Annotated in this window: 32 protein-coding genes and 1 tRNA gene (1 of these 33 running past the window's edge); 17 read left to right on the plus strand and 16 right to left on the minus strand. The window is 37.1% G+C overall.

The window, feature by feature from the left end:
• From NAT51_RS15820 to NAT51_RS15870, 11 genes are all read left to right on the plus strand, one after another.
• Positions 1–4,809: non-ribosomal peptide synthetase (locus NAT51_RS15820; RefSeq protein WP_250600378.1), on the plus strand; the 4,809-nt coding region annotated here is incomplete at its 5' end.
• Between the two features lie 11 nt (positions 4,810–4,820).
• Complete coding sequence (locus NAT51_RS15825; protein ID WP_250600380.1) at positions 4,821–10,442, plus strand: non-ribosomal peptide synthetase; 5,622 nt, start codon at positions 4,821–4,823, stop codon at positions 10,440–10,442.
• A gap of 37 nt (positions 10,443–10,479) precedes the next feature.
• Positions 10,480–12,864: a TonB-dependent receptor gene (locus tag NAT51_RS15830; protein WP_250600382.1), complete on the plus strand. Its 2,385-nt coding sequence runs from the start codon at positions 10,480–10,482 to the stop codon at positions 12,862–12,864.
• A gap of 10 nt (positions 12,865–12,874) precedes the next feature.
• Positions 12,875–26,155, plus strand: a complete 13,281-nt coding sequence (locus NAT51_RS15835; RefSeq protein WP_250600384.1) for a non-ribosomal peptide synthetase — start codon at positions 12,875–12,877, stop codon at positions 26,153–26,155.
• Positions 26,156–26,199: 44 nt separating this feature from the next.
• Entirely contained in the window at positions 26,200–28,005 is a 1,806-nt protein-coding gene (locus tag NAT51_RS15840) for an outer membrane beta-barrel family protein (protein ID WP_250600386.1), read from the plus strand.
• Positions 28,006–28,064: 59 nt separating this feature from the next.
• Entirely contained in the window at positions 28,065–28,484 is a 420-nt protein-coding gene (locus tag NAT51_RS15845; protein ID WP_250600388.1) for a nuclear transport factor 2 family protein, read from the plus strand.
• Between the two features lie 116 nt (positions 28,485–28,600).
• Positions 28,601–29,317, plus strand: a complete 717-nt coding sequence (locus tag NAT51_RS15850) for a thioesterase II family protein (protein ID WP_250600390.1) — start codon at positions 28,601–28,603, stop codon at positions 29,315–29,317.
• A gap of 7 nt (positions 29,318–29,324) precedes the next feature.
• Positions 29,325–30,974, plus strand: a complete 1,650-nt coding sequence (locus tag NAT51_RS15855) for a cyclic peptide export ABC transporter (RefSeq protein WP_250600392.1) — start codon at positions 29,325–29,327, stop codon at positions 30,972–30,974.
• Positions 30,975–30,982: 8 nt separating this feature from the next.
• Entirely contained in the window at positions 30,983–35,485 is a 4,503-nt protein-coding gene (locus tag NAT51_RS15860) for an amino acid adenylation domain-containing protein (RefSeq protein WP_250600393.1), read from the plus strand.
• Positions 35,486–35,500: 15 nt separating this feature from the next.
• Positions 35,501–36,151: a 4'-phosphopantetheinyl transferase family protein gene (locus NAT51_RS15865; protein ID WP_250600395.1), complete on the plus strand. Its 651-nt coding sequence runs from the start codon at positions 35,501–35,503 to the stop codon at positions 36,149–36,151.
• The gene (locus NAT51_RS15870) at positions 36,151–38,103 is read left to right on the plus strand and encodes an alpha/beta fold hydrolase (RefSeq protein ID WP_250600397.1); all 1,953 of its coding nucleotides are present in this window, start codon (positions 36,151–36,153) and stop codon (positions 38,101–38,103) included. Before NAT51_RS15865 ends, NAT51_RS15870 begins: the two co-directional genes overlap by 1 nt.
• 255 nt (positions 38,104–38,358) lie before the next feature.
• Here NAT51_RS15870 and NAT51_RS15875 read toward each other — a convergent pair.
• The 3 genes from NAT51_RS15875 to NAT51_RS15885 all read right to left on the minus strand — a co-directional run bounded on the left by NAT51_RS15875 (position 38,359) and on the right by NAT51_RS15885 (position 39,752).
• Positions 38,359–38,439, minus strand: a tRNA-Tyr gene (locus tag NAT51_RS15875).
• A 171-nt stretch (positions 38,440–38,610) separates the two neighbouring features.
• Positions 38,611–39,033 (minus strand): peroxiredoxin family protein, encoded by a 423-nt coding sequence (locus NAT51_RS15880; RefSeq protein ID WP_317245605.1) that lies wholly within the window; start codon positions 39,031–39,033, stop codon positions 38,611–38,613.
• Positions 39,024–39,752, minus strand: a complete 729-nt coding sequence (locus NAT51_RS15885; RefSeq protein ID WP_250600399.1) for a DUF4369 domain-containing protein — start codon at positions 39,750–39,752, stop codon at positions 39,024–39,026. The genes NAT51_RS15880 and NAT51_RS15885 overlap by 10 nt, the downstream gene beginning before the upstream one ends.
• An 82-nt stretch (positions 39,753–39,834) precedes the next feature.
• Between NAT51_RS15885 and NAT51_RS15890 the strand changes: the two genes are divergently transcribed.
• Complete coding sequence (locus NAT51_RS15890) at positions 39,835–40,383, plus strand: hypothetical protein (protein ID WP_250600401.1); 549 nt, start codon at positions 39,835–39,837, stop codon at positions 40,381–40,383.
• Positions 40,380–40,526: a hypothetical protein gene (locus NAT51_RS15895; RefSeq protein WP_250600403.1), complete on the plus strand. Its 147-nt coding sequence runs from the start codon at positions 40,380–40,382 to the stop codon at positions 40,524–40,526. Before NAT51_RS15890 ends, NAT51_RS15895 begins: the two co-directional genes overlap by 4 nt.
• A gap of 2 nt (positions 40,527–40,528) precedes the next feature.
• Here NAT51_RS15895 and NAT51_RS15900 read toward each other — a convergent pair whose 3' ends face one another.
• The 4 genes from NAT51_RS15900 to NAT51_RS15915 all read right to left on the minus strand — a co-directional run bounded on the left by NAT51_RS15900 (position 40,529) and on the right by NAT51_RS15915 (position 43,694).
• Positions 40,529–40,732: a hypothetical protein gene (locus NAT51_RS15900; RefSeq protein ID WP_250600405.1), complete on the minus strand. Its 204-nt coding sequence runs from the start codon at positions 40,730–40,732 to the stop codon at positions 40,529–40,531.
• Between the two features lies 1 nt (position 40,733).
• Complete coding sequence (locus tag NAT51_RS15905; RefSeq protein WP_250600407.1) at positions 40,734–42,146, minus strand: MBL fold metallo-hydrolase; 1,413 nt, start codon at positions 42,144–42,146, stop codon at positions 40,734–40,736.
• Between the two features lie 66 nt (positions 42,147–42,212).
• On the minus strand, positions 42,213–42,998 hold the full coding sequence (locus NAT51_RS15910) for a sulfite exporter TauE/SafE family protein (protein WP_250600473.1): 786 nt from the start codon (positions 42,996–42,998) through the stop codon (positions 42,213–42,215).
• Between the two features lie 60 nt (positions 42,999–43,058).
• Complete coding sequence (locus NAT51_RS15915) at positions 43,059–43,694, minus strand: Crp/Fnr family transcriptional regulator (RefSeq protein WP_250600409.1); 636 nt, start codon at positions 43,692–43,694, stop codon at positions 43,059–43,061.
• A gap of 109 nt (positions 43,695–43,803) precedes the next feature.
• On the opposite strand from NAT51_RS15915, the gene NAT51_RS15920 reads away from it, so the two are divergent.
• From NAT51_RS15920 to NAT51_RS15930, 3 genes are all read left to right on the plus strand, one after another.
• Positions 43,804–45,405, plus strand: coding sequence for a class I SAM-dependent methyltransferase (locus tag NAT51_RS15920; protein ID WP_250600411.1), 1,602 nt, complete (start codon positions 43,804–43,806; stop codon positions 45,403–45,405).
• Between the two features lie 265 nt (positions 45,406–45,670).
• On the plus strand, positions 45,671–45,883 hold the full coding sequence (locus tag NAT51_RS15925; protein ID WP_250600413.1) for a hypothetical protein: 213 nt from the start codon (positions 45,671–45,673) through the stop codon (positions 45,881–45,883).
• Positions 45,873–46,250, plus strand: a complete 378-nt coding sequence (locus tag NAT51_RS15930; protein WP_250600415.1) for a YchJ family protein — start codon at positions 45,873–45,875, stop codon at positions 46,248–46,250. Before NAT51_RS15925 ends, NAT51_RS15930 begins: the two co-directional genes overlap by 11 nt.
• 823 nt (positions 46,251–47,073) lie before the next feature.
• On the opposite strand, the gene NAT51_RS15935 is transcribed toward NAT51_RS15930, so the two are convergent.
• From NAT51_RS15935 to NAT51_RS15970, 8 genes are all read right to left on the minus strand, one after another.
• Positions 47,074–47,631, minus strand: a complete 558-nt coding sequence (locus NAT51_RS15935; RefSeq protein WP_394799706.1) for a 2'-5' RNA ligase family protein — start codon at positions 47,629–47,631, stop codon at positions 47,074–47,076.
• Between the two features lie 17 nt (positions 47,632–47,648).
• The gene (locus NAT51_RS15940) at positions 47,649–48,362 is read right to left on the minus strand and encodes a DsbA family oxidoreductase (protein ID WP_250600418.1); all 714 of its coding nucleotides are present in this window, start codon (positions 48,360–48,362) and stop codon (positions 47,649–47,651) included.
• A gap of 631 nt (positions 48,363–48,993) precedes the next feature.
• A complete protein-coding gene (locus tag NAT51_RS15945; RefSeq protein WP_250600420.1) occupies positions 48,994–49,707 on the minus strand; it encodes a HesA/MoeB/ThiF family protein in 714 nt (237 codons plus the stop codon).
• Complete coding sequence (locus NAT51_RS15950) at positions 49,704–52,298, minus strand: DUF4132 domain-containing protein (RefSeq protein WP_250600422.1); 2,595 nt, start codon at positions 52,296–52,298, stop codon at positions 49,704–49,706. Before NAT51_RS15950 ends, NAT51_RS15945 begins: the two co-directional genes overlap by 4 nt.
• 11 nt (positions 52,299–52,309) lie before the next feature.
• The gene (locus NAT51_RS15955) at positions 52,310–52,699 is read right to left on the minus strand and encodes a hypothetical protein (protein WP_250600424.1); all 390 of its coding nucleotides are present in this window, start codon (positions 52,697–52,699) and stop codon (positions 52,310–52,312) included.
• Positions 52,700–53,183: 484 nt separating this feature from the next.
• Positions 53,184–53,747, minus strand: a complete 564-nt coding sequence (locus NAT51_RS15960) for a hypothetical protein (protein ID WP_250600426.1) — start codon at positions 53,745–53,747, stop codon at positions 53,184–53,186.
• Between the two features lie 32 nt (positions 53,748–53,779).
• Positions 53,780–54,070, minus strand: a complete 291-nt coding sequence (locus NAT51_RS15965; RefSeq protein WP_250600428.1) for a YciI family protein — start codon at positions 54,068–54,070, stop codon at positions 53,780–53,782.
• Positions 54,071–54,073: 3 nt separating this feature from the next.
• Entirely contained in the window at positions 54,074–55,003 is a 930-nt protein-coding gene (locus NAT51_RS15970; protein ID WP_250600430.1) for a hypothetical protein, read from the minus strand.
• 501 nt (positions 55,004–55,504) lie between these two features.
• Between NAT51_RS15970 and NAT51_RS15975 the strand changes: the two genes are divergently transcribed.
• Positions 55,505–57,400 (plus strand): T9SS type A sorting domain-containing protein, encoded by a 1,896-nt coding sequence (locus NAT51_RS15975; RefSeq protein WP_250600432.1) that lies wholly within the window; start codon positions 55,505–55,507, stop codon positions 57,398–57,400.
• Positions 57,401–57,490: 90 nt separating this feature from the next.
• Here NAT51_RS15975 and NAT51_RS15980 read toward each other — a convergent pair whose 3' ends face one another.
• Positions 57,491–57,671, minus strand: partial view of a DUF4494 domain-containing protein gene (locus tag NAT51_RS15980; protein ID WP_250600434.1) — the 3' end only. It continues 374 nt past the right edge of the window; only the last 181 of its 555 coding nucleotides appear in the window; its start codon lies off the right edge, out of view — the gene reads right to left on this strand; it ends in the stop codon at positions 57,491–57,493.

Here is a 57,671-nt window from a genome sequence, read left to right on the forward strand (position 1 = left end):
GCCGAATACCTTCTGACAGTTTACGGTAAAGATGACAAAACACCGATTGCCGTATTGTTGAGCCGATCAGCCGATATGGTGGCACTCTTACTGGGAATTTTAAAAACCGGAAGATCTTATATTCCGTTGGATCCTCATTTCCCAACAGACCGTTTGGAATACATCATTGAAAACAGTCAAAGTAAGACCTTGATTTTTGAGAAAGACTATAGCTTGAATTGCAGTGATGCGGTAGGAATGGTTTCCCTTGAAAGTATTTTGGAAGGAATCCAGGAATACAATGGAACTGTTGCAGAAGTTGTTTCTCCAAAAGATACTGCTTATATCATTTACACTTCGGGTTCAACCGGAAATCCAAAAGGAGTGGAAATCGGCCACCAGTCATTGGTGAATTTCTTAACGAGTATTCAAAGCCAACCGGGATTCACTGAAAATGATACGATGTTTTCGGTAACAACGTATTCTTTCGATATTTCAATATTGGAATTCTTTACACCGCTTATCTCGGGTTCAACTTTATATGTTGCAAGTCAGGAAGTATTGTCAGATCCGCTTTTGGTTATTGAAAAATTGGAAGAAATACAGCCAACAATTATTCAGGCTACGCCAAGTTTCTACCAAATGTTATTCAATGCAGACTGGAAAGGCAGCAATTCATTAAAAGTATTGTGCGGTGGCGATTTATTAAGCGAAGCTTTAGCCGAAAAACTGGTGAACCATACACAGGAAGTCTGGAATATGTACGGACCAACGGAAACCACAATTTGGTCGAGTATGAAGAAAATCGAACAGCCGAAAGATGCTTCGAATATCGGAAAGCCACTCCACAACACCCAGTTTTACATTCTGGATGAACAATTAAACCCAAAACCAATTGGTTTCACGGGAGCGATTTACATTGCGGGTGACGGATTAGCTAAAGGTTACTATAAAAACGAAACTTTAACCCAGGAACGATTTATTAAAAATCCATTCAGTGATAACAGTCTATTATACGAAACAGGCGACGTTGGTAAATGGAATACCAATGGAGAAATCGAATTTTTAGGGCGGAATGATAATCAGGTTAAAATCCGTGGTTACCGAATTGAATTGGGTGATATTGAGAACGCTATTCTGCAGTATTCTGAAGATTTGAAACAAGCGGTTGTTGGAGTAAAAGAAACAAATTCGGTTAAAGTACTGGTTGCTTATCTGGTATCCGGTTCAGAAGTTGATAAAACTGAATTGAGAGCTTTTCTTCAAAAGAAATTACCGGAATACATGATTCCCGGATTCTACCTTGTAATGGATGCGTTTCCATTAACACCAAATGGTAAAATCAACAGGAAAGCATTGCCAAATATATCAGCAAATGATATTGTAAAAAAAGAGTATGTGGCACCACGAAATCAGGTTGAACAGGATTTGGTTGAAATCTGGCAGGAATTGTTGGGTGTTGAGAAAGTAGGTATTGCAGACAATTTCTTCGAACTCGGAGGCCATAGTTTGGTAATGGCCCAAGTCATAAACAGAATTCAAAAGCAATTGGGTCAAACCGTATCGTTTACTTCTTTCTTTGAAAACTCAACTGTTGAAGGTTTAAGTGCACAATTGAAGCAAGTTGAATATGTAGCCATTCCAAAAGCTTCCGAAGCAGCATCTTACCCATTGACAGCTTCACAAAGCCGATTATGGATATTAAGTCAGTTGCCTGGCGGTTCATTAGCATACAACATGCCGGCAGCCGTTACATTAAAAGGTGCTATCAATGCAGATAAATTCAAGCAATCATTCCAATTATTGATTGAAAGACATGAGATATTAAGAACTTATTTTAAAACAAGTAAAGAAGGAGAAATCCGTCAATATATAGTGCCGGTTGCGGATACGGATTTTAGTATCACTGAGAAAGATTTCAGTGCTTCTGATAATATTGATAAAACCATTTCTGATTATTTGCTGGAAACAAACAGTATTCCTTTTAACTTGGAAAAAGCACCATTAGTGAGAGCATCTCTAATCAAATCAGAAGAGGATGAGTATGTATTTTTCTTATCAATACATCATATCATCGGTGACGGTTGGTCGATTCAGTTGCTAATATCTGAGATTGTAAAAATTTACAATGCATTGATGCAAAATGCAACGATAGACTTACCGCAATTAAATATTCAGTATAAAGATTATGCAGTATGGCTGAATGATGCATTGCAACAGGAAAAACAGCAAGTTTCGGAGCAATATTGGTTAAAACAGTTTGAAGGTGAATTACCGGTTCTGGAATTGCCAAGTTTCAAAACACGTCCGGTGGTTCAAACGTATAACGGAGATTACATAAACCGTCAGTTTTCTAAATCATTTTTACAGAAACTGAAAGCATTTTCGAAAGAAAAAGATGTTACATTATTCATGACTTTGATGGCGGGTATTAATGCATTATTGTACCGTTATACCGGACAGGATGATATTATAATCGGTACTCCGATAGCCGGAAGGGAACACCCGGATCTGGAAAACCAAATGGGATTATTCCTGAACACACTTGCCATCCGTACATCATTTAAGGAAAAAAGCAGTTTCCTTGATTTGTTAGGAGTTCAAAAGGAGACGTTATTAAATGCTTATGACCATCAAAGTTATCCTTTTGATGAGTTGGTTGAAAAACTAAAATTAAGAAGAGATACCAGCCGTTCGGCTTTATTTGATGTTTTGATTGTATTACAAAATCAAGGTCAATTAAGTAGTCTTAATAAGGATGGACTTGCTGATCTCGAAGTCAGCGATTATAATTTCGCCAGAAAAACTTCACAGTTTGACATAAGTTTTACGTTTGTCGAAGCGGAAGGGCTCGGACTTACAATTGAATACAACACAGATATTTATAACGAATATCTGATTGACAGAATGTTTGTGCATTTTGAAAGTCTTTTAACCGAATTTTTAGAACAGCCACAAGCACTTCTGACATCTGTTGATTTTGTTTCCGAATCTGAAAGACAACAGTCACTAATTGATTTTAATAACACAGAAGTTGCTTATCCGAAAGACAAAACGGTTGTTGGTTTATTTACTGAACAAGCTGAAAAAACGCCTAATAATCAAGCATTAAAAGACGAATCGAAATCGTATTCCTATGCTGAACTTGACCATTTGTCAAATCAAATAGCCGAATACCTTCTGACAGTTTACGGTAAAGATGACAAAACACCGATTGCCGTATTGTTGAGCCGATCAGCCGATATGGTGGCACTCTTACTGGGAATTTTAAAAACCGGAAGATCTTATATTCCGTTGGATCCTCATTTCCCAACAGACCGTTTGGAATACATCATTGAAAACAGTCAAAGTAAGACCTTGATTTTTGAGAAAGACTATAGCTTGAATTGCAGTGATGCGGTAGGAATGGTTTCCCTTGAAAGTATTTTGGAAGGAATCCAGGAATACAATGGAACTGTTGCAGAAGTTGTTTCTCCAAAAGATACTGCTTATATCATTTACACTTCGGGTTCAACCGGAAATCCAAAAGGAGTGGAAATCGGCCACCAGTCATTGGTGAATTTCTTAACGAGTATTCAAAGCCAACCGGGATTCACTGAAAATGATACGATGTTTTCGGTAACAACGTATTCTTTCGATATTTCAATATTGGAATTCTTTACACCGCTTATCTCGGGTTCAACTTTATATGTTGCAAGTCAGGAAGTATTGTCAGATCCGCTTTTGGTTATTGAAAAATTGGAAGAAATACAGCCAACAATTATTCAGGCTACGCCAAGTTTCTACCAAATGTTATTCAATGCAGACTGGAAAGGCAGCAATTCATTAAAAGTATTGTGCGGTGGCGATTTATTAAGCGAAGCTTTAGCCGAAAAACTGGTGAACCATACACAGGAAGTCTGGAATATGTACGGACCAACGGAAACCACAATTTGGTCGAGTATGAAGAAAATCGAACAGCCGAAAGATGCTTCGAATATCGGAAAGCCACTTCACAATACCCAGTTTTACATTCTGGATGAACAATTAAACCCAAAACCAATTGGTTTCACGGGAGCGATTTACATTGCGGGTGACGGATTAGCCAAAGGGTATTATAAAAATGAAACTCTGACACAAGAGCGATTCATCAAAAATCCATTTAATGACAACAGTTTATTATACGAAACAGGCGACGTTGGTAAATGGAATACCAATGGAGAAATCGAATTTTTAGGCCGAAATGACTTTCAGGTTAAAGTACGCGGATACCGAATTGAATTGGGTGACATTGAAAGTGCCATCTTACAGTATTCGGATGCATTGAAACAAGTGGTGGTAGACGCAAAAGAGGTTAATTCAGAGAAGGTACTGGTTGCTTATCTGGTATCCGGTTCAGAAGTTGATAAATCTGAATTGAGAACATACCTACAAAAGAAACTACCGGAGTATATGATTCCTGGTTTCTATGTGATATTGAATGAATTGCCACTGACTTCTAACGGTAAAGTCAACAGAAAAGCTTTGCCTAATATCGTTGAAAATGATTTGATCAGAAGGGAATATGAAGCACCAAGTAATGATGTAGAGCAAAAACTGGCTAAAATCTGGCAGGATATCTTAAGTATTGACAAAGTAGGTATTACTGATAATTTCTTTGAACTAGGAGGAACTTCCCTTCAAATTATCAAATTACACCATAGGATAGATTTAGTGTGGCCTCGGATTATGACTGTTCCGGATTTATTTGAATTCAACTGCATTAAAGACATCGCAAATTACATCTATAGAAATTCTGAACAGGAAATTTTAGAAGTAGAACAAGAAGAAATGAAATTTTTTGAAATATAAAAAAAAGTAATATGGATATCGCAATAATTGGGTTAAGCTTAAGATGCGCCAATATAAAAACGTTACAACAATACATAGATCTTTTGAGAAATTGTGGTGTTAGTACCATTCAGCCTACAGAAGACAGAATTATACATTCAAGAATTTTGAAAAAGGATTCTTATCACCCTTATGGGTTTTTGGACAGGGTTGATTTATTTGATCATGAGTTTTTCGGTATATCAAAAGCTGAGGCAAATACCATTGATCCCGGTCACAGAATGATTTTGGAAGGTGTATGTGAAGCTGTGGAAAACAGTGGGTATAATCTAGATGAAAAAACTTTTCAATCAACCGGATTGTTCACTTCGTTTCCTTCAAGTGTTTATAATGTATTGTACCAGTCTGAAAATAAAGGCATGGATTTTATTGGCGGAATACCTTCGATTGGCGGTGGTAGGATTGCTAATATTTTAAACATACGAGGACCGGTCATGAACATTGATACTGCATGTTCATCTTCTTTGGTTGCCGTGCATGAAGCAGTTCAGTATTTAAAGAGCGGGCAGATCGAAAAAGCGATTGTAGCCGGTTCACATTTGAAATTCATGTTCAATGAGGCCAATACTCTTGAAAATGATCCAATTATGTCCAGCGATGGAATCTGTAGAGCGTTTGATGATTTAGCTGCCGGAACAACCGGAGGCGAAGGAGTGGCAGCTGTGGTTCTAAAGCCATTGGAATTAGCCTTAAGAGATAACGACAATGTATTAGCTGTAATTAAAGGTTCTGCCATTAATAATGACGGAAACAGATCGAGTAGTGTAACGGCTCCGAGCCCTGTGGCCCAGAAAGAGGTAATCCTGAGTGCTAATAAAAATGCTAATGTTCCTCTGGTATCAGTTGGTTATATCGAAACACACGGAACCGGAACTAAGTTGGGCGATCCCATTGAGTACAAAGGAATAAAAGATGCGTTTTCATCACAAACAGAACCTTACGCTGTCCGTATTGGAACTTTAAAACCAAATATCGGTCACTTGGATAACATGGCAGGTTTGTTTGGTATGATAAAAGCAGCGGCAGTACTTAAGGAAAAGGAATTTTTCCCTTTGGCAAATTTCTCCAATACCAACAAATTTATTGAGGAGGAAGAAAATATTGTTCTTCAGAAAGAAGGAAATAAATGGGCAAGTGATAAAATCAGGAGAGCTGGTGTGAGTTCGTTTGGTTTGAGCGGAACGAATGCACATGTTGTTCTGGAAGAATATGTGTCAAATACCAAGGAATATGCTAAACCGGATACTAACAACAATTGGTTTAAAATAGCTGCCAAAAGTAAAAATGCTTTAAAACAATATATTGAAAATATCTCCAATTTTATTTCTGAAACTACTGAAATTGGGAACTTGGCATATACCATGAATACCGGTAGAACTGATTATAAGTTCCGATTAGCAGTTTCCGGAGACAACATCGAAGAAATAAAGGAATCACTTTTAAATCAAAAGGAGAAATGTGAAAGTCTGAATACGGCAAAATATACTAAAGTTGCTTTATTGTATCTTTCCGATGACATACAGCCTATTGATAACTACTTAAGCTGTGATGCATTTAATGCCATTTACCAAGGCCAAAAGAAAGAAATTGACAGTAATGATATAAACTCTTCTGTTTCACAAACACTGGCATTTCAGACTTCTTTATTCAAATATCTTTCGGCGAAAGGATTTATCATCAACCAACTTATTTGCAACGGAAGTATCTCTAAGGTTTCCAAAGCAATTATTGATGGAAATAATTCTGTTCCAAATGATTTAGGTTTTGATGCTAAGTCAGAATTGGATTTTGAAAAATTAAGATTATTGGCTAAAAACTGTAATGAAAACAGCACTTTATTAGTGATTGTGGGAACTGATGGTTATTTAATGCCTAATATCTTTGAAACATTAAGAAGTGAGCAAATTCCGGGTGTTGATTTGTTAAAAACCATGACTGACAAAAACTGGAATGCATTATGGGCCGACTTCTATAACAACGGACTGACATTCGACTGGAATAAGTTTTACCAAAATCAGTCTTTTAGAAAAATAGATGCGCCTACATATCCTTTTGAGAAGATTTCCTGCTGGAATGAAATCAATAATCCTTTACTTTTTCAGCCAACTGACAATAAAGTATCAATTCAGGAGGTAAAGTTTTTATCCGAAAACCTGGACGAGGAAGAAGTTGTTATGGATATCCTGAAAGAAGTTCTGAAAAATTATGATATAAAACTTACGGATGACTTCTTTGAATTGGGCGGAAATTCAATTGTTGGGATCCAATTCATCAACCGCATAAATGAAATATTCGGCATAGCGATAATTTTTGATGACTTATTCAACTGTTACGAAATCAATGAGATTATTGCTCTTGTAAAAGATGAAGTCAGTAAGAAAGAAAGTAAAATAACTGATAGCAAAGAAGAAATTCAACCGGCAATTGAAATGTTCGAGGCATCAAACTCACAAAAGAGAATGTGGGTGGAATCTCAATTTGACGGTTCTTATTATAATATTGATTTAACATATGTTGTAAAAGGAACAATTGATATTACTATTTTCAAGGAAACGTTGGTGGAATTGATTAAGAAACACGCTTCTTTACGATCATTTTTCTTCCTGGATGAAAACGGTGTGATCCAACAAAAAGTCAAAGAAATCAATGCAATTAGCATTAATGACTATTTTACTCTTGAATCTGAAACAGATGCATCATCAGTTGAACTAAAAAAGGAAGAGGCAAAAAAAACCAGATTTGACCTAGAAAATGGACCGTTGTTCAAGTCAACTTTAATCCAGTCTGAGCAGGAAGATGACAAACTCCTTTTTGTTTTTCACCACATTATTTTCGACGGTTGGTCAGTTGGGATTTTTGTAAAAGATTTTGTTACAATTTACCAACAAATTTTAAGTAAAAACTATAATCCTGAACCCAATAAAACTGATTATTTGGATTATCTGGTTTGGCTTAAGGATAGTTTAAGTCCCGAAAAAATTGAACCTTATAAATCGTATTGGCAAAATAAATTGAAAAATGTCAATTCAAACTTACAATTAGGGAACCCAAGTCCGCAAACAGATAAAGGTGCAAGGGTTAAACATATTATTGATGAACAGCTACGAAACAAATTGAATGATTTCGCCGGTAAAAACCGTACAACACTGTTTGTTGTATTAATGGCTTCAGTCCGTACATTTTTATACCGTTTGGCACAGGAAAATTTTGTTATCGGGACACCAATTTCCGGAAGGGTTAAAAAAGATTTTGAATCGGCTATTGGTTTGTTTATTAATACTTTACCAATCTATTCTGAAGTTGATAATGATCAAAGTTTTATCGATTGTTTGAGCAATGAAAGAGCAAGTGTAACGAAAGCTTTGGAGTATCAGACTTATCCGTATGATATGATATTGAACGACCTGAAAGTTGTTAATAAGCAATCGTTTTTTGATGTACTTGTGGTATTGCAAAACCAGGATAACAGATCTGGACTTCTTAGCAAAGGTGACTTACCATTTGAAATTTTGATGGATACCAATCAGGCAGCGCAATTTTCAAGGTTTAATATGACATTTACTTTCTATGAAGCTCCAAATGCTATTGAATTGGAACTGGAATACAAAGTTGATGTGTTCGGCTCAGAATTTATCCAGACAGTAATTGAATCTTATTTCCATTCTTTGGAGCAGTTTTTAGAACTTCCTGAGAAAAAGATTTCTGAACATTCAATGTTAAATGATGATCAGTATAATAAAATTGTATATGAATTTAATGACACCAAGGTTGATTATCCAAAGGATAAGACGATAGTTGATTTTTTTGAGGCTCAGGTTAAGAAAACTCCAAATAAAATAGCATTAATATTTGAAGAGCAAACCATGACTTATAAAGAATTAGATCAAAGGTCTAATCAATTGGCTCATTATTTACAAAGTCGAGGAGTTACCACAGAAAGTAATGTTCCATTATTAATGGATAGAAGTATCGATATGGTTTTAGGTATTATGGCCATATTTAAAGCGGGAGGGGTTTATGTTCCGGTGAGTCCAAGTTTTCCATTAGAGAGAATAAATTTTATATTAAATGATCTGGATGCAGAAGTTGTATTAGTTCAAGAGCAGTATAGTAGTATTTTATCTATCGAGACTTCAAAAATAATTGTTATAGGAGATCAAATTGTAGATAAAGAATCTATGGAAGGCTTAGTAAATCAAGTTAGCCCTTCTGATTTGGCCTATATAATTTATACCTCTGGAACAACGGGTGTTCCTAAAGGAGTTATGATTGAACATTTAGGCATGTTAAATCATTTGTTGTGTATGGTTGAGGAGTTTGATCTGAATCAGACTAGTCGTTTAGCTCAGACTGCACCTAGTACTTTTGATATATCTATTTGGCAATTATTGAATAATTTGATAGTAGGTGGTAGTATTGTGATTTATAGTGATGATGTTATAAAAGACGTTTCCTTGTTTTTAAAATCAGTGTCAAAAGACCAGATCAATATTTTACAATTAGTTCCATCGTATTTAGAGTCTTTATTTTCATTTGATGATGGTACTTATTTAGAAAAAGTAGATACATTATCAGTTACAGGAGAAGCAGTAACAAAAGATGTTTTGCAACAATGGTTTAGTCATTACCCCGGTAAGAGAGTATCAAATGCTTATGGTCCATCAGAAGCATCTGATGATGTTAGTTTTTATCATATGACCAGTTTACCGGAAAGTAGTAGTATTTCGATAGGTAAACCTATCAGAAATATCCAGTTATATATTTTAGGAGATGCAGATCAGTTGATGCCAGTAGGGGTAATAGGTGAGTTATGTGTTTCAGGAATTGGAGTAGGACGGGGATATTGGAAAGATGAAAAAAAGACCAAAAAGAGTTTTGTAAAAGACCCATTTAATAAAGAAGAGGATGCGCGGATGTATCGTACAGGAGATCTGGCGCGCTGGTTAGAAGATGGTAATATAGAGTATGTAGGCAGAAAGGATGACCAGGTAAAGATACGGGGTTATCGCATTGAGCTTGGGGAGATTGAGAATGCTTTAACTCAAATAGAGTCAGTCAAACAAGCGGTAGTATTCACCAATGCAGATATAAATGGAAATAAACGGCTAGTAGGTTATGTCGTGGTAGAAGGAGAGTTTGATAAACAATACATCCAAGACCAGTTAAAGACTAAGTTACCTGACTATATGGTACCTCAGTTGTGGGTTACTTTAGACAAAATTCCATTGACCAGAAATGGCAAAGTCGATAAGAAAGCATTACCAGATCCAGATTTATCAGATTTATCCACAAAGAAGTATGTCGCCCCAAGAAATGAAATAGAAGAAAAGTTAGTAGCAATTTGGCAAGAAGTTCTTGGACTTGATAAAATAGGCGTTGCCGATGATTTCTTCGAATTAGGCGGACACAGCTTAAATGCAACCAGATTAATCAGTATTGTTCACAAACAATTCGACGTGAAATTATCAATAGTTGATTTGTTTGACAATACAATCCTCGAGAATTTATCCTTATTAATCGAAAACACAATAGCCTTCAGTACATATGAAAAAGCTGATGTTTTAATAGAAGAAAGTGAAAATTTCACGCTGTAGCTTTTTTATGAAAATATTAATATTTAAAAAATTAAAAATGAATCGTTTATTATTTGTTTTACTTATTTTAAGTGGTGCGCTAAACGCCCAAGTCAAAATTTCCGGAAAAGTTGTCACCCTTGATAATAAACCTTTAGAAGTCGTAGAAGTAAAGCTTCTGTCTGATCAGTATGTTCCTTTAAAAAACCAGTTAACAGATGAAAACGGAGAATTTACCATCGAATACCTGGCTGGTACATTCAAATTGGAAATCAGCAAATTTGAAGACGTATTGTATTCAAAAGATTTAGTACTGAATGGAGATATTAATTTGGGTACTATACAGGTGAATAGTAAAAATGTACTGGAAACGGTCACCATTGTCAAAAAGAATGAGGTAATAGAACGGAAAATTGACCGGACTGTTTTTAGTGTTGAAAAAACCATAGGAGCTGCCGGTGGTGATGCATTGGATGCCTTGAAAATTACTCCCGGGGTACTGGTGCAAAATAACAACATAGAAATGTTGGGTAAAAGCACAGTTAGGGTTTTGATAGATGACAAAATGCTTGAGTTAGGACAAGATGATTTAAGTAGTTTATTAAAGTCCATTCCTGCCGATAATATCAAAAGTATTGAAGTAATAACAACGCCTCCGGCTAAATATGATGCTATCGGTAATAGTGGATTAATTAATATTAAACTGAAAAAGGCAAAAAAAGATTCAAAAAGTCTTTCATTGGGAACGAGTTATTTACTTAGATCATATGATGATGAAGGAGCTATTACCAGTAACTTTTTGTATAACGAAAATAAGTTGAGTATCAATTCTTCATTAAATTACAGAGATGGTGCCGAGACATTTATATACAAGGATCGAATCAATTATCCAACAGAAGAATGGAATTCGGATCAGTTGTTTAAAAGAGGTTATAAAAGAACGAATGCCGTTCTGAGTGCAGAATACGCGGCGACTCCAAGATGGACTTTCGGGTTTCAGTATCTTGGTAATTTCAGTAAAGTAGTTGTTGACAGACCCGGAAACACGTTGGTAACCGATGAAGTTACGGGAGAACTGAAAAAGAATATTGTATCAGATACGTATGTTTTTCAAAAACCGGCACTTAATTCCATAAATATGTTTAATGAAATTAAGCTGGATACTCTTGGGAGAAAAATGACTCTGAACCTGGATTATTTTAAGTCTTCAAATAATGACAAAAGACCTTATGAAGGTACTTCAGAAGTTTATAATCCTGACGACACCCAATACTTTAAAGGGATTAATATCAACAACCAGAAAACAAAACACTTTTCAACTAAAGTTGATTTTGAATTGCCTAATAAATCGTTCAATTGGAGTTTTGGAGGTAAGTTCTCATTCTTAAAAACCCAAAATGATATTTCTGCTTTCAACAGTGGATTGGTCGATCAACCGGTGACAGATATGCCACTAACAACTAATGAATTTAATTATGACGAAAACATACAGGCATTGTATGTGTCAGGGAATAAGAAGTTTGGAAACAATGTGGAAGTCCAAATGGGACTTAGGATGGAAGCTACCCAGACAAAATCATTTAATGCAAGTTTGGATGAATCAGTAAGTAATGATTACACAAAACTTTTTCCTTCTCTTAATATCTCTTATTCACCTAGGGAAAATTCAACTTTCAGATTTGGATACAATAAAAGAATCGGAAGACCGAATTTTACGAATCTTAACCCGAATATCACTTATGTAAACCCGTTTTTGAGTTTACAGGGTAACCCTTTTCTGCGACCTTTCTTCATTGATAATTTCGAAGTAAGTTATACCTACAAAAAATTAGAGAGTAAACTTTATTACAGTATAGAGAACAACATGTACAGCCAGATTGGTATCCCTGATTCCGATAATTTTACTGTTAACCTGACATATAGAAATATGTTCAATGTGAAAAGATACGGGCTTTCTGAACTTTATACATTCAATACGTTTAAATGGTGGACAAGTAACAACACTTATATTTTAAACTATCTGACTTCTGAAGCTGTTGGAATTCCTGCAGATGGTGTTGACGGTTTTTATACTTCGATGACAAGTAATAACGAATTTACTTTAAATAAGGATAAAACCTTATTGTACAATCTTAACCTTGTTTTCTCTCCTATAGCAACTTATGGTGTAAACAGAATGGAATCATCCGGTTCGGTTTCATTTACGTTCCAATATTTATTACTGAATAAAGACTTGAAAATTTCATTGAGAGCTAACGATATTTTTAGAACCGATAAAATGAGATTCGGTTCAACCGTAAATGGCGTGTACCGATACGGAAACTATTACTCCGATTCAAGATATGTCCAATTGACTTTAAACTACAGATTCGGAAGTAGTAAAGTAAATGTGAAGAACAGGGAAACGGGGAATGCTGATGAAAGAAGCAGAACAGGAAATTAATTAAGTAAGCATGCAAACATTACTAAAAAAACTAAACTCATTACATATAAAGCTGAACTTACTGGGGGAGAAGCTTGACATAAATGCTCCTAAAGGTGTTATGACCCAGGAGTTACTTGAAGAAATTAAATTAAAGAAAGATGAAATAATTGATTTCTTAAAGCGCTCACAGGGAATTAATTCAGTTTATAAAAATATCCCGAATGTCAGCCAACAGGAATCTTATATAATTTCTTCTGCACAAAAAAGATTGTGGCTTTTGTCTCAACAAGAGAGTCATAATGCGGCTTATAATATTTCAAGTGTATTCGAATTTAAAGGTGGTTTGGATATAGCGATTCTGGAAAATGTTTTTCAGAAATTATTCCAAAGACATGAATCGTTGAGAACAGTATTTGTTGAAACAGCTGATGCTGAAATCAGACAAATAGTTCTCGATTATGGAGATCTTAATTTTAAGATTCAAGTTGTAGATGCCACTAAAGGAATTTCTGATGAAGATCTGAAAGATGTTATTGATAATGAAACAAAACATCCATTTGATTTAGCTAAGGATTGTTTGATGCGTGTTAAGTTGATTCAAAAAGCCGAAGATACTTTCATATTCATTTTGACGATTCATCATATTGTGAGTGACGGCTGGTCAATGGAGGTGATGATCAATGAGCTGTTTATTCTGTACAACGCTTTTCTGAACAACATTGATAATCCGTTACCACCATTACCAATACAGTATAAAGATTATGCATCCTGGCAGCAGGATCAAATTAAGGAGGATAATTCCCAACTGCACAAAGCGTATTGGCTTAAACAATTTCAGGGCGATATTACCCGATTGGATTTGCCAAAAAAACAGGTTCTGTCAAATGAAGATTTTCTGGATAAAAACTCCATTAACAGAAATTTTGATGCTACTCTTTTAGAGAAGTTTACTGCACTGTGTAAGTCACAGGATTCTACCTTGTTTATGGGATTGGTAAGTGTTTTAAATGTTTTGTTTTACAAATACACCAACCAGAAGGATATCATCATTGGTAGCCCAATTGCGGGTAGGGAACATTCTGATTTATTGAACCAAATTGGATTTTATGTCAACACGCTGGCATTGCGTACCCAATTTGAAGAAAAGAATAGTTTTACTGATTTACTTTCTAACGTCAGAAATGTGACTTTAGGCGCATATGAACACCAAATTTATCCTTTTGATGAACTGATTGAAAACCTGAATATTAGGAGAGAACCTAACAAAACTCCTTTATTTGATGTATTGTTTACGTTACAGAACATAGACAACTTTGAAAAGAATTCACAACAGGTTGCCGGTATTAATATTCTGGATTTCAACAATCAGGAAAAGGTACTTACGAAGTTTGATATGGAACTGACTTTTACCGAGTCTGTTAATGGATTGAATTTTATTCTGACTTTCAATAATGCTGTTTATTCATACGATTTTGCCGAGAAATTAGTTGGTCATTTCGGAACTATAATGGAGAGTGTTTTGACTGAATCACATCTTCCAATTTTGAATACCCGTTACTTATCCCAAAATGAAATAAAGCAGGTTATAGTTGATTTTAACAACACCGAAGCTGATTTTCCTAAAGACAAAACCATTGTTGATTTGTTTGAGGCGCAGGTAGAAAAAACGCCAAATAACATTGCTGTTGCTTTTGAAAAAACGGAATTGACTTATTCGGAACTTAATGCTAAAACCAATCAGTTAGGCGTATACTTAAGAGAGAAATATAACATCGTACCGGATGATTTTGTCGGAATCAGATTGGAACGAAGCGAAAAAATGATTATCGCTCTTTTGGGAATTTTAAAATCGGGAGCAGCTTATGTGCCAATTGATTCCAGCTATCCACAGGAAAGAATCGATTTCATCGAAAAAGACAGTAATTGTAAAATTGTAATCGATCAGGCATTTCTTGAAGAATTCAATAGTATTCAGAAAAATTACGCTATTTCAAATCCAGTAAAAATTAGTCAGCCGAATCATTTGGCTTATGTGATTTATACTTCCGGAACAACAGGAAATCCAAAAGGTGTAATGGTGGAACATGTAAATGTTGCCAACTTGATCAATTCACAAACGAAGCAGTTTAAAGTTACCGAAGATGAAAATATATTGCAGTTTTCCAATACTTCTTTCGATGCGTCTGTTGAGCAAATATTTCTGGCGCTTTTTAACGGTGCTTCTTTACATATTCCGAATAAAAATACCATTATTGATGCCGAAAAATTAACGGCTTTTATTGAAGAAAACAAAATTACGCATTGTCACGCTGTCCCGTCTGTATTGGAAAAGATTGAACCGGGAAAATCTCCGTTCTTGAAACGTATGATTGCCGGAGGTGACATCTGTTCGCCCGAATTGGCTAATAAATGGAGCAAATATTGTGATTTCTATAATGAATACGGTCCAACTGAAACTACAGTTACTTCGATAGAGTTTTTGTATAATGAAAACAAGCCGTTTTCGATTGGGCGTCCAATTGATAATACTCAGGTTTATCTGTTGGATAATCATTTGCAACCGGTATCTGTGGGTGTAGTCGGAAAAATGTATGTTGCAGGTGCGGGTGTAACGCGTGGTTATTTGAACCGACCAGAATTGACTACAGAAAAGTTCGTTAATAATCCGTTTGTTTCCGGTACCAAAATGTATGATACAGGCGATTTAGGCCGTTGGTTACCAGATGGGAATATTGAATTTTTGGGAAGAAATGACCATCAGGTGAAAATCCGCGGTTTCAGAATTGAATTGGGCGAAATTGAAGCAAGTCTTTTACAATTTTCCGAAGCAATCAAACAAGTGGTTGTTGAAGCAAAAGTTGTAAATGGTGAAAAAGTATTGGTTGCTTATTACATTGTAGCTTCCGAAATCGATAAATCAGAAATCAGAAGTTATCTTCAAAGTAAATTACCGGAATACATGGTACCGGCTTTCTATGTGGCTCTGGAAAAAATGCCTGTAACTCCTAATGGTAAGGTTGACCGAAAAGTGTTACCGGGTATTTCAGGTGAAGATATCATCCGAAAGGAATATGTGGCGCCAAGAAATGAAGACGAACAAAAAATCGTTGCAATATGGCAGGAAGTTTTGGGAATTGATAAAGTCGGAATTACGGATAATTTCTTCGAATTGGGCGGACACAGTCTTATTGTTGGGCAAATCATAAACCGATTAAATAAACAACTTGGCAAGAAAGTTACTTTCAAAGATTTCTTTGCCAATGCGACAATCGAATCTTTAAGTAAAGTCTTAAATCAGGGAGAATATGTAGCAATACCTAAGGCTCCTGTGATGGATAATTATCCTTTGACAGGTTCTCAGCACAGGTTGTGGGTTTTGAGTCAGTTCGAAAGTGGTTCATTAGCTTACAATATGCCTTCAGCCATAAAATTAATGGGTAGCCTTGATAAGGCGAAATTCAATGAAACGCTTAATTTACTGATTCAAAGGCATGAAATCCTCAGAACGTCTTTTAAAAATGACAATGATGGTCAGGTAAGACAATACATAACACCAATTGACCAAATTAATTTCAATGTAGCTGAAATAGATTTCACCGGTCACAACAATCAAAATCTTGCCATTTCAGACTATTTGGAAGTCCAAAACAATATAGCTTTTAATTTGGAACAAGCTCCGTTAATAAGAGCTTCACTGATTAAATTAAAAGAAGATGAATACGTTTTCTTCCTTTCAATGCACCACATCATCGGTGATGGATGGTCAATGGAATTAATCGTTTCCGAAGTTGTAAAAATTTACAATGCGATTATTGAAAACCAACCTGTTGATTTGCCGGAATTGAATATTCAGTATAAAGATTATTCGGTTTGGATTAATGAAAAAGGACAACAGGAAGAATTGCAAAAATCAAAAGAGTATTGGGTGAACCAATTTGCCGGGGAATTACCAACAATTGAGCTTCCTAGTTTTAAGAAAAGACCTTTAGTACAAACGTTCAACGGAGACTATAAGTTACATCGGTTTTCAACCGGTTTTTCAGAAAAACTAAAGGCTTTCTCAAAAGAACACGATGCTACTCTTTTTATGGTATTAATGGCCGGAATAAAGACGTTGTTACATCGTTACAGTAATCAGGATGATATCATCATCGGTACACCGATTGCAGGAAGGGAACATCCGGATTTAGAGAACCAAATCGGACTTTATCTCAATACGCTGGCTATTAGAACTCAATTTGAAGAAGGTGAAGGCTTTTTGGAAATTTTAAAGAAAGAAAAAGAAACACTTTTAAATGGTTACCAACATCAAAATTATCCGTTTGATGAATTGGTTGGCAACCTGAATCTGAAAAGAGATCTTAGCCGTTCAACGTTATTTGATGTTGTGGTTGTACTTCAAAACCAGGCCCAACTGAACAATTTGTCAGATAATACAAATTTGAAAGGTTTGCAGGCAGAATTGTTTGATTTCGATAGCAATACCTCAAAATTTGACCTGACTTTCACTTTCTTCGAAACACAACAATTAGAACTGAACATTACATACAACACGGATATTTATGATTCGTTGTTTATTGATTCAATATTCAGTCACATTGAGAATGTATTTGATCAAGTAATCAGTAATCCTAAACAATCTGTAGATGCTTTAGATTATTTATCAACTGAAGAAAAGACAAAATTAGTAGTTGATTTTAATGATACAGCTATTGATTATCCGAGTGATAAAACCGTAGTTGAATTGTTGGAAGAGCAGGTTGAAAATGCACCAAACAGTATTGCTGTTGCTTTTGAAGAAGTTGAACTGACTTATGAAGAATTTAATAAGCGTGCCAATCAACTAGGACATTATTTAAGAGAAAAATATAACATCGTTCCGGATGATTTAATCGGTATTAAACTGGATCGTTCAGACCGAATGATTGTTGCGATCTTCGGTATCTTAAAATCGGGTGCGGCTTATGTGCCCATTGATCTTTCATATCCTCAGGAAAGAATTGATTACATTGAAAAAGACAGTAATTGCAAACTGGTAATTGATGAGGCTGTTCTTGAAGAATTTGATCAGGTAAAAGAAACATATTCATCTGCAAATCCAGAAAAAATCAATCAACCACAGGATATAGGATACATCATGTATACTTCCGGAACAACCGGTAACCCGAAAGGAGTTATGGTGGAACAGGGAAATATTATCCGATTGGTTAAACCCGGTTTTTCACTTCCTTTAAATACTGAAAGTATATTGCTAAGCACGGGATCTATTTCTTTCGATGCTACAACAATTGAATACTTCGGAACCTTGTTGAACGGAGCTAAATTGATACTTGTAAAACAGGATGTTCAGTTGAATTTAGACCGATTGGCAGAAGTTATCCAAGCGAATAATGTCAACAGTATTTTCATGACGGCTTCATGGTTTAATCAGGTAGTTGAAAACAAAATTTCTTTGTTTGCCACGATAAAACGAATGATGGTTGGAGGGGATGTAGTTTCACCAATCCATGTTCAGAAATTATTTGACCATTATCCGTCGGTAAAAATCGTAAACGGATACGGTCCAACAGAAAATACTACACTTTCAACAAGTTACGAAATTGAGTTGAAAGAATATAATTCGATTCCAATTGGTAAACCCGTTTCAAATTCACAGGTTTATATTTTGGACAAGACATTGCAAACGACTTCTATCGGGGTAATCGGAAAACTATATGTTTCCGGAGCAGGTGTTGCAAGAGGTTATTTGAACAAACCCGAATTGACGGCAGAAAAATTCATCAATAACCCATTTATACCGGGCACAAAAATGTACGATACCGGAGATTTGGGCCGATGGTTGCCGGACGGTACCATTGAATTTTTCGGAAGAAAAGACAATCAGGTAAAAATCCGCGGATTCCGAATTGAATTGGGTGAAATCGAGACAGTTGTTTTGCAATTTTCAGACGCTATCAAAGAAACTGTTGTTGAAGCAAAAGAAGTAAACGGAGAGAAAGTCTTAGTGGCTTATTATGCCGCTGATTCTGAATTAGAAAAGACTGAAATCAGGAATTATCTTCAGGGTAAATTACCTGAATATATGATGCCAACATTCTTCGTGGCTATGGAAAGCTTGCCTCTGACTTCTAATGGTAAAATTGACCGGAAAGCATTACCAAGTATTTCGGGTGAAGATATTATCAGAAGAGAATATGTAGCGCCGAGAAATGACGATGAACAAAAAATGACCATAATTTGGCAGGAAGTTTTAGGCATTGAAGAAGTTGGTGTTACGGACAATTTCTTTGAATTGGGAGGACACAGCCTTGTTGTTGCACAAGTGATCAATAGACTAAACAAAGAACTGAATAAAACCGTATCATTCAAAGATTTCTTCTCTAATCCAACAATAGCTTCGTTAGTTGAAGTTTTGAGTCAGGAGGTATACATTGCGATACCACAAGTTTCAGCTATGGATAATTATCCATTGTCAGGTTCCCAATACAGATTTTGGATTTTGAGCCAGCTGGAAAACGGTTCATTGGCTTACAACATGCCTTCGGCGATAAAGTTAAAAGGTACTTTGGATAAAGCTAAGTTCAGTGAAACTTTTAAGTTATTGATCGAAAGACATGAAATCCTGAGAACCAGTTTTAAAAATGACGAAGAAGGCCAAATACGCCAATTTATTGCATCAATTGATGACATCAACTTCGAAGTTTCCGAAATGGATTTCACAAACCACAGCAATCAAAAGGTTGCGGTTGTGCAATATTTGGAAGAGCAAAACAATCAGGCTTTTAATTTGGAACAAGCGCCATTGTTGCGAGCATCTTTAGTCAAATTGAATGAAGACGAATATGTTTTCTTCCTTTCAATGCATCATATCATCGGCGATGGCTGGTCTATGGAATTGATTGTTTCCGAAGTGGTAAAAATTTACAATGCCATTATTCAAAACCAGCCTGTTGATTTACCGAAATTGAATATTCAGTATAAAGATTATTCGGTTTGGATGAATGATAAAATGCAACAGAAAGAATACCAAAATGCAAAAGGATATTGGTTAAATCAATTTGCCGGGGAATTGCCTACAATTGAACTTCCGGCTTTCAAGAAAAGACCTTTGGTGCAAACGTTTAACGGAAGCTATAAGTTGCATCAGTTTTCGGGAGAATTTCTTGGAAAAGTTAAGACTTTTTCAAAAGAACATGACCTAACGTTGTTTATGACTTTGATGACGGGTGTAAAAACGTTATTGCACAAATACACGAATCAGAATGACATCATTGTTGGTACACCAATTGCAGGAAGGGAACATCCGGACTTGGAAAACCAAATCGGACTTTATCTTAATACACTGGCTATTAGAACCAAATTCGAGCAAGGTGAAGATTTCTTGAAAATACTAAACAAAGAAAAAGAAACGCTTTTAAATGCATATCAGCATCAGGATTATCCTTTTGATGAATTGGTGGCTAACCTGAATCTGAAGAGAGATCTTAGCCGCTCAGCCTTGTTTGATGTGATGGTCGTACTTCAAAACCAAACCCAGTTAAACAATGTGTCAAACCATACGGATTTAGTTGGTTTACAGGCAGAATTGTTTGATTTTGAAAATAATACATCAAAATTAGATCTTAACTTCACATTTGTTGAAGCCGATCAATTATACCTTACGGTTACCTATAACACAGATATTTATGATGCATTATTTATAGATTCGGTTGTAAATCATCTTGAAAATGTATTTACAGAAATTATCAGGGATCCTAAGCAATCACTGGATAGGTTAGATTATCTGTCAAGTGAAGAGAAAACAAAATTAGTAGTTGGTTTTAATAGTACTGAAGCTGATTATCCGAAAGGCAAAACCATTCTGGATTTGTTTGAAGAGCAAGTAGAAAAAACGCCGGATAATGTTGCTGTTGTTTTTGAGGAAACAAAACTGACTTATGCTGAATTGAATGCTAAAACCAATCAGTTAGGTCGTTATTTGAGAGCTAAATATGCTATTGTTCCAGATGCTTTAGTCGGAATTAAACTGGACAGAAGTGAAAAGATGATCGTTGCTCTTTTAGGAATCTTAAAATCAGGTGCTGCATATGTTCCTATCGATCCAAGTTATCCGCAGGAAAGAATCAATTACATTGAAAAAGACAGTGATTGTAAACTGGTAATTGATGAGGTATTGCTGAATGAATTTAAAAGCATTCAAGGTGAATATCCTGCTTCAAATCCTGAGAGAATATGTCAACCGAATCATTTGGCTTATGTGATTTATACTTCGGGAACTACCGGAAATCCAAAAGGTGTTATGGTGGAGCATACCAATGTCATCAATTTGACAAAATCCCAGACGAAGCAGTTTGGAATTGATGACAGCGAGAGAATTCTCCAACTTTCGAACTTCTCTTTTGATGCCTCTGTTGAGCAAACCTTTTTAGCGCTTCTAAATGGCGGAAGCTTATATATTTTGCCACGGAAAGTGTTATTGGATCAAAATGAATTGGAATTGTATGTATCCGGAAATAAAATTACCCATTTCCATTCGGTGCCTTCAGTTGTGAGCAAATTAAAACCTTCAGACAATTATAGTTTGAGAAGGGTTTTATCAGGAGGAGATATTTGTCCTGAGAAATTGGCAGCATCCTGGAGTCCGTTTTGTGATTTTTACAACAAATACGGCCCAACCGAAACTACCGTTACCTCAATAGAGTTTCTATATGATGAAAACATGCCTTTCTCGATCGGGCGTCCAATTAATAACACGCAGATATATGTTTTAAATAGCAATTTGCAGCCGGTATCAGTTGGAGTAATCGGTAAAATGTACATTTCCGGAGCAGGTGTGACCAGAGGTTACTTGAACAGACCGGAATTAACAGCAGAAAAATTCATCAATAATCCATTTGTTTCCGGCACCAAAATGTATGATACAGGTGATGTGGCGAGATGGTTGCCAAACGGTACAATTGAATTTTTAGGCAGAAATGACCATCAGGTTAAAATTCGTGGATTCAGAATTGAATTGGGCGAAATTGAAACAAGTCTGTTGCAATTTTCAAACGCTATCAAGCATGCGGTTGTCGATGCAAAAGAAGTAAACGGAGAAAAAGTATTGGTTGCTTATTATACTGCCGGTTCCGAAATAGAAAAATTAGAAATCAGAAGTTACCTTCAAAGTAAATTACCGGAACACATGGTGCCTGCTTTCTATGTTGCCTTGGAAAATATGCCATTGACACCTAATGGTAAAATTGACAGAAAGGCATTACCGGGCATTTCAGGTGAAGATATCATCCGAAAAGAGTATGCGGCGCCAAGAAATCAAGACGAACAAAAAATTGTTGAGATCTGGCAGGAAGTTTTGGGAGTTGAAAAAGTCGGCATTACCGATAATTTCTTTGAATTGGGCGGACACAGCCTTATGGTAGCACAAATCATCAACCGATTAAACAAGCAGCTTAACAAAAAGGTTACATTCAAGGATTTCTTTTCGAATCCAACAATTGAATCTTTAGGCCAGGTCTTAAATCAGGGCGAATATGTAGCCATACCTCAGGCTCCGGAAATGATCAGTTATCCATTGACTGGTTCACAGTACAGGTTGTGGGTTTTAAGCCAGTTGGAAAATGGTTCATTGGCTTACAATATGCCTTCGGTTATAAAATTAGTGGGTACTTTGGATAAAGCCAAATTCAATGAAACACTGAATTTGTTGATTCAGAGACATGAAATACTGAGAACTGGCTTTGTAAGTGATAGTGAAGATCAGGTAAGACAGTACATCAAACCAATAGACGAGATCAATTTTGCTGTAACCGAAATTAACTTCACTAACCACAGCAATCAAAAGCTTGCGGTATTGGAATATTTGGAAAAACAAAACAGTCAGGCTTTTAATTTAGAACAAGCTCCGTTGGTAAGAGCTTCGCTGATTGAATTAAAAGAAGATGAACATGTTTTCTTCCTTACAATGCACCATATCATCGGAGATGGTTGGTCAATGCAATTGATTGTTGATGAGATTGTAAAAATATACAATGCCATTGTTGAAAACAAACCTGTCAACCTACCGGAATTGAGTATTCAATACAAAGATTATTCGGTTTGGATTAACGAAAAAATGCAACAGGAAGAATATCTGAAAGCGAAAGAATACTGGTTAAACCAATTTTCAGGAGAATTACCGGTAACGGAACTTCCTGCTTTTAAGAAAAGACCTTTGGTACAAACCTATAACGGAAATGACAGATCACATCAATTTTCGGGTGAATTTTTAGAAAAACTAAAAGTATTTTCAAAGGAGCAGGATGTGACGCTCTTTATGATTTTAATGGCCGGAATCAAAATCTTGTTGCACCGATACAGTGGTCAGAATGATATCATCGTTGGCACACCAATAGCAGGAAGGGAACATCCGGACTTGGAAAATCAAATCGGACTTTATCTTAATACTTTGGCAATCAGAACCCAATTTGGAGAAGGTGATGACTTATTGGAAGTGGTAAATAAAGAAAAAGAAGCACTTCTGAATGCTTACCAACATCAGAATTATCCGTTTGATGAATTGGTCGGGAATCTGAACCTGAAAAGAGATCTTAGCCGTTCGGCTTTGTTTGATGTGATGGTGATCCTTCAAAATCAAGGGCAATTGAATAATTTGGGAAGTAATGCCAATTTAACCGGATTACAGGCAGAATCATTTGATTTTGAGAACAAAACAGCAAAATTCGACCTGAATTTTACATTTGTCGAGGGAGATCAATTGTATCTTACGGTTACGTATAACACAGATATTTATGATTCGTCGTTTATCAATCTAATTTTCAGCCATCTGGATAATGTGTATAGTGCGTTAATTGATAATCCAAAGCAACCGGTTGATTCTTTTGATTATTTAGCAATTGAAGAGAAAACAAAATTTGTTGAAGAATTTAACAATACACAGGCAGAGTACCCACAGGGTAAAACCATGATTGATTTGTTTGAGGAGCAGGTTGAAAAAACTCCGGATGCCATTGCAGTAATTTTTGAAGAATTGCAATTAACATACAGGGAACTTAATGAACAAGCGAATCAATTAGGTCATTATTTAAGAGAGAATCATATTATAAAAGCCGAAGATCTGATTGGAATTAAATTGGAACGAAGCGAAAAAATGATTGTCACACTTTTGGGAATCCTGAAATCGGGAGCAGCTTATGTGCCGATTGATCTTTCGTATCCTCAGGAAAGAATTGAGTATATCGAGAAAGACAGTAATTGTAAAATTGTAATCGATGAAAGTGTTTTCGGATTATTTCATAATATTCAGGACGAATACCTTAAATCAAATCCTGAAAGAATTAACACTGTAAATGATTTAGCTTACATCATTTACACCTCCGGTACGACAGGTAACCCTAAAGGAGTTATGATTGAGCACCGTAATGCAGTAGAATTGATTCATTGGTCAATTGCAGAGTTTGATACTACTAAATTTGATACAGTATATGCAGTAACATCTTATTGTTTTGACTTATCGGTTTTTGAAATATTCTATACATTTTCAACCGGTAAGAAAATTAAGTTGTTAAAGAATGGTTTAGAGCTTAAAAATCATATTGGTAAAGACAGAAATGCATTGATCAATACGGTTCCGTCTGTTGTGAGTCAATTGTTGGACGATGGTGTTTCGTTTGAATCGGTAGGTATTCTGAATATGGCAGGAGAACCAATTCCGCACAGTATTGTACAACGCCTGCCTTTGGATAAGTTGGAAGTTTATAATCTGTACGGTCCGTCTGAAGATACAACCTACAGTACTTATTTTAAGATCAGACAAAAAGAGTACGTGACAATTCCTGTCGGTAAACCGATTTCTAATTCACAGGTGTACATTTTGGATCCGAAATTACAAATCGTGTCAACAGGTGTATTCGGAAAAATATTTGTTGCGGGAGCCGGTGTGACGCGCGGTTATCTGAACAAACCGGAATTGACCGCAGAGAAATTCATGGCCAATCCGTTTATTTCGGGAACAACGATGTATGACACTGGAGATTTAGGCCGTTGGTTGCCTGACGGAACAATCGAATTTTTGGGCAGAAATGACCATCAGGTTAAAATCCGTGGATTCAGAATTGAATTGGGCGAAATCGAAACGAGACTTTTACAATTTTCGGATGCCATCAAACACGTGGTTGTTGAAGCAAAAGATGTAAATGGGGAGAAAGTTATTGTTGCTTATTTTACTGCTGATTCTGAAATCGAAAAAGCTGAAATTAAAAACTATCTCCAAAGTAAATTACCGGAGTACATGGTACCAACTTTCTACGTTGCTTTGGAAAATATGCCTTTGACACCAAATGGTAAAATAGACCGTAAAGCATTGCCGGGAATTTCAGATGATGATGTCATCCGCAATGAGTATGTAGTACCAAGAAATGAAGGTGAACAGCAAATTGCCGGCGTATGGCAGGAAGTTCTCGGAATTGAGAGAGTAGGTATTACCGACAATTTCTTTGACTTGGGCGGAAATAGTATAACAGCCATAAACTTAGTCACAAAAATGAACAAGTCATTTGGAACAGCTTATCCTCTGGACCTGTTATTTCATTACAACAGTATAAGTGAGTTGGCAAAATTCCACACAAACGCAATTATGGACAGTGATTACTATGAGTATGGTAATAAAAATGATAACCAAAATGTCGTTTTTGCCTTTCCGCCAATTTCGGGATATGGAAGTGCTTATACCGAATTATTCCAAAACATTAATACCTGCAAGTTTGTGTCTTTCAATTTCATTGAGAATAAAGAGAACTTGATTGGGTATTACGCTGAAAAGATCAACGAAATCCAAAAAGAAGGCGATATTGTTCTGTTTGGCTGGTCAGCCGGAGGAGTAATTTCTTATGAGGTTGCCAATTATCTGACTCATAAATTAGGCAGAAATGTATCGAAGCTGATCATGTTTGATACGATTATTTTCAATAAAGAAGATTTAACGGAAGATTTGTTATTGGAACTACACGATCCGGAAATGGAAAACGATGAAAGTATGCGTGAAGTCTTACTTAAAGCCGAACAAAAACAGAAAAGTTATATCGAGTATTTGAGAAATGTATCGTATGAGGATCAATTGCCGGTAGAATTAGATCTGCTACGGGTGAAAAGTGACGAATACAGAAATTGGGAAGCATACTTCGAGAAAGTAAATTATTTAACCGGACAAGGAGAACATCACAAAATGTTAGAAGGAGACAATTTAGTGTATAATAAAGGTGTATTGTGTGAATTGTTGGAAAAAGTCCACGACTCCGAACTTATTGCCCAATAGTAAATTGTTTTTTTTAATGTTTTAAAGAATTAATGAATTCATCAATGAAAAATATATTTTTAAGTTTATTGTTACTGCCATTTTTAAGTTTTTCCCAATCAGGAACTGAAAAGGAAAAAAGCACTGCTGAAGAAGTTCCCGAAAAACGATACAGTATCGATATAAACTCGGATTATAAATACAATACGTTTCCAAGTCACAACACCGGGATTGATGTGGTTTACAGTCATAATAAATGGAAAGTCAACACAAGTTTGAATTACGGTAAAACGAATCATTTCTGGGATAGTGATGTGAGTACATTTTACCCTGATGAGTCATTCATCGGAACCAGAACCAGTTATATCAGAACAGTCAGCTTCATGGGCTTTATTGATATTCAGTATCAGATTTCTGAAAAAACAAAAATTAATTTCTTTTCAAAAAATGAGCATGATGATGGGAAAATGAAGGTTGACGATCATATAAAGATCTATGATGACCAAGGAGTATTGGATCGGGATTATTTGGGTTATAAGACTTCTGACCAGAATAATGACCAAAATGCCATTAACCTTTTACTGACACACAATTTCAATAAAAAGAATCATTTTTTTACCATTGAAACAGATTGGATGAAAAGATCAGGATGGGCAAATCCTACCGTTAAAGGACAGGATTATGCACCCAACGGAACAGCCATTCCCGGCAGAACGTATGATACCTATAATGATAACAACGTAGTTATTGATGTGTATTCCTTAAACGGAATGATGAATATACCTTCAAAATGGTTTGATCTTGCTGTTGGAGGCAAATGGGTATTTGTTGAATCAGATTACGATACAAAGAATTACATAAACAATAACGGTGATTATGAACTTGATTTAGCACTGTCTCCATTGTGTAAGTACATTGAAAACAGACAGACAGCTTTTACAGATCTTAAAAAAACAGTAAATAAATGGGATTTTAAATTCGGCCTTAAGTTTGAAAATACTTTGGTTAAAGGTTTTGTTACAGATACTGATGAGAAAAGTATCAATAAAACTTATACTAATCTGCTCCCTGCTTTAAGTGCCAAGTATAGTTTTGAAGGTGGAAACAAAATGACCTTTAGCTATAGAAAAACTATGAGCAGACCTATATTCAGATTCATTAATCCTGCTACTGGTATTTATAATGCTTACGAGAATTATACCGGTAACCCGTTTGTAAATCCGTCAATATCTCATAACCTGAATTTGTCGTATTCGTTCAAACCTGATTACAGTCTTGGTTTTTCATACGTAAAAACAAAAGACAATATCGGTGCATTAACGAACTTCAATGCCGGTAACATCATGGGACATAAGGTGCTTAATTATCTTGATTTAGATACCTACCAACTGACATTGAATAAAAGCACACAATTAACGGATTTTCTTGAAGCCGATTTTCAGTTGCAGGGTTTTTATAAATCAACACATTCACTTGTTTCTGTCATAAATGACAGGGATATATGGGGATGGTATGGCAAGCTGAACAATCAGTTTTACCTGAATAAGTCCAAAACAATATCCGGTGATTTGAATTTTTGGTATCTGTCCAAAACCATTGACAGGGAATATGTATTTGAAGACCGCTATGCCTTGAATTTCGGAATGAAATTTTTACTGCTCAACCAAAATTTAACACTCAATATCAATGTCACGGATGCTTTACAATCAGTAAACGAATATGCTTATTCAACAATTGATAACATTCATCAGGACTACAGAAATTACTGGCAACCAAGATCTTTTAAAATAGCCGCAACATACAAATTCGGAAACAAAAAGTTGAACTATAATGAGAGAATGGCTGAAAATGCTACGGATCATAACCGATAAGAAACATTGAAACACATAAATCACATAAATAATTATTAACAAATTAAAACCATTTTAAAATGAAAACTAAAAGAACAGTATTAGCATTAGTTGCCGTGTTATTTTCAAGTATCAATGCACAGAGCCAGGATAAAGCTCAAATCGAAAAGACACTTGAGACTTATTTTGACGGATGGCAAACAGGCGATACACTTAAGTTGGGGAAAGTTATCCACCAAACATGTAAACTGAAAAATATAAAGGAAAATAAAGTTGATGTAATTGACAGAAAAACCTATTTAAGCCGATTCGAATTGCACCCTAAAGCCGAAAACACAGGCGGAAAAATTCTTAATATCGACATTACCGGTAATACAGCAGCTGCAAAATGCCAGATTGAAACACCGAAAATGTTAATCACGGATTACTTCAACTTAATGAAAGTAAATGGTCAGTGGTATATCGTGGATAAAATTTTCAGCAGAGCTGAGAAGAAATAATAACAGAAAAACACCATGGTGAAATTTGTAATTAACTAAATCTTACCATGGTAGTTTCTTCCTAAATAACCTTTCAAAAAACTATATCAGGTTATAGGGGACAAAACAATATCAGCATGAATAACCAAACTAAATATCAATTGTTTTTACTTCACTTTGCTGGAGGAAACCAATATTCATTTGAATTTCTCAAAAAGGAAATCACAAATGTCAATTTTATTCCTCTTGAATTACCGGGGAGAGGGAAAAGACACAGAGAAGAATTATTTAAAGATAAAAACCAGGCGATTGAAGATTATTTCAACCAAATCAAATCTTTACGTAACGGTGAACCGTATATAATTTATGGTCACAGTATGGGAGCAACGCTGGGACTTTCAGTCGCTGCAAAACTGGAAGCCATAGATGATAGCCCGGAATTACTTGTGGTTACCGGAAACGCCGGACCTGGCGTTAAAAACAGAAAAGATTTCCTATATCATGAACTGGATGACCAAAGATTTAAAGAAGAACTTATCGAACTTGGAGGAATTCCCGCCGAAGTAACCGATAATGATGAGCTGTTCAATTATTTTTCACCTATAATCAGGGCCGATTTTGAATGTCTTGAGAAAGATCCTTTTTCAGAAGAAGGTCTGAAGCTAAAAACACCGGTATACGCATTAATGGGCTCGGATGAGGAAAACTCTGATGTAATAGAAAACTGGAAAAATTTTACTGTAAACAGTTTTACCCATGAAATACTGGACGGAAATCATTTTTTCATCCATAACCATGCTGAAAAACTGGCAAATATTTTTACAAATCAATTTTACAAACAATTAACGTACTAAAACGACTATGCTTAAGCTAAAATTTTCACAAGCCATTTACCTTTTGCTCTACGCCATTCCCAATACCATTCTGAGTTTTGGAATCATTTATATCATGAATAATGTGATTTCCGGTAAAGATGGTTTTTTAACGGATTATATGGGAATCGTATTCGTGTCAGTGGTGATTTATACCTATTTACTGAACATTATTTTTCAGAAGAAAATCAACAGATACTCTTTTGAAATTTTATACGAAAACGAGAAAAAGATATTTGATAAAATATTAAAAACTCCTTTGATTACCTTGGAAAGATTAGGTTCACAACGATTCTTTACGGCTATTGAGGATTTAAGGGTATTTTCAACCTTCCCCGAAGTAGTTACCCATACAATTAATTCACTATTGATGTTGGTGCTTTGTATGGTGTATTTATTCACACTTTCAGTTTCATCGGCACTTACAGTTGTTACTTTGATCATTTTAATCGCTGTTACTTATTTTATTGTAATCAATACAATGTCTAAAAAAGTAATTAACCTTCGAAAATACAATGAGAATTATTACGAATATGTTGATGATGTTATCAAAGGTTTTAAAGGTTTTAAATTGAGTGGATTAAGAAGGGATAATTTAATGAATAAGCATTTGTCGCCGAACAGGGAAAATGCCAAAACATTAGATTTTAACATCAACTTTGTTTTTTTATCAATCAATCTGATAAGCCAATACGGATTATATTTAGTGATCGGGGTAATTCTTTTCTTATTACCGCAAATCGGATTGCTTGAAAGAGAAGATGTAGTTTCTTATGTGGTGGTTCTGTTGTTCCTTGCCGGGCCGATTAATAACTTGATTAATATGCAGAACATTTATACAAGATTATCGGTGGCAAACAGAAGAATCAATAATTTCTTAAAAGATTTCGATGCTGCTGAAGAAACTGTTGAAATTCAAAACGGAACATCTCAAGCATTTAATTCATTAATTTTTAATAACATCAGTTTTGCATATGAAAACGATGCAGCGGAGAAAATGTTCGCTTTAGGACCAATAAATCTTTCAATTGAAAAGGGTGAAACAATATTTGTTATTGGAGGAAACGGAAGCGGTAAAAGTACTTTTATCAATATTTTAACCGGATTGTACCAGCCTTCGGAAGGGGAAGTGATTTTGAATGGAGTGAAAAGTAATAATCAAAGAACACCAACCCAAAACTTAATTGCAGCGGTTTTTACAGACAACCATATTTTTTCGCAAAACTATGACGATTATGCATTGGAAAACAATAAAGATTATCAGGAGTTGCTTAAGATAATGGAGTTGGACAAAGTGATTTTGGATGATAAGGAAGATTCGGCAAGAAGACCTTTTTCTAAAGGCCAAAGCAAAAGAATGTCCTTGATTTTTGCTCTTTTGGAGGAAAAACCAATTTTGGTATTGGATGAATGGGCAGCCGATCAGGATCCTCACTTCAGAAAATATTTCTACGAAAACTTATTGCCTAAATTAAAACAGGAAGGAAAAACAATCGTAGCTGTAACGCATGATGATGCTTACTTCAAATATGCTGACAGGATTCTGAAATTTGATTACGGACAAATCGTAAAGGACTTTAAAGTAAACGGCGAAATCTTACATGCTGAAAGTTTATGGCATAATGAAGTGATGAACTAAAATCAATCATGACCATAAATACAGTTACTGATAATATTAATACACAATTTTCCATGAAACTTACTCTTCCACAGCAAGATGTTTATTTCGAACAGCTATTGTTCCCTAATGATCCCATCTATAATATCGGGGCCAAAATTGAAATTAAGGGAACAATAGATGCGGAAATATTTAGAAAAGCTTACAAAGCGCTTATTGGGCAGCATGATACCTACCGGAGTATTCTGGTAAAAGATCAGGAGGAAATTGCAATCAGATTAGTAGATGAACATCAATCGGAATTGGGGTTTGTCGATTTTTCTGATGGCACAAATCCTGCTGATGAAGCGGTTTCATATATGCAAAAGGAATTCGTGAAACCTTTCAATTTATTTAATGAAAAGCCTTTGCATGTGTTTACTTTGGTCAAAGTGAATGAGGATTTCCATTATTTATTTTCGGTGTACCATCACATCATCACTGACGGTTGGGGAACTTCTTTGATGTTCCAGCGATTGGTTCAGAATTATAACGAAATTCATGAATTCGGGGAAGTAAAAACCGATTATCCTTTCAGTTATAAAAGTTTTGCTGAAGATGACGATGAGTACCAAAACTCAAAACACTTTTCTGAAGATAAAAAGTATTGGTTGGAAAGGTTTCAGTCGCTACCCGAATCATTTTTGGAAAAAGCATTTTTAGCTGATAAAGCAAATGAATCTGCCCAAATTAATAAAAGTTCCCGCAAAGAATTAGTGATTAAAAGAGAATTATACAATGAATTGAATGCCTTGGCAACTGAACATAAATGTTCTTCTTTTCATTTAATTTTAGCGGTTTTATTTACGTATTTCGGACGGAAACATCAAAATAATGATTTTGCAATTGGTTTACCGGTTTTAAACAGAAGTAAATCTGCTTATAAGAAAACCGTTGGTTTGTTTATGGGAGTTTCACCTTTGCGCATTCCACTTGATTTTGATGCTACTTTCGAAGATTTGCTTCACCAGATCAAAAATCAGTTACGTTCTGATTACCGTCATCAAAGATTTCCTTTAGGCAAATTAATCCAGGAATTGCAGGCTTTCGGTGAAAAAGAAAGAATATTCAACATTACACTTTCGTATGAAAAGCAGAATTATTCGGATAATTTCAAGAATACACAAACCACTGTAATTCCGTTGACACATCGGTCGGAAAGAGTTGCCCTTGCAATTTATATCAGGGAATTTGATGAATTGGAGGATGTTAAAATTGACTTCGATTATAATGTAAATTATTTTGATGATACTCGGATTACACAATTGGTTCAGCATTTTGAAAGTCTGCTTGCTGAAGTTTTAATCCATCCGGGAAAAAGACTAAGCGAGTTTACGTATTTGACAGATGAAGAAGCACAGCAAATCTTACTGGAATTCAATGCTACAAAAACCGATCCGTCAAAAAATCAGACACTACTGGATTTATTCAGGCAACAAGCTGAAAAATTTCCCGGAAAAGAAGCTTTAAAAGATGATTTCAGATCATATTCCTATTCGGAATTTGACAAGTTATCAGATCAAATCGCCGTCTATCTGACGGTAACTTACGGGAAAAATGATAAATCCCCGATCAGTGTTTTATTGGAACGGTCGGCTAATATGGTAGCTGTTTTATTGGGAATATTAAAATCGGGAAGGCCTTACATTCCGCTAGATCCGGCATTTCCAGAAGAAAGACTGAATTATATTGTTGAGAATAGCCAAAGTAAGATATTAATCAATGAAAAAGATTATTTTCTCAATACAACAGATGATGTTTCGGTTGTATCCATGGAAAGTATTTTTGAAAGGATTGATGCATTTGATGCTACACCTGAAAATGTGGTTTCTTCCAAAGATACGGCTTACATAATTTATACGTCTGGCTCAACCGGAAATCCTAAAGGTGTCGAAATCGGCCATAAGTCATTGTTGAATTTTTTGACGAGTATTCAGGAAAAACCGGGAGTTGATTTAAATGACTTGCTATTTTCGGTGACAACTTATTCGTTTGATATTTCAATTTTGGAGTTTTTTACTCCGTTAATTTCAGGAGCGTCTTTATATATAGCAAGTCAGAAAGTCTTATCAGATGTTAATCTGATTATGGAAAGATTAGAAACAATTCAGCCCACAATTATTCAGGCAACACCAAGTTTCTACCAAATGTTATTTAATGCTGATTGGCAAGGTGATAAGAAATTAAAAGTCTTGTGTGGCGGTGATTTATTGAGTGAAGTATTAGCAGAAAAACTGATTGGACACAGTTCTGAAGTATGGAATATGTACGGGCCAACCGAAACAACCATTTGGTCGAGCATAAAAAAGATTGAGCATCCAAAAGAAGCATCCAATATCGGGAAACCAATCCATAACACACAGTTTTATATTTTGGACCAATTCCTGAGTCCGAAACCAATTGGAACAATTGGTGCGATTTATATCGCCGGGGAAGGATTGGCCAAAGGTTATTATAAGAACGAATTATTGACGAGTCAAAAGTTTATTGCCAATCCGTTCGATGCTACAAGTTTACTATACGAAACCGGTGATATAGGGAAATGGAACGACAAAGGCGAAATTGAATTTTTGGGAAGAAATGACAATCAGGTCAAAATAAGAGGATATCGTATTGAATTGGGTGATATTGAATCGCAATTGAATCAAATACCAGGAATCAAAGACTCGGTTGTGATTGCAAAAAAAGGGGAGCAGCAGGATGCTTTTTTAGTGGCTTATATCCTAAAAAGCGAAGAAGAAATCGATTCCAATACAATCAATACGGCACTGAAGATGAACCTTCCGTACTATATGATTCCGAATACGATTATTCATCTGGAAGAATTCCCGCTTACGCCAAACCAGAAAGTTGACCGCAAATCATTATTGCAAAGAGATATTCAGCAAATCCTGAATGAAGACGATTTTAAAGCGCCTGTTTCTGATTTGGAAAGGAAACTTTCTGAGTATTGGAAAGAAGTTTTGAATACCAAAGAACCAATAAGCACAAATGATAACTTTTTTGCACTTGGCGGGCACTCATTGAATGCCGTTAAATTGATTGGTTTAATTGAGAAGAAGCTTTCATTGGCAATAACTTTAAGAACGCTTTTTGATTTTCCTACAATCGAACAGTTGGCTTGTTATCTGCAGGAACTAAAACCCACTCAAACGATTGGTATGATTGTATCCGATTCAAAGGATTTTTATGAATTAACAGCTCCGCAATACAACATTTGGATGGCTTCCCAAAAAGAGAACGGTTCTGTTGCTTATAATATGTCGGCTGCCTATAGGGTTGAAGGGGAAGTTGATTTGCATAAAATTGCTGATTCGGTGAATGCAATAATCAGGAAGCACGAAATTCTGCGAACCAATTTTATTGAAATAAACGGAATTCCGTATCAAAAAATTAATACAGCAGAAAACGTAAAATTTGAAATTACAGTCGTTGAAGAAAATAGTGAAAAAACAGGAAAGGCAATCAATGGGTTGATTAATGCTGCATTTGATCTGGAAACTGATGTATTGATAAGAGTTCAATTACTTCAATTGGAAACAAATCAGTTTATATTACTTTTTTCCACCCACCATATTGTAATGGATGGCTTGTCACTGGAAATTTTCATTAAGGAATTTATTGAAAATTATAATGACGGTAATACCCATGATTTGTCCCATGAAAATAATTTTCAGTTTAAAGATTATTCGGAATGGCTGAATAAGAAAGTGGAGGAGAATGCTTCAGGAAACGGATTGTTCTGGGAAAATTATCTTCAAAATTACAAACATAAAGATTCTTTTGACCGTGATTTTAGCGCTGAATTCAATCAGCAAAACGGAAATAAGCATTTATTTGAGCTATCTGAAGAAACAACTTTAGGTTTGAAAAAACTAGCCCTTGAAGAGCAAGTAACGCTTTATACGGTTTTAATGACTGCTTTAAATATTCTGATTTATAAATATTCCAATCATAACGATATTTGTGTAGGAACCGTAAATTCAGGAAGAAATATTCCGGAGCTGCAGAATCAGATTGGAATGTTTGCCAAAACACTTCTTTTACGAACTGTAATGGAACCGGAGCAAACTATTGCCGGATTACTGAATACAACCCAAAAGAATTTACTGGAAACGAACGATTATCAGGATGTACCGTTTCATAAGCTGCCACAGTCTGTGTTTGATACGTTGCTTGTATACCAGAATCCTGAATTTTCTTTTGATACCATTAATGAATTCAGTGGTTTTAAATTGACACCTTATCCTGTTGACAATAAGTACAGCAGAATGCCAATGGTGTTTAATTTATTTGAAAGTGAGCATAAACTGAAAGGTATCATCGATTATAACTCCGACTTATTCGAGAAGGATTCAATCCAGGTTATTGCGTTGAAGTATGGTGAAATTTTAAATGAAATGGTCAATAATCCATTATTGAAAGTAGGGGAGATTGATGCCAAATTAGCGTTTGAAAAAAATACAACACTTGACTTTGAATTTAATTTCTAACCAATACTTACAGTTTTGATTCATATCTATTATTCATATCTGTCCGAGCAAAATCACGAAAGTTTGTTGAAAAATGATTTGCCAAAGTTTGAAACCGAATACCGTGAAAAAATTAAACGTTACAGAAGATGGCAGGATGCCCAGTCATCTCTTTTAGGAAGGATATTATTATTTAAAGGTGTTGAAGAAATTTATAAGGGAAATCCCCATGATAAAATCATGAAGCACACCAAATACAATAAGCCTTATTTTGAGAATGATTTAATCCATTTTAATATTTCACATTCAGGAGAAATAGTTGTTTGTGCATTAAGTGATGAACACGAATTAGGAATTGATATTGAAATTGTCAGGGATATTGAAATAACCGATTTTAAATCACACATGACGGAAAACGAGTGGGACACTATCATTTTATCAGAGAATGAAAAAGACTCCTTTTTTAGATATTGGACCCAAAAAGAAGCTGTTATAAAAGCCCATGGACATGGTTTGACCATTCCGCTGCAATCTTTTGAAATCTGTGATAATACAACTGAAATAAATGATGAAAAATATTTTTTAAAGGAAATGAAGATTGATGAACAGTACAAATGTTACGTCTCCCTTAAAACTAATATCAACGAAATAGCAATAAATAAATATAACGTAAACCCAAAAAATTAATGAAAAATAAACTAAAAAATGTAACCAGACTGTTTTTGCTTTTATGCCTGTTTTCAAGTGCTTTGTACTCACAGACAAATGCTTTTAAGTATGAGAAAACAAACACTTTTTTTCCTGATGTGGAAATCATTAACAAGGATAACATCGAATGGGGATATTTGACTGTTCCTGAAAACTGGAAAAAACCTAACGGTAAAAAAATCAAGTTGGCTGTTGCGGTTTTGAAAAAAACATCCAAAACAGGCGATTCAAATCCGGTACTTTTTGTTGAAGGCGGACCCGGTGCAGGAGAAATTAAAGGAATTTGGACTTGGTTACAGCATCCGTTAAGAGAGAAGAGTGATATCGTACTGGTTGACCTTAGAGGTGTTGGTTTTTCTTTTCCTAAGTTTTGTCCTGAATTAGGAAAAAAATTCCTTGAGATTCTGGCTAAAAACCAAAATAGTTCTCAGGATGCTCAGCAAAAAGCCATTGCCGCCATGGATTGTAAGCAGGACTTATTAAACAGGGATATCGATCTGAAGGCTTATAACAGTGAATCAATTGCCAAAGATCTGAATGCGCTGAAAAAAGCCTTAAAATATGATAATTGGAATGTCTATGGGGTTTCTTACGCGACATATACCGTTCAGGTTTATGCAAATGATTTTCCCAAAGACGTGAAAACGCTGATTTTGGATTCTTCCATTCCGGATATTGCAAAGTTCTATTACAATCAAAATACTTCAAATTATGTAGGAAGCCTTGAAAAAGTTTTTGATGCCTGTAAAAATGATCCAAATTGTAATAAGCAATATCCAAATTTAGAGAATCTTTATTATGAAACGATTGCGAAATTGGAGAAGAATCCTATTACGGTTAAAGTAGACAAGGAAATTATTCCTGGCGGTGAGTTTACGTATAATGCTGAGGATTTTAAAGTTTGTATACAACAGTCTTTATACCGTAAAAAGCTAATACAGGTAGTACCTTTATTAATCACCGAATTCAGTAAAGGGAACAAAAATACTTTGAGTTCGCTGGTTGCTGCTTTCTCAGGAGCTTTAAGTCTGGATTATGGACTGTTCTATACAACCATCAGTAATGAAGCTTTGCCGTATAATTCAGTTGACGCATTTAATAAAGATGCAGGGAAATTTAAAAAATTAAATGGTGGACTGTCTTTTTATAAATCCGACTTTTTGGTAAGTGATAAATGGAATTTAGGTCAGAAGAAAGATGTTAATACAGCAAAAGATCTATCAGGCCTTTCATCATTAACGGCGCCGGTATTGGTGTTTTCAGGTGAATTTGATCCGGTTACGCCGGTTGCTAACGGAAAAATGACTGAAGAGATGTACCAAAACTCATTCTTGGTTAAAGCACGGGTTTTGGGGCATGGTCCGAGTTTTTCAGAAGAAGGTTTTGATATTGTTGCAGAATTTATACAAAATCCAACGCATAGGCCTGACACCAAAAAAATGGATGCAGACAGCAAAGTACGTTTTGTTACCGATGTGAAGATTAACGGAGGAATTTCAAATTTTGCGAATAGTCTGAATGAGTTTAACCTGTTGTTTTTTGCTCCTTTCTTTATAGCCGTTTTTATTCTGTTAATTTCAATTGTGAATTTTTGTTATGTACTGATTAAAAAGAGAACTGCGACTGAAAACAAACTCCTGAAAGGATTGATTATAAAAACGGCTTTATTGGGCTTTTTTGTAATTGTAGGTTTTGTTTTGGCTATAAACAATACAGTTCAGGATAACTTCTATATTCTTGCTTTTGGTGTACCGAACCAATTTGATTACTTGTTTCTTATTCTATGGGCATTTATGATATTAACTGCGGTGACGGTGCTTTATTTTATTATCAGGATTAAGCATATTTCAGATGCGAGTATCATGGCAACAATTTTATTTTCTTTATTGCTTATCGGCGTTTATTTCCAGTATTGGGGATTTGTGTTTTAAGTTAATTATTTATGTGTAGAAAAAGGCGCTGGATTTATTCAGCGTCTTTTTTGTTTGTTAAGTATCGCAAGCCCTGTTTCTGAAAACGATTAAAATAAAAAAAGACGCTTAAGTTAACTTAGCGTCTTTTTTCAATTATTAATTTATTTATTTATTTATATGGAGAATCAGATTATATCATTTCTCCGCAATCTTGGGTAAGGAACTTTACTCAAGTTAATAAAAAAAAAACACTCAAGATACTTGAGTGTTTTGTGGGGAGAGCAGGATTCGAACCTGCGAAGGTTTCCCAACGGATTTACAGTCCGTCCTCGTTGGCCGCTTGAGTATCTCCCCAACTATTCTTTCAATAGTTTCGCTCTCAAAGCGGTTGCAAATATAGAATCATTTTTCGGGTTTCCAAACAAAAAAAGGAGATAATTTTAAACTTTTTTGTAAGTAATTGGTAGTAAATGAAATAAAAAAAGTCCGAATTGCTCCGGACTTTTAATTTTGTATGATAAAGGACTATTTTGACAATAATTCCTGAACTTTTGCTTTCAATTCAACACCGTAAATATTCATTGCTACAATCTTTCCTTTTGAATCCAGAACAAATGTTGCCGGAATACTTTCAACTCCATATTGTGTGGCAATCGGTTCTTTCCACTCCATTAAATTGGAAATTTGGTTCCAGTTTAATTTATCTTTTGCAATGGCTTTTTTCCAATTGGCAGCATCTTTGTCAAGGGAAACACCTATAATATTTAATCCTTTTGGATGAAATTCATTGTAAAGTGCCACTACATGAGGGTTTTCCTTGCGGCAAGGACCACACCATGAAGCCCAGAAATCGATAATCGTAACTTTTCCCAAAGACTGTTTTAATGAAATAACTTTTCCTTCAGGATTTTTGGCACTGAAATCAGGAGCAATACTTCCTAGCTCAATTTTTTTTTTGGAGCTGCCGGATTCGCTTTTTCAATTTTTTCAATATAAGTTTTGATCTTTTTACCAGTAGAAGTCTCTTTCAGATCACTGCTCAGATTGTCAAAATATTTTTTTATTTTGGTGATATCAGCGTCAGAACTTCCAAACATTTCCTGGATGATTAAAAGCGAAAGGAACGAATCCTTATTTTTTTCCACATAACTGGCTCTGTGGCTTTGGAATTCATCATCAATCTTTTTATAACTATCCGCTATTTTTTTCATTGTAACGGAGTCTTTCTTTGCTGCAGCATCCTTATAGGGCTGGTCATTTTGTTTTCCAAATTCCATTGCCTTATTCTGGATAGGGATCAGGCTTTTTTTGTAAGCTGCAAGCTCATCGTTAGTGCGGCTACCACTAATGTTGGCAAGTCCCATCATTAAACTGTCTTTTTGGGCTTTTACATTTATGTCCCCTTTCTCAAGGATAAACATGAATCCTCCAAGTTGGTCAAAACGTACTCTGTGCATTAATGGTTCTTCTGCTTTCCCCTTAAATTCGAATTTTCCGTCTTTAACAGTAGTCGTGTCAACTCCCGCAATACCGGTGGCAGCTGATTCATTCTGTTTTTCCAAATAAACCATTGTACCGTCAGGCAGTCCTTTAACTTCTCCTGAAACTTTATACTTGTTGCATGATACTGCAAGGGCAGAAAGGGCAATAATTGCTAATTTTTTCATCAGTTTTATAATTTTGTAGGCAAAAATAAAGGATTTGATTTGAAATCAAAGTACTTTTATATTTTATTTAATACCAACGTTTGTGAATCGGAAAGAGATTAAACTGAAGCCAAATAGCCTTAAAAATACTTTTTGTGTTTTTACCGAAGTTGACCCGATTGTGATTCAGGAACTCAAACCTGATTTTGAAAGTGAGTCCGGAAGTAAGTATTTTTATACGGATGAAGGAATATACCGGCTGGCAAACCATTGGGGAAGATTGGGCAATGCAAAATGGCGATTGGTAGAAAATGGTTTTCACGGATCTTCCAAATTGAAATTGGGATATGCAAGATGGAACGCATTTTATCCGGATAATAAATATGAACACTTGTATTATCTGGAAGCCGATTTTAGAACCAATGAAGTATTATATCAGCACAAAATGAATACAACCTATGACGGAAAAGCAATTTTGAGAACAGCTGATGATACCATGAAGAAGGTGAAGCAGGCGCGGAACATATTGCAATTGACCAATTGGTCAAAACATTTTGAAAATCATGATTTGGAAGATCTCAGAAAATTAATCGTAACCGATTTGATCTACACGAACCTGACTCTGGATGAAATTAAACGAAAATACGCATGAGTAGAAATAACGAGCAAAACGCAAAGAAACATAACGATAAATTACATAAGGCCAAAGCAAAAGCTGTAAAACAAAAAGTTGAGCGCAAGGCCCAACTTAAAGCTATTTTGAAAAAATTCAATTCGGAACAAACACCGGAATAATTTTAGTTTTGTGTATTCTTTTCAGGTATTGTACAATTTCCGTTGATTCCGCAACCCTGATTGGTTATTCCCTGAAATAAAAAGAAAGCTGCAAATATAAAGAAGAACCATTCCCTTGTTTCGATTCCCTGAAAAATAAGAAATATCCCGAATACCAGACGAATGGCACGCATTAAATGCCAATTCTTCAAAAGAGAAAATTTCATTTTACAACACCTTACTTTGACAAACGAAATCCGATTTCGGCAATTCCGTTTTTGAAATAGCACCGAAACCGCCTTCAATTTCAGTAAAATTACGGTAACCGCGTGCCTGTAGGATTGATGCGGCAATCATACTGCGGTATCCGCCGGCACAGTGCATATAAAAATGTTCGGAAGGATCGATTTCATTAATCCAAGTATTGATATAAGCCAATGGTTTGCTGTAAGCTTCATCAAGATGCATGGCACTGTATTCTCCTTCTTTTCTGATGTCAATAACTTTGTCGACACCAACCTTAAGTTCAGAAGCAAATTGTTCAGCCGTGATTCTTTTTACGGTATCCGTTTCTTTTCCGGCTTGTTCCCATGATGCAATTCCACCTTCAAGGTGACCCAATACATGATCAAACCCAACACGGCTCAAACGCGTGATGCTTTCTTCCTCTTTCCCCGGTTCGGTAATAATGATGATCGGTTGATTCACATCTGCAATTAAAGTACCTACCCATGGTGCAAAATCACCACTGATTCCGATATTGATCGATTGCGGGATATGTTTTTTGCAAAACTCGGCCGGATGGCGTGTATCCAGTATAAGTGCTTCGGTTGTTTCAGCCAGGTCTTCAAATTCGGTAACCGTCAAGGGTTTCATTCCGTTGTTTAAAACCGATTCAAAGCTGCTGTATCCTTTTTTATTCATGGTCACATTCATCCCGAAATAGGCAGGAGGCGGTGCTAATCCGTCCAGAACTTCTGTTACAAATTCGCCTTCGGTCATGTTAGCGCGTAAAGCATAATTTTTTTCTTTCTGCTCGCCAATTGTGGAAACCGTTTCCTTGCTCATGTTTTTACCGCATGCAGAACCCGCTCCGTGTGCCGGATATACGGTTACTTCATCAGGAAGTGTCATGATTTTGGTGCGTAGCGAATGGTATAAAGTGGCTGCCAGTTGTTCCTGGGTAAGATCGGCCGATTTTTGTGCTAAATCCGGACGTCCCACATCACCGATAAATAAAGTGTCTCCGGAGAAAATGGCATGCTCTTTTCCGTTTTCGTCCAACAAGAGGTAAGTTGTACTTTCCATGGTATGGCCCGGAGTATGCAATGCTTTGATTTGGATATTTCCAATTTGGAACAATTGCCCGTCAGTTGCGATAACCGTTTCAAATTCAGGAGTTGCTGTTGGTCCGTAAACAATCGGTGCATTCGTTTTTTTGCTCAGGTCAAGATGACCCGAAACGAAATCAGCATGGAAATGGGTTTCAAAAATATACTTCAATACGACACCGTCTCTTTCCAAACGGTCAAGGTACGGCTGGATTTCACGCAGCGGATCAATAATCGCGGCTTCACCGTTTGAAGTAATATAATAAGCTCCCTGGGCTAAACACCCGGTATATATTTGTTCTATTTGCATAACAATAGTTCGTTCATTATCGGTACAAAAATAATACTTAAAAAGATAAGAATTGAGTGATTAAGATCACTTTATGAAAAGTTCTTTACTGATGATGAACAGACTCATGAACAACACAAACCAACCAAATGCTCTTTTGAGCCTGCCACCGTCAATTTTTCTTGAAAACCCTGATCCAATCAACATTCCCATTACAGCCATCAAGGTGATTGATAACATGAAAGTTACGTTTATATTGATGCCGTTTACCAGATCGCCGGCGAATCCTGAAAGTGAATTGATGGTAATAATGAGAAGGGAAGTGCCCACTGCCTGTTTCATCGGAATTCCTCCGAAGAAAATCAACGCCGGAATGATTAAAAATCCGCCGCCGGCTCCTAAAAATCCGGTGACCAAGCCAACAATAAGGCCAATAATCCCCAGTTTTATCCGACTGACTTCAGTTTTGCAGTTTTCACTCCTGCCCATGATCATGGCACGTGAAGTGGCCAGCATGAGTAAGGCAAAAACCAGCATGATCAGCATGTCTTTGGTTACTGTTGTAGTGCCGGTTTCAAACAGTACTGTTGGAATCTTCGGTAAAATAATTTTGCGTACCAGTAAAATAGACAGAATGGAAGGGAAAGCAAAATACAGTGCTTCCTTTACTTTCAGATTTTGGAACGTATAGTGTTTATAGGAACCTATTCCCGCCGTGATTCCTACAACAAAAAGGGAATAACTGGTTGCTAATTCAGGATTGATACCGAAGAGGTAAACCAAAATGGGTACGGTCAATATTGATCCGCCACCTCCGATAAGGCCTAAAATGATCCCGATGGCTATTGCCGCTACAAAACCGATGACTTCCACTTGTATTGTTTTCAGCAAAAGTCAAGTAAAAAGCAGAATTAAACGGTAACTAATGTCACACTACTTCAAATTTGGAATAATTTCGATGTGGCTTCGGTGTAAGTTCACGATACCGCGCTGTTCCATTTTTTTGAGTAAGCGTGAAATCACTTCGCGTGATGTATTTAATTCAGAAGCGATTTCCTGATGGGAAAGTTTGATATCATTGCATCCGCAGGCATCCTGGTGTTTTTTCAGGTAAAATTCCAAACGTTCATCCATCGCTTTAAAAGCAATACTGTCAATTACCATTAAGACTTCCTCAAACCTTCTTCGGTAGGTTTCAATTACAAATTCGTACCAGGAACGGTGAGTGGCCATCCATTTTTCCATGACCTGCAGCGGAATCATTACCAGTTCAGCATCCTCAACCACTTTGGCCATGATCTGACTGGTTTCCTGTTTGGTGGCACAAATCATGGATATCGCACAGGCCTGTCCGGGTTGCAGGTAGTACATAAAAAATTCTCCTCCGTCTTCATCTTCGCGGAACACTTTGAGTTTTCCTTTCACGATCAATACCGTACTTTTAATATATTGGCCGGAACGCATCATGACTTCACCTGCTTTCAGTGAGTGAAGGGTTGCGTTTTGTTCTACTTCCTCAATTAATTGCGGACTGAAATTTGGGAATTGTTTTTTTATGATGTCTTTCATGTGTGAATCAATAGAATACAAATATACTATTCTGAAAATTTGTTCGCTTATTATTGTTTAGTTAAAAATCATATATTTGGATAAACAGACAAAAAAACAAACAAAGCAAATGACAAATACTAATGGAAGAGAATTAATCTTCAGGCATTTAGACGGTATAGTAACCGCTCCCATTGCTTTTATTCTAAAGGAAAAAGGAGTGTTGCAAAAGTTGTCGGAACTTCAGAAAACGACTTTAAAAACACTTTCAGCCGAATGTAAGGCCAACGACGGATACCTCAATGTCGCTTTACGGGCTTTGGCTTCACAGGGATTTATTGATTACGGGATTGACGAAGCAAACAAAGAAATTATAATCAGCGTTAATTCCAACAGTGAATATGCTTTTTCCCAATTTTACCTCTACGATGATATTGTGAAGTTACTCTTTACTACCGATTTTTTTACGGCCAATGTCATTACAACACAATCCATCAGTCAGTTGAAACCCATCTTCGAAACATATAAAAGGAATTATGATATTGTTTTTGATGAAGATCCGGTAAAGAATAAAATCCAGCAGCAGATTTTAAAACACATTGAAGGATATCTTGCCGCACCTTTGGTTGTCAATCTCGGGATGACCGGAATGTTCCATAAGTATTTTATGGAAACCTCTTTCAGTCCGGACGAATTTCATAAGGAACCGGAAGCATTCGGACAGATGTTGGACTTTTTTACAGCTTTGGGATGGTTTGCCGAAAGAAACGGGAAATACCAGTTTGCTGATCAGGGATTTTTTTTTGCCAAAAGAGCTTCTGCTTACGGTGTAACGGTTTCGTATCTGCCGATGCTTAAAAATATCAAGTCACTGCTTTTCGGTGATCCGAATACACTCCGTAATATAGGAGTCAACGAGACCGAAATCCATGTGAACCGGGAAATGAACGTATGGGGGAGCGGTGGTGCACACAGCACTTATTTTAAAGTCATTGACGAAATTATCATCGAGTTGTTCAACAAGCCCATTGGCGAACAGCCGAAAGGTATCCTCGACATGGGTTGCGGTAACGGCGCTTTCCTGCATCATATCTTTAATGTAATTGAAAGACAAACACTACGCGGCAAGATGCTGGAAGAGTATCCACTGTTCTTGGTAGGAGTCGATTACAACCAGGTCGCCTTAAAAGTTACACGGGCCAATTTGATCAAAGCCGATATCTGGGCTAAGGTAATTTGGGGTGACATCGGGAATCCGGATCTACTGGCGCAGGATTTACAGGACAATTATAAAATCGATCTGAAAGATTTACTCAATGTCAGAACTTTTTTGGATCATAACCGCATATGGTCTGAACCGGAAGGTCTGCACAATATCGAAAGCCATTCAACCGGAGCTTTTGCTTACCGCGGCGAATTGCTTTCGAACGATAAAGTAGAAGCCAATCTCTACGAACATTTCAGGAAGTGGTCACCTTATGTGAAGCAATTCGGGTTGTTACTCATTGAACTGCATACGGTTGATCCGAATATTACGGCACAGCACCTGGGCCAGACTCCGGCGACTGCTTATGACGTGACACACGGATTATCCGATCAGTACATTGTTGAAGTCAAAGAATTTATTAAAGTTGCCGGAATGGCAGGGTTGCATTCGGAAGAACGCTTTTTCCAGCAGTTTCCCAACACTGATTACGCCACAGTGACGATACATTTACTCAAAGGAAAATAAGGGAGATATTAGATAGGGATAGCCAAAACTTACATTTTAAATAATCAAAGAAGAACATTTTTTATTGGCTATCCCTACACTTCTCATTTTTAGTATGAAACGTTCATTTAATAACGTATGAACCTACTACAAAGGTACAGAATTTAATCCTAAAATGGATTTATTTTTGAGTCTAAATTATTGTAATTAAGTAAATTAGGTGTTTTTGGTGAGAAGTTTAACAGTCCGGAAATATTGTGTTAACTTTGAACCTAAATTAAACGTTATGCAGATCAATTTCACCGAATTAAAGATAACCGTACAGCAAGCCATTGACTGTCTGGTACAAAAAGATAAAGAAGGTACAAGTGCCAAACTGAAAGAAGCCGGTGAAATTATAAACGAGCTGATGGACTTTGCCGATAACGACGACGATTTGATCGAACTCAGCCGTTATCAGGTTTTACTAACACAATTGGAACAGAAAAATGCCGGATAAATGTTACTGCGGTTCGGGAAATGATTTTGCACTTTGCTGCGAGCTTTATATCCTAGGGAAAAAGAAACCTTCAACGGCTGAGCAACTCATGCGTTCAAGATATTCGGCGTATTGTGTCCATGATGCCGACTATCTGATTGCGACAACCCATTTATCAACACGTAAACACCACCACAAAGAAGACATACTTTCTTTTGCCGTAGAAAACCATTGGGTGAAACTTGAAATTATCCAGAGTTCAGCACATACGGTCGAATTCAAAGCGTACTACCTTGACAGCAGCCTGAATGCACACACCCATCATGAAAAATCCACCTTTAAAAAGGAAGGAGACCAATGGTTTTATGTGGATGGGAAGTGGTTTTAGAGTTTTAGATTATTAGATTTTCAGAGTTTTATTGTTAAACGTCAGTTCGAGTGATTTTCGGAGAAAATCGTATCGAGAACTTTTTGTTTTGAGGATGACCTCTCGATACATTTTTATTCCGCTTCGCTGCACAAAAACACTCGAGGTGACGAACTGATTTAATTTTACCGTCAGTTCGAGTGATTTTACCGTAACGTAGTGAAGGGAAAATTGTATCGAGAACTTTTTGTTTTGAGGATGACCTCTCGATACATTTTTTATTCCGCTTCGCTGCACAAAAACACTCGAGGTGACGAACCGATTTAATTTTACCGTCAGTTCGAGTGATTTTACCGTAACGTAGTGAAGGGAAAATTGTATCGAGAACTTTTTGTTTTGAAGGATGGCCTCCCGATACATTTTTATTCCGCTTCGCTGCACAAAAACACTCGAGGTGACGAACCGATTTAATTTTACCGTCAGTTCGAGTGATTTTACCGTAACGTAGTGATGGGAAAATTGTATCGAGAACTTTTTGTTTTGAAGGATGGCCTCTCGATACATTTTTTATTCCGTTACTCTACATAAAAAACACCCGAGGTGACAAACTGATTTAATTTTACCGTCAGTTCGAGTGATTTTACCGTAACGTAGTGAAGGGAAAATTGTATCGAGAATTTTTTGTTTTGAAGAGTGGCCTCCCGATACATTTTTTATTCCGTTACTCTGCATAAAAAACACTCGAGGTGACGAACCGATTTAATTTTACCGTCAGTTCGAGTGATTTTACCGTAACGTAGTGAAGGGAAAATCGTATCGAGAATTTTTTGTTTTAAAATATAACCTAAAAAAGCTTCCCCTGAACACCTTCCTTCATTTCACCGCCAAAAATAAATTCCTCCACAATATCAAACTGTTTGCGTTCCGGATTAAAGCGGCGTAATGCGATGCGGTCACATAGAAAAGACAGGGCAGGTGTATTAAACAAAGCATAAGCCTTGGTGATCTGTTCCGGTTTTAAGCGGCGGCCAATCGATATATGGGGTTCACTGCTTTTGATTTCGGTTTTGTATTTAAATCCCTGATGGAATTCCTTCATGATGGCTTTCAATTGTTCTTTGCAGCTTTCATCGGGTGCCAGAAAAAAAGCACCGTTCGGGAAGGTGTCAAAGCGGTTGAAGCGTGTTGGCTCCGGATGTAAATAGCGGCAGATGGCCATCAGATGCTTTCGGATGTTGTCCAATTCCCTTGCATCGGTTTCAAACTCATTCAACGTAATATGTGCCAGTGAATTTTTACTGTTGTACCAACCAATGACAGCAGCCAGTTGCTCTTTCATCTGTTGGACTTCGTTTATAACTTCCCGGGAAGGATGGAGGACGACGGAATAACGTTCGGGCATGACCAATAAATTACAGATTATTCACAGATACCGTCAATACCGCACGATTCACCATCCAGTGAAATTGACTGCGGGTTCTCGGCCCTCCAGTTGGCAAAACTTTCCGTGATTACCTGAAGGAAATCATTGGGTTGTACCGCACCGCTGAATGTAATTTGGTTGTCAACCAGAAAGAATGGTACACCGCGTAGTCCCAACGACATGGATTGCCGGATATCCTGGCGGACTTCCTCTGTATAAGCCGTACTGTTTAAAATGGCTGTTGCTTCGGTAACCGGTAATCCCACTTCGCCTGCTATGGCAAGCAAAGTATCAACAGTACCGATATTTTCCCCGTTGCAGAATACCGCTTCAAACAAACGCTGTTCGAGCGCATGAACCGATCCGTATTGTTTCGCCCATTGCAGCAAACGGTGTGCGTGAAATGTATTCGCCCACTGCATACGGTCCATGTCGAAGGTAATACCGGAACGCGCAGCCATATCAGCCACATAAGTATTCATCTGCCGGGCTTCATCCACCGGAACATTTTTGTATTCGGCTAAAACTTCATGGGCGTTCTTACCCGCTTTCGGATAAAAATCCGGAGCAAGTTGGTAACTGTGCCATTCAATGCTGAGGCTGTCACGGTCAGGAAACTGTGCAAGTGCCGCATCGAGATTTTTCTTTCCGATGAAGCAGAAGGGACACATGAGGTCTGACCAGATATCGATTGTCATTTTAGGAGTCATGGACTTGGGATTTATGTTGTAAAGTTCGGAAAAAAATAAATGGGAATTGCATTGCAGTGTAAGAGTGTGGCTTCGGTACTTCGATACTTCGACAAGCTCAGTAACCGTAGCTCAGTAACCGGTTAGAACGTTGCCTGAGGTTCTCGAAGGCAAAAGTATGTGGCTTCGGTACTTCGATACTTCGACAAGCTCAGTAACCGTTGGAATGTGGCTTCGGCTCCGCTCAGCCACCATCGGTACTTCGACAGTTTCAGTAATCAGCTCAGCCACCGGGGAGAACGTTGCCTGAGGTTCTCGAAGGCAAAAGAGTGTGGCTTCGGCTCCGCTCAGCCACCATCGGTACTTCGACAGTTTCAGTAATCAGCTCAACCACCGGGGAGAACGTTGCCTGAGGTTCTCGAAGGCAAAAGAGTGTGGCTTCGAGAGCCTCAGCCATCGCAATAGACTTAGTTTATACGCAGGTGGTTGAGCGGAGCCGAAACCACCTTAAAACCGTGGCAATTTCGTTTTCAAAAATGAAATTGCCACAAAAGTTGTGGCAAAAAGAAAATTAAAAACGAAATTGCCACAAAGGATGTTCGGGTTATTGTTGCTTTTATCCGGAATTTGTTTTTTGGATTTCTTACAGGAATCAATTGGTGGCCTGCTTCTTTAATTTCAAAAACCTGAAATCATTTTTCAAACCGTTGCAATAGAGTAAACCGCCATCTAAGTTGGATGCTAAATTCAAAATAATTTTAACCGTTTCATTTGCCATGATGCTGCCAATCATTCCGCAAACCGGGCTGCTGACACCATTGATTGTGCAGGAATCATTTTTTAACAGCGTTTCCATATCAAACAGGTCCCGGTATTGAAACTGGTTTTTATAATGAAAAAGCGTAACATATCCCTGCCAATCCGAAACCGCACCATGTACCAGCGGTACTTTGTGAAAACCACACTGTTTGTCCAGGACCAGCCGGGTCGCCAGATTATCCGAACAATCACAAACAATTGTATAATCTGAAATAATGTCGGCAAAATTATCATTGGTTATACACGCTTCAACAGCGATAACCGTTACATGATTATTTTGTGCGGCTAATTTCCCGGTCAGGACGCGGGCTTTCTTTTGTCCGATTTCAGCCGGTGTATATAAAAACTGCCGGTGTAAATTGGTTTCATTTACTTCGTCAAAATCGGCGATTCCAACTTTACCAATGCCCATTGCTGCCAGATAAGTGGCGACTACGGTGCCCAATCCTCCGGCACCGACAACCAAAACACCAGCCTTATCAATTTGTTCCTGTCCAAGTGTTCCTATTTCGGGGAGGAGTATTTGCTGACTGTAGCGTTCCTTCATCGGTTAATTTGTGATGTAATGGAGCTGTCCGTAATTTTATCATCGGCGGCTAACAAAAATGCTTTGGAAATAATAACCGAAAGACCATTGTCACCTTCAAACGGCAAAAATAAATTTTCACTTACATCTTTCTTACTTCTGTCAGGAACAATACACAAATACTGATCATTCGGTTCCATTAAAATATTGGTACTTCCTATATGTATTTTATACGTTCTCAATTTACCTTTCACCACCACAAACCGGTCTTCAATATGTGTAACCGATGCAATTTTTAAGCGGGGGATAAGCCCCTGAAGTATTTCCTTTCTGTTTTTGGCAATTTCCGATAAATCACCAAACGAATAGGACTGCCAATAATCCCTGTGGTTAGGCAATCCGCCCGAGTCACTCCAGGTAGGATCATTTCCGACACTCGCTACGCCCACAAATAAATCGACATCGCGCATCGCTTCAGAAAAAGCAATTGGCGGGACATTAATCAGTTCTATTAATTCATTTGTTTCCGAATTTACAAAACGGATTTGATCTGTCGTGACATAATTCCATATACCGGTTGCATTGAACTCATCGTTAGCATTTAACGGATTTACCCAGTATTCCACACGGATTGCATATTCCGGAAGAAAAAGCAGGGCAGTATCCTCGTCTCCGCCATCCCAGGCCCCCATCAATTTGGCTTTCCAGTTTCTTCCTTTGGCCAGCGTCACATATTGATGCTGTTTCAGGATATGCGATGCCATCCGGTTGCTGTAGGTTCTCGTATTGATTTCCGCTTCCGTAAGCAAATAAATTTCCCGGTAGGCTTGTTTAAACGGTTGCTGAATTTGGCCCTCCAGTAAAAACTGGCGCCATTCCTTCACTTCATTGGTACTGCTTGTTACAGGATGCCACAACGAAACCGTTGTAAACTCATCAATACCGATAGGGTCATGATGTATGGAAATCCATTGGTTATTGCTGTAAATAGCCAGGCATTCCGTTGTATCGTTGGAAAATTTAAAAATCACTTTATTGATCACAAAAGAAAGCAAACCATGCTGTATGTATTTTTCTTTGAAATAATCCAAAGTCATGGTTCTGTTGCTTCGTAACATCCGGTCAAACCGTTCCTTTTGCGAAACCGTCGTCTGGTCGATTTGTTTCTGAACCGCTTTGAGTTTCTTAAGTTTTGCCGCGAATTTGTCTTTGACCAATTGTGGAACCGATTTTTGTTGGCTACCGTCCGGTTTGATCCATTTTAAATTGGATTTACCGATGCCTGTCAGTTCAAGTACCCCGGTAAAGTCATCAAAAGTATACGTCAGCTGATGGTCTTTCAATTTAAAGTCATCTACCGCCAAATCTTCAATTTCAGTTGAAGAGATTCCTAATTTAGCGGCAGCTTCATCGATATATTTTTCAATAAGCGTTAAGGTATTGGCCTGTTTGATTTTTAAACGCAAACGCGACAGTTGGGCAATTCCGTCCAATCCTTTTGACGCATAAAGGGTATATAAACAGGCATTCCCGATTCCTGCTGCAGCGGGTCCTTTTTCAGGAATTTTTTTGAAAGAGCGGTCGGCGAGCTTGCTGATTGTCTGAATTGTTGTGTTGTCATAAAACCAGGACGACATCCATACAAACCCCTTAATGGCATCGGCATTCAGACTGGACAAAAATTCAATTACATTATAAGTAGATTCATATCCGCTATAGGTATAGGTTTTTACCGTTACCGTTTCTTTAAGGTTGATTACAAACGTAAACCATTCCTGCGTAACCTTCTTGAATTTATCCGATCCGAGTTGGTCAATAATTTTTTTAGCTTCGTTCAGATATTTCTGCGAAGGTTTACCGCCATTTGCTTTTTGTGCCAGGGCAATTAATTCGAACCAAAGTTTTTTGTCTTCTTCTTTTTGCTGTTCCAATACATTATTGGCAAAGGGTTGAAATTCATCTTCCCCTAAAAAGTAAGTTGGTTTTACACCTCCTTCTTCACCTTTAGCAGCATGAAGATAAATTTTGATTTTTTCGTCTAATTTAACCTGTTCTTTGTAAAAGTAGGTATTGGGACTTTTTTCAATACTTACAATTTCATTCAGTAACCCTACGACACTTTCAGGAATTTCGGTGGGAGGAAAACTGTATTCAATTTGTCTGAAAAAACCGGCTATGGGCCACCAGTATATTCCGGTGTAGGTTTCATTACAAAACTTTTGTTTAAAGATTTCATAAAGTGCAACGATGTTTTTTTCAGAAAACTTCATTTTGCTCCTAAACATATTGGCGAGCATCTGGGAAGTCAACTGGTGTTCATCATGCAGTTTTTGATGACCTTTGCGGTAAGAAGGATAGGTGTTTTTGCTCGTGTTTGCCAAGTAAATGGCAAATTCCCCCTTTTTTTCATCATCCCATTTTTTGATGGATTCATTGTAAAAGGGGATTTCCGAGAACGTAACATTATAAAAAAAGAAGTGTGTCTGGCTCGTATATTCCCTGATACACCGGTCAATTGCCTCTCTGAATTCTGTATTTTCCTCCGTATTTTTTCCGATACTTTCTTCGGTTTTCAAACCCATGGCAGATTTGATTTTTTTAAATAATTCCATAATACAACCGGTTACCCTCCAACTAAAGGCGTTAGTTTGACAAAAGAGATTTTTGAATCATTTCTGAAAGTCACCAGTTGGTCAAGTTCCTCCAGTTGCTGATTGTCAACCAAGATAAAGAAACCGTTTTTCTGAAAAGCATTCAAAGCAATGTACACCTGCTTTTCTGTATCAATCAGTTGCTTCGCTTTTAGTTTGTATCCGTTAAGGGTACGTTCGGCATTTGTGGGTTCCACCAGTCCGTTAAAATAGCCGGGCAAACGTTTGTTATAACTTTCAATTTCGGCAGTGACGCGTTTTGTGATCAACTCTTCCACGGTTATGGAAGCCGATTGTACTTCGATTTCAAATTGGTTTGTAACCGTACCGTTTAAGAGTTCATCTGAAATTAGGATATTCATGTGACGGATGTATCGGATTAAATTAAATATTTTTTAGATTCCCATTAGTTGCAACGGGGTTTTAAATATAGCTATTTTCAAAGGGAACAAACAAGCTAAACGGTGATAATTTTATGAACAAATAAAGCCGGATAAAACGACGTTGCCTGAGGTTCTCGAAGGCAAAAGTTTGTGGCTTCGGTACTTCGATACTTCGACAAGCTCAGTAACCGTAGCTCAGCAACCAGCTCAGCCACCGGTTCAGTCGTCGGAAAGAACGTTGCCTGAGGTTCTCGAAGGCAAAAGAGTGTGGCTTCGAGAGCCTCAACAACCGCAACAGACTTAGTTTATACACAGGTGGTTGAGCGGAGTCGAAACCACCGTAAACCTGTGGCAATTTGATTTTCGAAAATGAAATTGCCACAATACTTCGACAAGCTCAGTAACCGTCTGGTGTGGCAAAAAGAAAACTGAAAACGAAATTGCCACAGGTTTACTCTATTTTTTAAGCTTGGTTCAGATGAATAATCCTTATGAAATCCTCTCCGGTCATTTCGGATTCATCAGTATTTATTTTGATAACATCGCCGTTATCAAGTCCAAGAATTACGAAATAGGATTTGTGTTTTCCGTTTGTTATAAGGATTCCCGTAATCAGAATCTTATTCCAGAAAATTTCAGTTCCGTCTTTTAACACAAACGAATCGGTTTTGATTTTGATTAAAATCTTTTTTCTGGCGAAGAAAACTTGATATGAAAAAAATAAAATGGCCAGGAAGTCACCCCAAAATAATGCCTTTGCATCGAAACTGAGCGGTTTTGTTACATCAGAAGTACCGAAAAGATAAATAAGTACTAAAAAAGCAAGTACTAAAAAGAAAATAAAGACATGTTTGTTCCTGTATATGTTTTTATTATGGGTTTGCTCTTTACTTCTGTATTTTGATGACTTAATTTTTTCATATTCATTATATGTAGTTCGTGCACCGAAAATATCATTAAAAAAATCCGGTTTGATATATTTCGTATGGATTATTTCCCTTACTTCCTCTTTGGTATAATTCCCCATGTTACAATTTTGGGTTGATTTAATTACTGATTTCAACTCTCAATAAAATCACTGAGTTTTACATCACCGCGTGTGGGAATAAATTCGGTGATCTCATACCTGGCAATACCATGTTGGTGAAACGGATCTTCCTGAATTATTTTAGCAAGTTCCTCCTTAGTAGTATTCACGGCAAGGATAACACCGCCGGTTCTCGGGTTTTTCCGTCCGGATAAGATGAATTTTTCCTGTGCGTAATATTTATCCAGGAAACGGATATGTTCCTGGAGATTTTTCTCTACTTCCTCAATCGGTTTGCAGTAGGTGAGCGCAATGATGAACATTTTTTACTCGGTTTCGTTATACGAATTCACTTTGAAAAGCATGCGGAATCCGACCGGGTCTTTTTTTGAATTGGGATACTTTTCGGCATTTACCCTTTTCTCAAATTCTTTCATGATATCCAGATCCAGATCATCCTTCACGGCATAGGTGATTTCATTGGTGTCCTTTTTCAATTTAAACTCCACCATGATTTTACCCGGTTTGGTTGAATTTTTGAATAATTCCTCAAAAATGGCATTCACTTTATCGAGTATCATTTTAAGATCTTCAAGCGATGTGTTTTCCTTTAGTTCCTGATCGGTATTCAGTAGCTCAACAGTTTCCAGTTTGGTTTCTTTTTCACCTTTGTCAAGTTTGGTTATTACCTTTCCGTCCTTGTACATCACCTTTTTATCCATATCAGGTCTTGGCGCTTCATCCAGCCACATCAGTTTCAGGTCTTTCGGTAGTAAATTCAGGATGTAATTGTGTTCTTTCGTTTCCACAATCAGCAAAGGTTCTTCGATATCGAATGAAATCACCGCCCAGTAGTATTGCAGTTCCTGTTGAGTAGCCTTACGGATCACAAAATCCCCGGTGATTTCCTTTTTAAGTTGGTCCCAGATGATTTTCGAATCTTTCATACTCTGGCTCATCTTTCCGGCCAATTCCATTTTGTCGACTACAAAAGTCACATCTGCTTTTTCAATCTTCTGGATTTCGGGATTGTTTTTAAACCTTGACCATAATACCGGTCCTACAATCAGGTTATCCTGCAGTATTTTATAATTGTCCCCTTTTAAATTGTTGGTGATCAGTTTTTTGGCTTCTTCAATTTTTTTTGGACTGCAGTAATTGTAAACAACTCCTTTCGGGATGGTAACGGTTTCTTTTTGCTGCGCAGACGAAAACTGGAATGCCAATAGGAGTAGGACAAGGTTTGTAATTTTCATGGTCATGTTTTAAGGATGTATGCAAATATATTCAAAAGGATGGATATAGTCGGGAAGGTTTTTTGTTTAATGGTGGCTTCGGTACTTCGACAGGCTCAGCAACCAGCTCAGCCACCATCGGTACTTCGACAGGCTCAGCAACCATTGGAGTGTGGCTTCGAGAGCCTCAGCCACCGCAACAGACTTAGTTTATGCACAGGTGGTTGAGCGTAGTCGAAACCACCGAAACCTGTGGCAATTTCATTTTCAAAAACGAAATTGCCACAATACTTCGACAAGCTCAGTAACCGTCTGGTGTGGCAAAATGAAAATTGAAAATGAAATTGCCACAGGTTGATCCGCAATTATCTTTTTTAAAGGAGTAAACCCATCCCTTAATTCGGTGAGAAGCAAACAGTGGATTTCTTATTTTTTTGGAGGAATTATCCTGATAATTTTTCTTTTTTTAGGAGACATCTTTGTAAAGTAAGCTTACAAACTAAACAGCTAAAACTTTATACGATGAGAAAAATTATTTTTACGAAAGCATTATTGCTTTTTTGGGGTATTGTCAGCGGACAATGCATTATCAATGGTACTTTAGAGAGTACCTGTACCGGTAACGGTTTTAATGCCAGTAATATTTGCGTAAACGGATGGACTGCCAGTCATGGTACGCCAACGGTTATGGGGACGGTAGGAGTTAACACCTGGGCCTGGGTTTGGTCCAACTCAGGCAGGGGAGAAGGGATTATAACCAATTACGATTTTCAAGCGGGGAGAACTTACCGGATAACATTTGACGTACGTGCTTCAACCAATATTTCCAATCCTAACACAACCGTTCTGAACTCAACCCTTAATGCCCGAGTTACTTCCGGGATAAACGGCAATACAAGTACGGCTATGCCCACACTCTCAGGTTCACAGGCTATTTGGGGCAGTACAGTTGGAAATGCAATAGCTAATTCAGGAACCGGTTGGGATACGATAACCGTCACTTTTACACCATCAGTGAATTATACGCAATTATGGTTTTATCCTATGATGACCGCCACTCCAGCTGGTAATGGCGGTGCGCAAATTCAGATGGAAGTGGACAATGTGAGCATTATCCCACCGGTGACTTCGGTGTTTCATTTCCAGGATGCGGGTGGCACAGTTAAAACCGATTTCTGTTCTGGAGAATCTGTCTTTCTAAATGGAACCAATTCATTTGGTGAAAATCAGTACTATATTGATGTATGGAGAAGACCCATTGGTTCAACTGCATCTTTTCAATGGCAGGCCCAACTGGGGGCTAACGGTTGGTCAAGCGGTCAGGCAGGGCTTTTGAATTTAAGCAGTATATTTGCGTCGCAAAATTATTCTTTTGCGGCCGGTTTTGAATACCAGGTCAAAATGGCCACGGCTTCAGCACCGTGTGTAGGGTGGGTGGAAAGCACCCAAACATTCAGGGTATTGAACAATACGGCTTCACCCGCTTTCACCTTTAACAGTTTTTGTGCGCCTAACGGATCCATGAGCGTTACGGCTACGGCTTCGTATACTGCCCCGGGGCTTAACCAATGGTGGGCATTGATGGAAACCAATGTGCCGGGCGCGATTTCTGATGCGGCTACCATAGGTCAGGTGGGAGTCGTTCAAAACGGGACTACCGTAACGTTTACCGGCTTGAGCCAAACCAAAAGCTATTACATCAAGCATGGTGTTTACGGAAACTGCATCAATTGGACCGAACAGCGTACCGCTTTACCGCAAAGTGTATTCTGGTCTAATTATACGACCAATTTTAATCTGGCGCCAAGTGCAAACATTAACGGAACGGTTTCAGTAACCGCTGCTGCCCACAGCAATCCGGTATTTGTGAACCATCACTGGTCTGTTTATTATGCGCCGAACGGATCAACTTCAGGAAACACTGGTGTACCCGGAAATCCTGTTCAATGTTGTTCAAATGCATCTGCAACCTTCAGTGCCAATTTGGCCGTGAACCAATGGTATTACATCAAGCATGGTATTTATAATGATTGCTCAGGCTGGAATGAAACCCGTAAAGCTTTCCGGGTTGTGATACAAGGATTTTTGGCCGACGGTTCGCCTGATTATGCGGTAGAAGAATATCAGATTGAAACCAAAGCAAAAGCAGCACAAGTAAGCGCTACTGAAGACACGGTGCTTTATCCGAATCCTGTGGCAGCTGGGGAAAAATTATATTTTAGTACCGACGGATGTGAAGTCAGCGAAGTACAGCTGATTGATTTTACCGGGAAATCCCATAAACTGACTTTTGTGAAAACGAATTCCGATACGATTGAAATACATCTGGAACCCCAATTCAAACCGGGTGTTTACACGTTAAAAGTCATGTGTAAAGATGCTTCGGTGAGAATCAAAAAAGTAGTGGTGAATCCATAACCAACAGGAATAAAAAAAATCCTTTCAGTGTATAATGCCTGAAAGGATTTTTTATTTAATCCTGTGATTACAGGATTGTAGTAGGGTATATTACTCCTGGTATTCGGCTACCACTTCGGCATCAAACTCCATGTGGTCTTCCACTTCCTGGGCTACGGGTTTGGAAGCTTTAAGGGCATTGAATTTTTCGATTTGTTCCAATCCGTCCTCTTCACCGCTGAAATACGGGAATACATCCATAATAGGTGATTCGGAAATGGCCGGGATCGTA

The sequence above is a fragment of the Flavobacterium amniphilum genome (assembly GCF_023634845.1).
GTDB classification, from domain to species: Bacteria; Bacteroidota; Bacteroidia; order Flavobacteriales; family Flavobacteriaceae; genus Flavobacterium; species Flavobacterium amniphilum.

Coding starts and splice junctions, on each gene's coding strand:
- NAT51_RS15895 (WP_250600403.1), top strand. CDS start 40,380: ATGAGTAGAAATAACGAGCAAAACGCAAAGAAACATAACGATAAATTA.
- NAT51_RS15885 (WP_250600399.1), bottom strand. CDS start 39,752: ATGAAAAAATTAGCAATTATTGCCCTTTCTGCCCTTGCAGTATCATGC.
- NAT51_RS15845 (WP_250600388.1), top strand. CDS start 28,065: ATGAAAACTAAAAGAACAGTATTAGCATTAGTTGCCGTGTTATTTTCA.
- NAT51_RS15835 (WP_250600384.1), top strand. CDS start 12,875: ATGCAAACATTACTAAAAAAACTAAACTCATTACATATAAAGCTGAAC.
- NAT51_RS15950 (WP_250600422.1), bottom strand. CDS start 52,298: ATGGAATTATTTAAAAAAATCAAATCTGCCATGGGTTTGAAAACCGAA.
- NAT51_RS15920 (WP_250600411.1), top strand. CDS start 43,804: ATGACAAATACTAATGGAAGAGAATTAATCTTCAGGCATTTAGACGGT.
- NAT51_RS15955 (WP_250600424.1), bottom strand. CDS start 52,699: ATGAATATCCTAATTTCAGATGAACTCTTAAACGGTACGGTTACAAAC.
- NAT51_RS15930 (WP_250600415.1), top strand. CDS start 45,873: ATGCCGGATAAATGTTACTGCGGTTCGGGAAATGATTTTGCACTTTGC.
- NAT51_RS15975 (WP_250600432.1), top strand. CDS start 55,505: ATGAGAAAAATTATTTTTACGAAAGCATTATTGCTTTTTTGGGGTATT.
- NAT51_RS15935 (WP_394799706.1), bottom strand. CDS start 47,631: ATGCCCGAACGTTATTCCGTCGTCCTCCATCCTTCCCGGGAAGTTATA.
- NAT51_RS15970 (WP_250600430.1), bottom strand. CDS start 55,003: ATGAAAATTACAAACCTTGTCCTACTCCTATTGGCATTCCAGTTTTCG.
- NAT51_RS15960 (WP_250600426.1), bottom strand. CDS start 53,747: ATGGGGAATTATACCAAAGAGGAAGTAAGGGAAATAATCCATACGAAA.
- NAT51_RS15945 (WP_250600420.1), bottom strand. CDS start 49,707: ATGAAGGAACGCTACAGTCAGCAAATACTCCTCCCCGAAATAGGAACA.
- NAT51_RS15830 (WP_250600382.1), top strand. CDS start 10,480: ATGAATCGTTTATTATTTGTTTTACTTATTTTAAGTGGTGCGCTAAAC.
- NAT51_RS15940 (WP_250600418.1), bottom strand. CDS start 48,362: ATGACTCCTAAAATGACAATCGATATCTGGTCAGACCTCATGTGTCCC.
- NAT51_RS15825 (WP_250600380.1), top strand. CDS start 4,821: ATGGATATCGCAATAATTGGGTTAAGCTTAAGATGCGCCAATATAAAA.
- NAT51_RS15840 (WP_250600386.1), top strand. CDS start 26,200: ATGAAAAATATATTTTTAAGTTTATTGTTACTGCCATTTTTAAGTTTT.
- NAT51_RS15925 (WP_250600413.1), top strand. CDS start 45,671: ATGCAGATCAATTTCACCGAATTAAAGATAACCGTACAGCAAGCCATT.
- NAT51_RS15900 (WP_250600405.1), bottom strand. CDS start 40,732: ATGAAATTTTCTCTTTTGAAGAATTGGCATTTAATGCGTGCCATTCGT.
- NAT51_RS15855 (WP_250600392.1), top strand. CDS start 29,325: ATGCTTAAGCTAAAATTTTCACAAGCCATTTACCTTTTGCTCTACGCC.
- NAT51_RS15905 (WP_250600407.1), bottom strand. CDS start 42,146: ATGCAAATAGAACAAATATATACCGGGTGTTTAGCCCAGGGAGCTTAT.
- NAT51_RS15965 (WP_250600428.1), bottom strand. CDS start 54,070: ATGTTCATCATTGCGCTCACCTACTGCAAACCGATTGAGGAAGTAGAG.
- NAT51_RS15860 (WP_250600393.1), top strand. CDS start 30,983: ATGACCATAAATACAGTTACTGATAATATTAATACACAATTTTCCATG.
- NAT51_RS15915 (WP_250600409.1), bottom strand. CDS start 43,694: ATGAAAGACATCATAAAAAAACAATTCCCAAATTTCAGTCCGCAATTA.
- NAT51_RS15870 (WP_250600397.1), top strand. CDS start 36,151: ATGAAAAATAAACTAAAAAATGTAACCAGACTGTTTTTGCTTTTATGC.
- NAT51_RS15850 (WP_250600390.1), top strand. CDS start 28,601: ATGAATAACCAAACTAAATATCAATTGTTTTTACTTCACTTTGCTGGA.